A 50,052-nucleotide genomic window follows, 5' to 3' on the forward strand; every position below is an offset into this window, starting at 1 on the left:
TTTCCTGAGTATCAAGCCAGCTCATACTCACGCCAGCACACTAAAATCAGGAGTGGCTTCTTTTTTAGATCTTTGCCTTAGCCAGGCGCACACTCAATAATGATAGCAGTCAGATAATATGTACCAGGTATTAACCTCACGTTGTTGATGATATATTTACTTCGTTGAAAAACAATAAACATTGTATGTATTTTATTGGCGACGAAAAACTGTTAAAGAAGCGTAATTCCATATACACCATTTACCTGATTACTTTTCTTGCTAATATTTGCTAATTAATGTTTTGCTAAAGCGTGTTTAATAAAGTAAGGAGGACACTATGCCATTGAGTGTTGGACAGGGTTATTTCACATCATCTATCAGTTCTGAAAAATTTAATGCGATAAAAGAAAGCGCACGCCTTCCGGAATTAAGTTTATGGGAGAAAATCAAAGCATATTTCTTTACCACCCACCATGCAGAGGCGCTCGAATGTATCTTTAATCTTTACCACCATCAGGAACTGAATCTAACACCGGTACAGGTTCGCGGAGCCTACATCAAACTTCGAGCCTTAGCGTCTCAGGGATGTAAAGAACAGTTTATTATAGAATCACAGGAACACGCCGATAAGTTGATTATTAAAGATGATAATGGTGACAATATTTTATCTATTGAGGTTGAATGTCATCCGGAAGCTTTTGGTCTTGCCAAAGAAATCAATAAATCACATCCCAAGCCCAAAAATATTTCTTTGGGTGATATTACCAGACTGGTATTTTTTGGCGACAGCTTGTCTGACTCCTTAGGGCGTATGTTTGAAAAAACACATCATATCTTACCCTCCTATGGTCAATACTTTGGCGGAAGGTTTACTAATGGATTTACCTGGACTGAGTTTTTATCATCTCCACACTTCTTAGGTAAAGAGATGCTTAATTTTGCTGAAGGGGGAAGTACATCGGCAAGCTATTCCTGCTTTAATTGCATCGGTGACTTTGTATCAAATACGGATAGACAAGTCGCATCTTACACCCCTTCTCACCAGGACCTGGCGATATTTTTATTGGGGGCTAATGACTATATGACACTACACAAAGATAATGTAATAATGGTCGTTGAGCAACAAATTGATGATATTGAAAAAATAATTTCCGGTGGAGTTAATAATGTTTTGGTCTTGGGGATTCCCGATTTGTCTTTAACGCCCTATGGCAAACATTCTGATGAAAAAAGAAAGCTTAAGGATGAAAGCATCGCTCACAATGCCCTGTTAAAAACTAATGTTGAAGAATTAAAAGAAAAATACCCCCAGCACAAAATATGCTATTACGAGACTGCCGATACATTTAAGGTGATAATGGAGGCGGCCAGTAATATTGGTTATGATACGGAAAACCCTTATACTCACCACGGCTATGTACATGTTCCCGGGGCTAAAGACCCTCAGCTAGATATATGTCCGCAATACGTCTTCAACGACCTTGTCCATCCAACCCAGGAAGTCCATCATTGTTTTGCCACAATGTTAGAAAGTTTTATAGCTCATCATTATTCCACTGAATAATGTTCCATCGGCTGCGGTACGCCTTGAGCAAAACACCGCTCAATATCATAGTGCCGGTGGCATGAAAATATGAGGTTGTCTTTGCTGCCGGTTGGTCAATAAGTGATCCATACTCTATGTTCAGTAGGACAAAAATGGATAGAGTCGATAGATCGCCACCGTAACTACAATACTCACTATCACACTGACGATAAAGTATGTTTTGAATGGCTGCTTTTGCGTTTTATGACGGAAGAGTTGTTGACCAACAATCGCACCAGGCCACCCACCGACAACCCCAAACACCAACAAAGTGGATTCCGGCACTCTGCGCCAGGTTTTACGTGCCGCCGTTTTATCTACACCGTAGATCGCCAGCGTTAGCACATTGGCGAGCAGGAACCACATCGCGACGGGATGCGATGTAAAAATGCTTCCGACCGCAGCGGAGATCAGGAGTAAATAACAAAAGCGGTTAAGATACATATTATTATGTCATAGCAATGATTAGGGACATCGGAGCCCATTATACGCGATACATGCGCCTATGTGATGCAGAATTTTCTTTTCATTCAGCCAACGAGTCATCGAGTCATCGAGTCATCGAGTCATCGAGTCATCGAGGATTCATTTTTAATTACCATGGTAATCATAAGGTAATTAACGTGTTGTGAACACGATTAAAATGGGTAAAGCCATCAAAAATGTTACCACCTTAACCATTGCCAGGATAACTTAATGGAGAGCCCTCTTTATTGCTGTTTGTTATCCGGTTGGCAGTCTCAGTTTTGGATTTATTTATCGTATTTATATTTATTACATAAGATGTACGATGTTAATTTGCGAATTTTATCTCGACAACCGTATATATTCAGACATTTCTGAATTAAGATTATCATCGATTAAAACAAGTTAACGTTTTGATAAACATAACAACATCGTCAAAAATCCTGACTTGTTGTCGTTTGTTCATGAGACAAATAATTTATATGCTTGCAAATATAGATAGCACGCAAATCAACTTAGCTCAAAAAATGTATTTGACAAGAAAAGATAAGTCTTTATATTGGCCCTGGATAGAGTGGTAAGATGATAATTAGAGACATGAAAGGCACCGTCACTGAAGCATTTATCTGCTTATCATGTAAATATGTATGCGTAAATGGAGCATAAACTATGTCCAGTATACTAATGTCTATGGTATCTTTACATTTTCACCTTTCATGGGGTCGCTGCACTCATATCCAGTTGATATCTCATGGTATATTCAATCCATTCCCTTTGATGATTCCTGTCAAACCTCCTGATTAAATTAGTTAACAGCGATGGAATACATAATGTTAAGTACTTTACGCCTGCAAATGTCAGGTTCACGCCCTAATGCTTAATTTATAATACGCATTACCTTACTACAGGAAATAGATAGCATGTTATCCAAAAAATTTGGCTTATCGATGATAGTGTTGGGAATAATGTCGTCTTCAGCGTTTGCTGATAGCATCGTTGAAGGGAGAACACTCAATGTCGCAGTATCACCGGCCTCTCCCCCTATGTTATTTAAAAGTGCTGATGGCAAATTGCAGGGGATAGATCTGGAGCTTTTTTCGTCTTACTGTCAGTCACGGCATTGTAAGCTAAACATCACCGAATATGCCTGGGATGGAATGCTTGGCGCAGTGGCGAGTGGTCAGGCAGATGTCGCATTTTCGGGAATTTCAATCACAGATAAACGTAAGAAAGTTATTGATTTTTCTGAACCTTATTACATCAACTCTTTTTATCTGGTCAGTATGGCCAATCATAAAATAACGCTCAATAACCTCAATGAATTAAATCAATATTCTATTGGATACCCTCGAGGAATGGCTTACTCCGACCTTATCAAAAACGATCTGGAGCCCAAAGGATACTACTCGTTAAGTAAAGTAAAATTGTATCCAACATATAATGAGACGATGGCTGATCTAAAAAATGGCAATCTTGATCTGGCTTTTATAGAAGAGCCGGTTTATTTTACCTTCAAAAATAAGAAAAAGATGCCGATAGAAAGTCGTTATGTTTTCAAGAATGTTGATCAGCTTGGCATTGCCTTTAAGAAAGGCTCTCCCGTGCGCGATGATTTTAACTTATGGCTTAAAGAGCAAGGGCCACAAAAAATATCTGGCATCGTCGATAGCTGGATGAAATAGTAAGCTATGTCATCAGGTAATATGCTGGCTATCTTTTATTTCCTATTGGAAGGGATTGGTAATACGCTGCTTGTAACATTTACCTGTTTTCTCTCAGCGTTTTTTACCGGGCTTACAGTCGCCGTATTACGGCGACTATCCCCCCTTCCACTACAGAAGATGCTCGACGTACTGGTCTTTATTCTTCGGGGAATTCCAATACTTATTGCTGTTTTTCTTGTTTATTTTGGATTGCCATCGATTGGCATATATGTTTCACCACTGGTGGCCATGAACCTCAGCGTCGGCTTAGTCAGCGGGAGCTATCTTGCCGAGGTGTTCAGAGGGGCGCTTAAATTAGTTGAGCCATACGAAATTACGGTAGCGAAAGTAGCAGGAATGCGTCAATTACAGGTTATAATAAATATTGAACTACCACAGATGTTGCGATTTTCTGTGCCCGGTATTATCAATGAGTTTTCTTCTGTATTAAAAGCGACGCCCTTTGCTTATACTGTAGGCATCGCTGAAATAACGAAGCAGGCAATGTCACTGACAGCCATCACGCTGAACGGGTTACAGATCTATACTCTTGCCGGGGTATTATATTTCATTATTTATAAAGTTTTTACTCTTCTGGCCGGAGTGTTTGAGAAAAAATATCGCATCAGTTGAAGCATAAAAATAGAGGTGATACTCATGGCTTTACTGGAACTAAAAGAGATAAGTAAGGAATATTCAGGAAAAAAGGTTCTTGATACGGTTAGTCTGAAAATTCAATCGGGAGACATGAAAGTAGTCATGGGGCCATCGGGTTGTGGAAAAACGACGCTTTTACGCTGTCTGCTTCGATTAGAAGAGCCTGATTATGGTGATATTTATTTTCACGGGAGAAATATTTATGACAAGGAATTTACTATTCTTGAGTTCAGAAAAAAAGTCGGTTGTGTCTTCCAGAATTACGCTTTGTATCGCCATCTTAACGTCATGGATAACATTACCCTTGCCCTATGTAAAGTGTTTGGCATGCCGGGACAACTAGCTCGGGAGAAAGCCTTACATGAGCTACAAAAACTTGATATGGTCTCGCATAGCGCGAAATACCCTTCGCAATTATCGGGCGGCCAGCAACAGCGCGTCGCCCTGGCCCGTACAATGGTCACCGACCCAGAACTCATTATTTTTGATGAGCCGACGTCTGCGCTTGATCCGCTCATGACTCGTGAAGTCGGAATGTTGATCAAGCAACTTCACGACAATGGCGTCACTATATTATGCGTCACTCATGATATTCGCCTCGCCAGATTACTAAGCGATAACGTAACGTTTCTTAATCATGGCAAGATTCGTGCAGAAGGCGCTTTTACCGATCTTGCCTTACGAGAAACGGATCCAGATATCCACTGTTTTTTTAGCGAGGCACAACGATGATCGCTGGCTGGTCTCTCTTCTTTAATGACCTGACTGAACAACTGCCACTTGTTGTGGACGGTATTAAAGAAACCTGTAAACTTGCGCTGATTGTTTCCATCACCGGTTTTTTGTGGGGAATTATTATTTTCTTTCTGAGCCTGAGCCATCGCCCCGTGGTAAAAGCCATAACTCGACTGTACATGGATTTCTTTATCGGTACGCCACTCATTCTTATTCTGTTTGTTATCTATTATGGTTTACCTCAATCTGGCATTCACCTGTCCTCTTTTACCGTGGCGGTTACAGGTTTTACCTTGAATGTCGGCGCATATAATGCCGCGTACATGACAACGGCCTATAACGCATTGAATAAGTATGAAACGGAGGCAGCAGTCGTTCAGGGGTTGAACAAACGGCAGGTCTTTTTGTGGATTATACTGCCTCAGGTATTGCTGTCTTCCATTCCAGCCTTAACGAATCAGGTGATTAATAACCTTAAAGACAGCACCATCGTTTTTCTTATCCAATATACTGAGTTTTTCGCGCGAATTCAGGAGGTTGCTGCAACTAGCTTTAAATTCTTCCATGCTTACCTTTTTGCCGCCATAGTGTATCTTATTGGCGTTACCTTTATCGTCGGTTTGACCCGGTTTTTAGAGCATAGACTGCTTCGCCATTACGGTCAGGATTACTGAGTTGCACTGCACTATTCTGATTAATTCACCGCTGACATTATCAAAGTTATTTTTATTTAGTGTTGGTTAATATTTTAACCTTCATTATTGCTGTAGGTGTCCATTCTGGTCTAAGTCTTACTCCATTGAGGATATTATGGCGCTACCACAACTATCCATATGGCAGCCCGGCGATGGGTTAAGAAAAATAAAGTATAAATATCATGTTTGTCTCATTGTCATATTCTCCGTCCTTATACGGTTGCTGTTTTTAACTGACCGCTACCTTTGGTGTGACGAAGCGTCCAGCGTGCTGATTAGTCGACATAGCGTAGATAATCTGCTATTCCATGCCGCTTTTGACGTGCATCCCCCGCTTTATTATCTGTTACTGCATGACTGGATGATATTATGGGGTGATAGCATTGCAGCAGTACGCTCTCTCAGTCTACTCTTTGGGATCCTGACAGTTGTGCTGGTTATCGCGCTTACGCGATGGCTGGCAAATGAACGTACAGCCTTATTGGCGGGATGGTTCGCCGCCCTGATGCCGATGGCAGTTCATTACAGTCAAGAAACGCGCATGTACGCGTTAATGGGAATGCTAACGCTCGCTGCCGCGTTAGCATTGATGATGTGGATAAAAACACCCACCCATAATCGCTATCTTGTCGCGTATGCTTTACTTATGACGTTCAGTTTTTACACCCATTATTTCACCCTATTTGCACTTATTGCTCACTGGATCGCAGTAACAATATTATCCTGCCAAAGCCATAAAACGGCCTGCTACCTTAAACTTCCTGGCTGGTGGTTTGCTAACCTGGCGATTGCTGTCGCTTATCTCTCCTGGTTGCCCGTATTGTTTAATTTACTGACTCATCTGGCGCAGTTGAGAGCCGGTAATGATATCGGTTGGATTCCCCCCGTAACATGGCGTGACCTGCCTGCGATGTACTGGCATTTCTTTACCGGAAACAACGGACAGGGTTTTCCGTCGTTCATTCTGTGGCTGGCTGTGGGAGGTTTTATCGGTACTGTGGGGCGAATATCTTTATGCAACGGAGAATATGAAAGATATCAGCTGATATTATTTTGTAATCTGGTCATCCCTGTAATGCTGGTCTTCATCATTTCCTGGTGGATGCCGTTATTTATCGATCGTTATTTCTTCTTCTCATCGCTGAGCATTCCTCCCCTGCTCGCGGTATTACTTACCCGCGCAAAAAAAGCGGTTTGTGGCTTCTGTTTTATCTTATTCACCTTATTATTCGGCTATGGTTCATATAATAATAACCCTGAGCACATAGACGAGTTTAAACCACTGGTAAACTATATTAATACCCGCCACCAGCCTAATGATGCCGTGGTAGTCAGTAAAATGTTCGATTATTTAAGTTATGTGTATTATAATAAGCGAGATTATCGTACGTTTCTTTATACACCGCCTAACGCACACGGAACATCAGGAAGACCGAATGCCTATGGCTTTGGTTCACTGTTTTATGCGCAAGCCGATCAGACATATATTGATACTCTGACAACGCTTTCAAAAAGTTACCATCGTGTCTGGTTGGTAAGCGGCGGTAACTTTAGTCAGGATTACCCCTTGCCGTCAGAATGGCAAAATATCGCAAAATTCAGAAGTGGTAGATTTCAGGTACAATTATTTGTAATACCAACTCAACAGGCGCGTCAAATGCAATGATTACCGTTTTCTATCCAGTGCAGTGATAAACAGTACTGCCACTGCCAGACCGCCTAAAAGTAAGGTCCAGCCAAACGCTTCAAAAACCTCAATCATATCGCCTCCAGGTAGGTGATATTAAATAAAGATGGCTATCTCAGCGTAACATTTAAAATATCAATTAATGTGCAATAATCGCTTTATGTGTATGAATAAATATTGTTTCTCATGCTTTTAATTGCATTGCTATTATCATAAGGCTTAATATATTTATATTAACGATTATTAATTATCAGCTTATAATAATATGACTGATCAATTCATTTATCAGCTATTATTATCCTCTATATTCTTTAAGATACCCGCTTAATTCATAATATCTCCTTTATTCATCGCATTAAATTACTCACTCACCTGATTAATGCTTGCCTAACGATTGCTTCGTTGTTTTAATTCCAGCGCGAAATTATTTAGTGAGAGAACAATGAAGCATACACAACAATCAGGCGCAAAAGTCTATAACCCATTCACGCTTAGCTTATATGACTGGTGGGTACTCAATATCTCAAACAAATATGCATGGAAGTGTCCTACTGATACGCGACTACTTCCTTTCTTCCTGCATCACATGGGCGAGACTCACCTGGATATTGGCGTAGGTACAGGTTATTACCTGAAACATGCACCTGCGACTCATGCCATTTCGCTGATGGATTTAAATCCGGATAGCCTGAAAATAGCCGCCAGCCGAGTGGGTAATACGAAAATCCGCGCCACACTACAACACGATGTTTTCGACACGTTCCCGGCGGACTGGCACGGGCGCTTCGATTCCGTTTCGATGTACTATCTTCTGCACTGCTTACCTGGTGAGATGACAACAAAAGCGAAGGCAATTAAAAATGCCGGTATGGCGCTTAAACCCGGCGGCACACTTTTTGGCGCCACGATTCTGGGCAAAGAGGTTCCTCACAATGCTTTTGGTAAGAAATTAATGGCTGTTTATAACAAGAAAGGAATATTCAGTAATACCAATGACTCAGCCGATACGTTACGCAGCGTGTTGGACGAACATTTCGCTAAGGTGACTTTGGAGCAACATGGCGCCGTTGCGCTATTTTCCGCCACTACGCCACGCTCATCGTAAGTACAGGCACTTCCGAGCGGTCGGCAGCGCGATCATGTTGGTTTAACCCGTTGATTAAACATTGGATTACGGAATAGCAATTGCTTATTTTATTTGTCATACAAATAAGTATAATACCCGCTTCCGATGTAGACCCGTCCTCCTTCGCCTGCGTCACGGGTCCTGGTTAGACGCAGGCGTTTTCTGTATGGAATACGCCATCCCCTCTGATAGATGCCTTGTTTGCCTGAAGCAGTTAACCCCACCTGCGACAAACGTCATACAGGACGGTCAGTCACGCTTACGCGGCATCATCCGTAACAGCGTATTGTCTTTCCAGAAATAGTGATGCATCAAAGCAGCGATGGCATGAAGTCCAATAACAAAATAGCCCAGATTCGCCAGCGTGACGTGCCAGGATTTCAGCATATCTACGCGTTCAAAGTTAGCTTCGGCGGCATGCGGCATAGTAATGCCAAATGCGACCCAGGGATTGCCGCGGTTATACATCATGACCAGACCAATAACAGGCAGCGCGATAAATAACAGGTAAATCACCAGATGTCCTAAATGCGCCATTCCGGTCATCATCGGTTTTGGACGAGGAACAATGGGCGGCGTGGGATATTTCAGCCGAATAATCAAGCGCGCCACCATTAAAAGCAAAATAGTGATACCACATGAAACATGCGTCATATTAAACCAGGGCCGATAACTACGCGGCGCAAAACCGCGTAGCTCCATCGCGGCGTAAGCCACAATAACCAGAAAAAAGACTAACCAGTGAATACCAATTTGCAGGCCGGAATACTTATTGCCCATAGCGCGTCCTGAATGAAAACCGTAAAGCGACAACATAACCAGCTTTTATAAATAATTCATCAAATTTATGAAATGGTGGTCGCACTTGCCCGTTCACCCTCGCAAACGGGCGATTTTTAGCGTAAAGCTCTCTGTTCTAACGCACTGCGCAACGTAGTATCTGCCTGCAATACCTGCCATGCCTTTTCAATATCGCGTGGGATATCAACGTGAATGATAAAATCTTTACCACGCGGTCCATACCCTGTTTCATCGTCACGCAAACGTGGCAGCTCGCCGGCAATCAGAGACAGATAACGCTCCACCGTCCAGATGCCCTCTTCAACGTTGGCAAAATGTGTACCGCCGTTAAGGTGGCGCAGTACCGGAACAAAACCAGGAAAACTCAGCCAGCGCGGCGCATCGGTGTCGTCGTTTGTCACGCGCCGAAACGCCGCGATAGTGCGCCGCTGCATGGTGGGGTCTTGCACAACGATAGCCGTGTTAATGTTTTCTTTCGCCTGACGGATCAGTGCGCAGGAGAAACGGGCATTTTCGCCGCAATTAGTTGACCGATCTTCCAGCCAAATTTTCTCAGCCGGAATATGCCAGAACTGGTTCGCGATATCCGCGAGGATCGCGGCTTCAGCGCGTCCGCTTGTGCGAATGGTGTGGTAGCGCGGATGCCGGGCAATCACGGCGTACAAAAACGGCGTCGAATGACCTATACCGCCGCTAATCAGTAAAGGAACGCCTTGCGCTTTGGCGATGCGACAGGCCGCGTCGATAGTGGGGATCACCGCATTGCCCGCCAGGACGACGCAATCCGACGAATAAGGTTGTTCGCCGGAAAAATCATTTTGCGCCAGCCACTGTCCGACGGTATTTACCGCCAGCAATGTTTCCGCAGAGAGCGCCGGAAATGGCGTTGTATTCATAATTCCTCCTTTTTGTTCCGAACTTGTACCGGATCTCTTTGAAAGACATCGTCGCCTGGCTTTTTAGGCCGTAATCTGATCCATGGCCTGTAAAATACGCTTATCGGAAATAGGATAAGGCGTACCGAGCTGTTGCGCGAAATAACTGACACGCAGTTCTTCAATCATCCAACGGATCTCTTTAACATCATCATCTTCGCGACGCGCTGGAGGCAATTTATTTATCCATTGTTGCCACGCCTGCTGGACGCTTTCGACTTTCAGCATTTGCGCCCGATCGCGGTGCGGATCGACAGCCAGTTTCTCCAGCCGCTTTTCAATTGCCTGCAGATAACGCAGCGTATCGCCGAGACGTTTAAAGCCGTTGCCAGTCACAAAACCACGGTATACCAGACCGCTCATCTGCGCCTTGATATCGGAAAGCCCCAACGCCATGCTCATATCCACCCGCCCTTTCAGACGCTTATTGATATTGAATACGGTCGTCAGGATCCGCTCGACCTGCTTCGCGATATCCACCACAGTATCATTCAGCTCGGCGCGTACCTTTTCGTGCAGCGCGGTGAAACCTGCTTCGCTCCACACCGGTCCGCCGTTGGCATCTATCAGCTTATCTACCCCGCAGGCGATACAGTCATCAATCAACTCCAGCACTTTGCCGTACGGGTTAAAGTACAGTCCCAGCTTGGCTTTATTCGGCAATTTCTCATGCAGATACTTAATTGGTGAAGGAATATTGAGCAACAACAGACGGCGTAAGCCGCACCACATCGCCTGTTGTTGTTCCAGCGGATTATCAAACAATTTGATAGCGACGCTGTCACGCTCATCCACTAACGCCGGCCACGCCTTCACTTTATAATTACCGCGTTTCTGTTCGTAGCTTTCCGGCAGCTCGCCGAAACTCCAGATATGCAGCCCGCTCTGCTCGATGCCGTCATCCGCCACCGCCGAGAGCGTCTCCTGCACTTTGCCTTTCAGCGCATTTTTAAGCTCGGCGAGCGAACGCCCTTCCTGCAGTTTCTTGTTTTTGTCATTCACCACGCGAAACGTGATTTTCAGATGCTCGGGCACCTGATCCCAATGCCAGTCTTCCCGGTCGACCGTGACGCCGGTCATCCGGCGCAGTTCACGCTCCAGAGCGTCCAGCAGCGGCAGCTCCAGCGGCGTTACGCGACCTAAAAACGCTTCAGCATAGTTTGGCGCCGGAACAAAGTTGCGACGTACCGGTTTTGGCAACGATTTAATCAGCGCAATCACTAATTCACGGCGCAGCCCTGGGATCTGCCATTCAAAACCGCTCTCGTCAACCTGGTTAAGTAGCGGCAACGGAATATGGACGGTCACGCCGTCAGCATCCGCGCCCGGTTCAAACTGATAGCTCAAACGCAGCTTGAGATTGCCCTGGTGCCAGAAGTTCGGGTAATCCAGTTTGCTGATTTTTTCCGCGCCTTCTTTAATCAGCATACTTTTTTCAAAGTTGAGCAGATCCGGCGTCTCGCGGCTTATTTTTTTCCACCAACTATCAAAGTGGCGGGCGGAAATAACGTCATGGCTAATACGCTGGTCATAAAACTCAAACAGGGTATCATCATCCACCAGGATATCGCGGCGGCGAGATTTGTGCTCAAGTTCCTCGACTTCCGCACGCAATTTTAGATTCTCACGGAAGAAGGCGTGACGGGTTTGCCAGTCCCCCTCCACCAGCGCATGGCGGATGAACAACTCGCGACACAACGCCGGGTCAATCTGGCTGTAATTCACCTTGCGCGCGGCGACAATCGGCAGACCGTAGACAGTAACCTTTTCCGTCGCCATCACCGCGCCTTGCGCCCGCTCCCAGTGCGGTTCGCTATATGAACGTTTAATCAGGTGCTGGGCTACCGGTTCCACCCATTCTGGCTCAATGCGGGCAGCGATGCGCCCCCACAGGCGGCTGGTCTCCACCAGTTCTGCGACCATTGTCCATTTCGGCGGTTTTTTGAATAAACCGGAACCGGGGAAAATAGAGAATCGGGCGTTACGCGCGCCGGTGTACTCTTGTTTATCGGCATCTTTCATCCCGATATGCGACAACAGCCCCGTTAACAGCGCAACGTGAATTTCCCGGTATTCTGCGGGTTCGCTGTTTACCGGAATCCCCAGTTCTTTTACCACCTGACGCAGTTGGGTATAGATATCCTGCCACTCACGCACGCGTAAATAGTTCAGATAGTCGGTGCGACACAGCCGGCGGAATTGATTCGACGACAGGGCCTTTTGTTGCTCGCCGAGGTAATTCCACAGGTTAACAAACGCCAGAAAATCGGACTCCTTATCATGGAAGCGCCGGTGTTTCTCATCGGAAGCCTGCTGCTTATCCACTGGGCGCTCGCGCGGATCCTGAATAGAGAGTGCGGAAGTAATGATCATCGCTTCGCGCACACAGCCATGTTTTTGCGCTTCCAGAACCATACGCGCCAGGCGCGGGTCGACCGGCAGCTGAGATAATTGTCGGCCCAGCGGCGTCAGCTTATATGCCGTTTGCTGTTCGTCGGCGGTAATCGCCCCCAGCTCTTCCAACAAACGCACGCCATCCTGAATATTGCGCTTATCCGGCGCTTCGACAAACGGGAAGGCGGCGATGTCACCCAGCCCCAGGGCGGTCATCTGCAAAATAACCGACGCCAGGTTGGTACGTAGAATTTCCGGGTCGGTAAATTCCGGACGTGACAAAAAGTCATCTTCCGAATACAGACGAATGCAGATCCCTTCCGATACGCGTCCGCAACGCCCTTTACGCTGGTTGGCGGAAGCCTGTGAGATCGGTTCAATCGGCAGGCGCTGCACTTTAGTGCGGTAGCTGTAGCGGCTGATGCGCGCAGTGCCAGGATCGATCACATACTTGATACCCGGCACCGTCAGCGACGTTTCCGCCACGTTAGTCGCCAGCACGATACGGCGTCCGCTGTGCGACTGGAAAACGCGGTTCTGTTCGCTGTTCGACAAGCGTGCATACAGCGGCAACACTTCGGTATGCCGTAAGTTCAGCTTGTTCAGGGCGTCGGCGGTATCGCGGATTTCCCGCTCTCCGCTCATAAAAATCAGGATATCGCCGGGACTTTCACGCCCCAGTTCATCAACAGCGTCGAAAATTGCCTGTAGCTGATCGCGTTCAGTGTCGTCAGCCTCTTCCACAATGGGGCGATAACGAACTTCTACGGGATACGTTCGGCCAGAGACTTCGATAATCGGCGCGTTATTAAAGTGGCGCGAGAAGCGTTCCGGGTCGATGGTCGCAGAGGTAATAATCACTTTCAGATCGGGGCGACGCGGCAGAAGCTCTTTCAGATAGCCGAGCAAGAAGTCAATATTCAGGCTGCGTTCATGCGCTTCATCAATAATGATGGTGTCATACTGCATCAATAGCCTGTCCTGCTGGATTTCCGCCAGCAGGATACCGTCCGTCATCAGTTTGACCATGGTGTTGCTACTGACATGATCGCTGAAACGAACTTTATAGCCGATGCAGCCGCCAGGCTCCGTTTGCAACTCTTCGGCAATACGGTTAGCGACGGTGCGCGCCGCCAGGCGACGCGGCTGAGTATGTCCAATAAGTCCTTTAATTCCGCGTCCCAGTTCCATACAAATTTTCGGCAACTGGGTGGTTTTACCGGAACCGGTTTCCCCTGCTACGATCACCACCTGATGATCGCGGATCGCTTCCAGAATGTCCTGTTTCTTCTGGCTAACAGGCAGATTTTGCGGATAAGTGATTGAGGGGCGCGCCGCTTCGCGGAGGGCGACCTGCGCCGCAGCCTGTTCAATTTCTTTCGCCATCGTCTGGAAAATGGCCTGTTGCGCATCAGGATTTTTTACTTTCTTTACGCCATGCAGGCGGCGCGCAAAGCGCTGTTTGTCGCGCAGCATCAGTGCATCCAGCCGCTGCTGTAACACCTGAAGCGTCAACATAGATTGTTCAGTCATAAAGCTCTTGGGCAGCATTCTGCCTGTTTAAAATCGTTTTAAATGATAGGTATAGAGTACCACATTGGGGCTTTTTTTGTGTTGTTCAATAATTTCGAACAAAGGGTTCGATATATTGCGCTATCCCTGCGACATATTTGTGAATAAAGTGTCAACAAGCAACGGGGCACGCCCCTTCAAACACATAAAAGGAAACACCCATGAGCAAGGTATTAGTTCTTAAATCCAGTATTCTGGCAGGGTACTCTCAGTCTGGTCAGTTGACTGACTATTTTATTGAACAATGGCGCGAAAAACACGTCGCAGATGAAATTACTGTCCGCGATCTGGCGGCCAACCCTGTTCCGGTGCTGGATGGCGAGCTGGTGGGCGCGATGCGTCCGGGCGATGCGCCTTTAACGCCACGTCAGCAGGACGCTCTGGCGCTGTCTGATGAACTCATTGCTGAACTGAAAGCCCACGACGTCATCGTTATTGCGGCGCCGATGTACAATTTCAATATCCCGACGCAGCTGAAAAACTACTTTGATCTGATTGCCCGCGCCGGTATCACTTTCCGCTATACCGAAAAAGGCCCGGAAGGTCTGGTAACCGGTAAACGCGCGGTGGTTCTCTCCAGTCGCGGCGGTATCCATAAAGACACCCCGACGGATTTGATTGCGCCTTACCTGAAAGTGTTCCTTGGTTTTATCGGTATTACCGACGTGAATTTTGTCTTTGCCGAAGGCATCGCCTACGGGCCGGAAGTGGCGGCTAAAGCCCAGGCCGATGCAAAAGCCGCGATTGACAGCGTAGTGGCTGCCTGATAGCTCAAACTGCCCCGAAAGTTGGCTCTCAGCGAGTAGGGGTCGTGTCTCGCGATAATCAAAGAGCAAGCGCGAATAGCCATATCCCCCAAAGCGCGACTATCGTAACCAGCGTGCGGCGAAATTGTTTGAGCGCCCCCTGCTGACGTTCACTTAGTGTTAGCGTTCGCACTCTTTCGCGCCGCCAGATAATAAAAAGCCCTTCCCCAGCTTGCTGGTTATTCTCATGCGTAATCAGCACAAAATAGCGCTTATCTAACCAGATCCGCCAACAGCCGAAACAGGCCGTGCCGCACAACAATGCGATAACCACGCGCAGCGCCCCTGGCGGGGAGATAAATATCACCCATACACCAGGAAGGAGAGTAAAAAGTAGAAAAAATCGCCAACTCGCTAACGTCTGCGACAATAACTCGCGCTGAAGTATATCTCCATTTGTTACAGTGTCATTTTTTATTGCCATTGCCGCAGTTCGTCCAGATGTTCATCCGTTAGCACAATTTGTAACCGACACGCACGAATATATGCTACCGCCTGTTCTACCGTTGCGGCATGGCCATAGCATAATAGCCATGCCGCAACCACCATCGCGCTACGAGACAACCCCAGCGAGCAATGTACCAACACCGTTTCCTGTTCCTCACGCAGCGCCTCCAGCATAGCCACCGCCTGCCGTAACTGCGCATCGTCCGGCGTAACCAGATCCAACATCGGTACGCAATAATAGGTCTTCAACCTTGTTGCCTGGCCACGAGGAAACTCGCAGGTTACATCCAGCACCGCGTTTTGCATGGGGGTGTGGCGCGGATAACTACCAAGATAAACGCCGGCGGCGATGTGATTGACCGGGGGCAGACGATGCGTAAACCAACGCATCGATAACCACATCACACAGCGCCACGGAAGCGTTAGCCAATAGACGGAAGGCGATAACCGCCCCTCTTTGTCTTTACACAACGCTGCAGCGCCGAATCCGCCATAGCCGCGTCCCACAATCAACAAGGATAATGCTGGCCAGCACAGACACACCGACGGCCAGAACGACCATGGCGCCAGCAATACCCCCACAATAATGCATAAGGACATCCCGAATACGTAACGCCGCACCAACCGGAACCGAACCGCGTTGGGTGCCTGCCAGTGCCAACGACTCTGGGCCGGCACCATCCAGTCGATCAACATCCCCACCATCAGACCGGTAATAATATCAATAAAATGATGTTGCCAGGTTGTCAAAACCGAAATGGCAATCAGCAGGAACCAGCCATCGCACAGCCTGCGCCAACCACCGGAAAGATGGCGGCTGAAATGCCGCCACAGCAGCCAACAAAGAATAATATGTAGCGACGGCGACTGATTATATGGCAAGTCGAACTGTTCAAGTTGCGTAAACAACCACCCCGCAACGCCGGAAACAGGCGGACGCGTAAAACTAAACTGTAAAGGGAAAAGTAGAAATCCAACGCAGGCTATAACTGACGCCAGTACCAGACGGCGCACCAGCCGACATTGTTCAAAGCTTGTCGCGCAGATAAATAGTGACAGCCCATAGAGCAAATCCAGACTCCAGTAAGGAACAATACTCCACGGAATAAAGGGAATGGCAGATTCCCAGCCAAGTACCACGCTCCCAATATCATGGGATTGGGTATCTCGCCAGGCGGTAAATTGATTTACTTTTGCGTAGGTGACAAAGAAAAACGGCGCCAGTAGCAGCAGCCAACCAGCACCCTGTATGAATACCTTGCGACGCTCAGTTTCCACGGCGCACCGCCATCGAAACGGTAAAAATCCCGAATTCATCAATTAGCTGCGCGCATTTATCAAATCCCGCCTCATGCACTAAAGCATCCATCTCACCCTGCGTGCGTATACGCATAACCCATGCTTTATTATCTTTGTGGCTCGTAAGCGACCAGGCGATAGTTTTCAACTGAGGATGCCAGGGTTGTCCGGTATATAACAACATGCCCCCAGGTTCGATAGCGGCAGCCAGCCCAGCAAGCGAACGTCGAACCAAAGCGTTATCCGAAAAAAGTTCATAAAGACCAGAGACAATACCTAATGTCGGACGTGGTTTCAGCGCCGCCAGTTCGTCATTATTGAAGGCGTCACCGCGTTCAAAACGCACTCTGCTGGACATTCCTCGGCTCGCAATCATCTCCTGCCCTCGTGCGACGTTTAATTCGCTGAAATCACGCAATAATATATCGCTAACCGTCACCTCATCTTCCAGCGCATCAAGGATGTAACGCCCGTGTCCTGCGGCAATATCTACTACCCGGACCGGTTTTCCCTGCTCTATCAGCTTTTGAACCGCCTGACGGATAAGGTTTTGCAAATGAATCTTACGCTGACGAATACCTTTCCAGCCGACACTATTAAGATAATTTTTATCGATTAAACGTCCCACTATATTGCCTCCCTGCGGCTGATTACGGTAGACATAATCCAGCGTACTACCGGAATCAAATCCCGTCTCAAACCCCAGGCGTATACCCGCCGATTGAGCGCCCCATCTTTTCATTACATAACGCAAACTACGATAAGCGATATCATCCCATGAACAGGGAGCAGCCCCTCCACTGAGTACACGCCAGGTATCCGCGCCCGGACTCCAGCGGTCTTCATGCTGGTAGTCAAAACGCTGCGGCGGCAAGTTATACAGCGTCTCAATAAAACAACGCATTTTCTCAAATGCCAGATGTCTGTTTTTTTCGCCAAGCGTATCGTGAAAAAAACCTGCAAAAACATGAAGCTCTTTCAGTCGACTACGTAGCCCCTGATAAAAATCCACCTGCGGCTGGCGGTGAACGACATAATCCTTACCGGATACCAGTAGCAGTGTGGGTAAAGTAATCGCACTGGCATCGGCGATAATACGTACCGATGTTTTATACAAATCAAGGAGGATATTCACCGCAATAGCGCGGGTAATCTGTGGATCATGATTAAAACTTGTCACGCGTTCAGGGTCATGCGTCAGATATTTACCTTTTACATAGGAATTAACGTAGAACAGACCTCGCAAACGATGCCACAAGGCTAACCCTGCCCGTGCAAACGGTACATACAGTTTCACTTTAAATGCCGGAGAAGCCAGTATCAGACCACGAATATTTGGCGCGTAATCATGCGCCCAGGTTGCCGCTAACACCGCGCCGACGCTCTGCGCCACTACAACGATATTTTCCAACGGAGTCTGGCTATCAGCGGCGACAAAACGAATAAACTCGTCCATATCTTGTACCGAGCGGGCGAGCGACGGGCTATAGCCGCGTTGGCCAGGAGAATATCCATGTCCTCTGGCATCCCATGCGTAAAATATCATCTCTGGCATCGCCAGCTCATCGACAATATGTTGCAGGCGCCCCGAATGTTCATGGCCGCGATGAAATAAAACAATGACTTTCGGCGTTGTGCTTACCAACATTGCAGGCCAGTGACGGTAGAAGAGTTCAGTGTTGTCACTCGTCAAAAAACACCGTTTATTCGGCGTGCGAAGGTGAGGCATGAGTAAGATTCCCTGACGTCTGTTGCTGAAGCTCAAGCAGTCTGTGCCTGAGATCGTCCATAAATTGCTTTTTTTCGGGGTGTGAATGCAACGCATCGCCAATCGTGACATCAATAAAGAGCGGGAGCGGGATGCGGTTCCCCTTCGCCATGATTCGCTCTGTGCCGCATAGCCAGACGGGGACCACGCTCGCCTCCGGCACGCGCTGGCTCAAATGCCAGATTCCTGATTTCAGCGGCGATAATATTCCCGGTTCGCCACGCGTTCCTTCGGGAAACAAAATCAGGATTTTATTATCACGCAACGCTTGCTCGCACCGCGCCAGCGGGTTTGCCTCTCCGCCTTTGCGGGTTACAGGAACAATATTAAGAATGTTAATCGCAAACCAGCCCATCCACTTGTTACGCAAAAAATAGTCAGCGGCAGCGACCGGATGAACATAACCCTGTTGACGTAGTGAAAACAGCGACAAAAGCGCAAACACATCCATGTGGCTATTATGATTGGCCACCACGATCAGCGGGCCGCGATGGGGAAGTCGCTCCCGGTGCTTCACCCGCAGCCCAAGCCACAACCGGATTACGGGCCAGACAAGACACAACGTAAATAAGGTGCGAAGAAATCGGTTCATAACGGTTCAGTAGCAAAAATAACGAATAAAATGAAAAAACACCGGCGCGGTAAAGATCAGGGAGTCAAGCCGATCAAGCAAGCCGCCGTGACCGGGTAACAACGTACCGCTGTCTTTTACGCCGACATCACGTTTTACGGCGGACATCACCACATCGCCGCAAAACCCGGTGCCGCCAATCATTAACCCGGCCAGTATTGACATTGGCGCATTTAGTGGGGTGAGTAACGGTCCCAATGCCAGTCCCGCCAGCGCCGTTGTCATCACGCCCCCCGCCAACCCGGCCAGGGTTTTATTCGGGCTTACGGTCGGCGTCACTTTGATGCGCCCGAATGATTTACCCCATAAATACTGCGCAATGTCGTTAAACTCAGTCAGCCCGACCAGAAACAATACCAGTAGCGCGCCGGTTTGTTTGCCGTCCGCAGGCAGCACCAACAAAAAAGCGACATGGCTAAAGGCAAAAACCGTGGTCATCAGACTCCAGTGAAGCTGCGACGCGGTGCGTAAAAACCCCTGCGTATCACCCGCGATCACCATACGCGCCGGTAAAAATAAGAATACATAAACCGGAATAAACACCACGAACATGCCGTACCAGCCAATTCCAATCAGCCAATAATTGATGGGAATCGCGATAAACATCCACAACAGCGGCATTCGGTCAGAATGACGGGAGGGAACCAGCGTCAGGAATTCTTTTAGCGCCATAAAGCTGAGTAAGGCGAAAAAGGTCAATGCCAGCCAGGTCGGACTCAATAGCGCCAGCGAAAACAGAATGATGATTAGCCACCAGGTCCGAATGCGTAGCGCCAATTCGCGCCAGTCCTTATCAGGACGACGCCACACCAGAATTCGATTTACCAGAGTGGCCACCAGCAAAAGCGCAAAAATGACGAGCAGGGATTTTTCGAGCAGCATCATTTGACATCCACCGCAATTAATGCGCTTCGACAACGGTTTACTGTCGTCCAAAGCAGCAATACGAGAGCAATGCTCCAGACTATATTGCTCCACTGCGCCACCTGAGGCCAAAAGGTCAGCGCCAGCCCCCCTGCGCCAAACACCAGCGCTCTGTCGCTTTTGCCAAACGGTCCGGCATAACTACGTACGCCGTTGATCGTTTGCGCTAATATTCCGCAAAACTCAGTCATCACCATCGCCAGGAGCATGGCGAGCACCAATGGCGCGCTGCTGTCGGCCAGAAAAAGAAACGGTAGGTAAAGCGCGATGTCTGAAATCACATCGCCCGTTTCATTCAGAATGGCGCCTAAACGAGATTGCTGGCGGCATTCGCGCGCTAACATACCATCCAGCGCGTTGAGCGCCATGCGCGCAAATAACACGATGGGCAACAGAAAATACAGGGGCACTACAATCAATATCAGGCCGGTCGCAATAGAGAGAGCCATAGCGGAAAGGGTGATCTGATTGGCTGTAATATGATGCCGATATAGCCATGCCATTACGGGGCGAAGCAGCGCCTGAAAAGCAGGTTTAATTTGATAAAGCGTCATCGGTATTCTCTGAAAAACGACTCAACGCGAGACACTCCATCAGAGATGACGCCGCACGGCTATCCTAATTTCGGCGCAAACGGCTAAATTCAGAAATTACCAATATAAAAAGTATTCTGCGATGAAAAAATTGTCGGGAAGCGGTTATTTACGCATCCATTTGCCATTAATTCCCTGGACATATTCTCCCGGCCTGGCGCGCTCAACCAGTTTTTGCCCTGCCATCTTCGCCACCTCGTCCACGGGAAGATGATTGCTATCCGCTAACTGCTGATAACTGGCGCGGCGGGCATGATTAATATCAAGCACCAGTTTCTGGGTTTCGGCATCATTCTTTAAGGCCACCAGATAGCCATTCAGCGTTTCCCCGACCCGGCCCTGCGTGCGCGCTTCGTCCAGGGTTAAGGCCCACACAGAAGGTGTGAGTAAGCTCAGCGTCAGCACCCATAGTATTAAATACTTTTTCATTATGGCCTCAGAATAGATCGCTGCGTGATTTCAGGAGTTCTTCAACATCTTTATCGACTTTGATATGTATTTCATGCTCGATCTTTACATTCATGTTGATGGTAATCGGCTGTTCCGGCGCGGCGACTTCAATACGTGGCGTGCAGCCCACCACGATAAATGACGCAAGCGCTGACAGCATGGCAATACTCATTTTCATTATTTATCCTCACAATCCTTGTCTTTCCGGCAAGGAGGTTGCGGCAACGCTGTATTTTGTTCAAGCCATGCCTGTAAATTGTCGCCAAAACGCAAACTGCGCCACAGCGTAAACACATTTTCTTCATGGGTATAGTTCAAGTTAACGATCGCGGTTTTACCATCTACCCGGCTTTTGCCGGTAATGGCCGCCTGCATCGTTAGTACGCCCAGGTTATCAACGTTAATTTTCGTCCACGAATGCGTAATCTCCATATAACGTAGCCAGTTAATCGCCGAGCCTGCCGTGACATTATCCTTCACCACCGCATCCGCAGTATCTTTATCGATGCGCAACGTCATTGGCCCAGGATTCGTAAGCCAGCCATCTTTGATTATCCATTTTTCATTGTTCAGCCACAGCGGCAGCGCGCCGCTAACCGGACCAGACATGGCGAATTGCTTTGGATTTATGGCGCTAATCAATTCGCTGGATGAAATATTTTGCACCCGCAAAAGCGCCGGGTCGTGCTGCGGCATTCGCAACTGTTTCATAATGATTTGACCGCCCAGCACGTCTACGCTGACATCGCTTAGCAGTAATGGATTCGACTCGCTCCAGGGATAACCGCCCTGTAAATCAGCGGTGATATTTTTCGCCGTGACCTGGTTAACTATCCCGGCGATACGCAGCGAGACGGGCCCGCGCGTCCCCAATTGCCACGCGCCGTTGTGGAAGCGAAATGGCAGAATGAAATCGACGCCGTTGATTTTGTTATCCGGCATCCAGGCGCTGCCGCCTTTTAACACGCCGTGTCCACCTGCTTCAAATCCCTGCCCCTGTGCGGCGGAAAAAGCCACCTGCGCATACAGTGAGCCTTCGCGCAGCGTCATTTTCCAGTCTGGTGGAAGCAACGGCTGGAAAACGATAAGCGACTGCTTCGGCCACCAGGCCTGTCCGCGAAGGCGTTCACCATCCCAGCGCCCATTCAGCCGTACCGGCCCTATCGCCCCCGCCCGAAGGTCGCCTTTAAACTGGAACAGGGTTGGCTCGCGCCCTTCAACGCTAAAATTAATGGTAGAAGGCGGCAGCACGCTCCCGCTGGTAAATACGGTTTTTCCCGCCTCCAGAGACAGCGCGCCCTGTAGCGACGGCGTTGTGGCGTCGCGAACCCAGACAATAGGTTTATTCAGCGCCAGTCTTGGCGATGTGACGGTCATTGCGCCATAGTGCAACTGATCAAAACCGGTGGACAAACTGGTCAACCTGATGGTGTTATCATGCCATTCGCCCTGTCCGGCAATATCCCAGTGGGCGCGCATTGGCGTAAAGCTTCCTTGCCCCCAATAGCGCCACCGCCAGCGACCAGCATCAGGGAGAAAATCATTGGCCAGGCCATCAAGATGAAGAACGAAATCGCCCATCTCATTTTCGTGCGCCCGTAAAATAGCCTGTAATCGGCCATCAACGCCGCGCGGCGTCACCTTAACGCCCGCCAGCGGCCAACGAATTTCATCAATATCTAACGCATCAATCACCCGTCCGCGCGAGCGTAGCAATGCGCCAGGTGCAAAGGTGAGCTGCGGATCAGCCAGACTGCCGCGGAACATAGCGGGCAATACGGCATAAAAGATTAAATCCTTCTGTTTAGCCTCGCCGGTAAGCTGTAGAGGCATCTCACTGCTATCCATGCTGAGTTTTCCCGGGCCGATAGTCAGTACAGCGTTCGCTTTACCGGCATCGCCCTGGGTCAGAATATTCAGGCGTCCGCTGACTCGCGCATTATCCGGCCCGGCTTGCCAGTTATCGATATTAAAAGCCAGACGTCCGCTCAAGGGGAATCCCTGATATGGCCAGTTCCAGCGGCCATCGCTGATGGTAAGCCGCTGACGCGTTACCGCCCAGGGGAGATCGAGAATCGGATCAGGATTACCTCGCGCCATCACGATGAGCTGTCCGGCGTTATCACGCCACTCCAGTTCCGCATCCACCAGCGACGGTTCCTGCGGCAGACGCAAGGTCGCTGCCGCATGACCGCTGACCGGCAGGCCATCCGGTACCAGCGGCAACACAAATTCCCCCGCCAGGCTAACGGGAGGCTGGTTGGCCAGCGCGGCGATCTCCAGTTGGCTCACCGTCAATGCCTGACCGCGTAGCTGCCCTTGAAATTTTACTTTTTCGCCCTGATAACGTATCTGCTGAATGACCGGCGTCATGGAGATCGCCAGCTTGCCCTGCCATTCCGGCCAGGGCGCGAGAATGACATTATCGATGTTAATCCAGGTATTGGGCAGCATTGACTGCCACTGCGCCAGCGTACGCGGCGCGGCGGGAGAAGCTTCCGTAGCGGGCAGTTTCGCCAGGCATGCGGCATCCAGTTTGAGGCTTTTAATATTCAGCAACCAACGGCTGGGATGCGTCAGTTCCGCCTGGGTAATATGCGCTAACGAACAATCATTGACCAGATAGCGAAGATCGGGAATCACTAACCCATGACGTGTCAGGCGTGGGCTTTGTTCCAGAGCGATACGGGTACCGACGGGTAGCCAAATTCCCGCCAGAGTGGGAACCCACAGCCCGAGGGTCATCAGTAGCGTCAGAGGGATAAGAATCAGCAGTAACAGTAGCGCAAGGGCGGCTTTATATTTACCCTTCATGGGCCATTAATTTCCTGATTTAACGAAAAATTCAGTCGGCTATCTCTTTATTTTGGCATGATTGCCCGTACATAGCCTAATAGTTCATGTTGCAAGCGGGTGATGCGTTATGCCTGTTGCAGGGGCGCCCTCCGGCTATTTGAGGCGTTGTGGAGAATGATAACCTAAAATTATTCATTATATGTATGACTATCAATTATTTTTGATTTTTTGTAAGATAATTTTAAGCATATTTGTGTGATTCAAACATCACTGGAGAAGGTCATATGAAACTCGCCGTCTATAGTACCAAACAGTATGACAAGAAATATCTACAGCAAGTGAACGAAGCGTTCGGTTTTGAACTGGAGTTTTTTGATTTTCTGCTAACCGAGAAAACGGCGAAAACCGCCAATGGATGTGAAGCAGTTTGTATCTTCGTGAATGACGACGGGAGCCGACCGGTACTGGAAGAGCTGAAAAAACACGGCGTGAAATACATCGCGCTGCGTTGCGCCGGATTTAATAATGTCGACCTGGATGCCGCTAAAGAGCTCGGTTTGCAGGTGGTGCGCGTACCGGCTTATTCTCCGGAAGCCGTCGCTGAACATGCGATTGGCATGATGATGACATTGAACCGCCGTATTCACCGCGCTTATCAACGCACCCGCGACGCTAACTTTTCCCTTGAGGGACTGACCGGCTTTACCATGCACGGAAAAACCGCTGGCGTCATTGGTACCGGTAAAATCGGCGTCGCCGCGCTGCGTATCCTGAAAGGCTTTGGAATGCGTTTACTGGCGTTTGATCCCTATCCCAGCACCGCCGCGCTTGATCTCGGCGTCGAGTATGTGGATCTGCAAACGTTGTTTGCCGAATCGGATGTCATTTCCCTGCACTGCCCGCTCACGCCGGAAAACTACCATTTGCTGAACCATGCGGCATTCGATCAAATGAAAAATGGCGTTATGGTCATTAATACCAGTCGTGGCGCGCTGATTGATTCCCAGGCGGCTATCGAAGCTCTGAAGAATCAGAAAATCGGCTCGCTGGGGATGGATGTGTATGAAAACGAACGCGACCTGTTCTTTGAAGATAAGTCAAACGATGTTATCCAGGATGATGTTTTCCGCCGTCTGTCGGCCTGCCATAACGTACTGTTTACGGGGCACCAGGCATTCCTGACCGCAGAAGCGCTGATCAGCATCTCTGAAACCACGTTACAAAACTTAAGCCAGCTTGAGAAGGGCGAAGCCTGCCCGAACGCGCTGTTCTAATCCTGTCGCTCCCCTGCGCTCAGGGGAGCATTTTCGGATAACCCCTGAAGATCTATCCGGTCATATCATTACTATAGTCAGTGTTAACTATCAGATTACAGAGAATATCAATGAAGAAAATCGTCACGCTGGTCGCCCTGAGCATCATAATGACGGGGTGTGTGAGCAGTGGAAAAGTGTCCGTCAAACGCGAGCAACTGGAACACCACCGCTTTGTTCTGGAAAGCGTAAACGGTAAAACGGTCACCGGCCCGGAGCTCAGCTTTGGCGAGGACATGACGGTATCTGGCAAAATGTGCAATCAATTCACCGGCGAAGGAAAACTGTCGGACGGCGAATTAAAAGTGAAAAATTTAGCGATGACCCGAATGATGTGCGCCGATCCGCAGCTTAATGCGCTGGACGGTACCCTCAGCGAGCTCTTCAGCAAAGGCGCACAGGTCGATTTAACCGCGAACCAATTAACGCTGGCGACGGCAGAAACAACGCTAATGTATAAACTGGCGGATTTAGCGCACTAAGCCATTAAGTGAAAAGTTATACGCGTCAGGCGAAACGCCGCGCTTAATAACTCCCGCAGCTTCCGGCGGCAAGCGACTGTTCGCTACAACGTTTGCCGTTGGGTAGCGCGCACATACCAATTACTGAACCATCAAGCTGCCGGGCCGCTGAAAGCGAACCGCCAATCATAGCGCAATTCGCTTCGCCGGCGCTGGACATCGCCGCTTTCATCCCTGGCGAAACATGCGCCGCGGTTGCCTGCTGAACAGGTTCGCTACTGCAAGCCGACAATAATAACGCGGCACACCCCACCCAAAACGCTGCGCGCATTTCTCTCCCCTCTGTTTATTCATCCAAACGACACCGCCCTAAATAATAGGCAGCAGAAACTGACGCGTCGAGAGGCAAAGCGCGCATTTATGCGCTTCATTAACATTTATTGGCAATTTTTTACGTCTTTTCGGCAAGAAATCGCCATTCTCCTCCCGCCAGGGACACAAAAGCGAAAATGGGGCTTGAAGGGCTTTGCTAAAATAAAAGGATAACTACAGGATGCGCTCACGATTATGCGTGTCCCTCTTTTTTGCGCAATGTAAGGGTGTCATATGCAAACAATTGACGGTAATGGCGCAGTAGCGTCGGTGGCGTTCCGTACCAGCGAGGTTATCGCCATTTACCCGATTACGCCCAGTTCAACAATGGCTGAACAAGCGGATGCCTGGGCCGGCAATGGGCTTAAAAATGTCTGGGGCGATACGCCGCGTGTGGTAGAGATGCAGTCGGAAGGCGGCGCGATCGCCGCCGTTCACGGTGCGTTACAAACCGGTTCGCTTTCTACGTCATTTACATCATCGCAGGGGCTGCTGCTGATGATTCCAACGCTGTATAAACTGGCGGGGCAGCTCACGCCGTTTGTACTGCACGTTGCCGCGCGCACTGTCGCCACACACGCGCTTTCTATTTTTGGCGACCATTCCGATGTGATGGCGGTCCGCCAGACAGGCTGCGCGATGTTATGCGCCGCCAGCGTTCAGGAAGCGCAGGATTTTGCGCTGATCGCACACAGGGCTACGCTGAAAAGCCGCGTTCCGTTTATTCATTTTTTTGATGGCTTCCGTACATCGCATGAAATCAACAAAATTATACCGCTAACGGATGAAACCATTCTGAACCTGATGCCGCAGGCGGAGATCGACGCTCACCGCGCCCGCGCGCTGAATCCGGAACATCCGGTGATTCGTGGAACTTCAGCGAATCCGGACACCTACTTCCAGTCTCGCGAAGCGACCAACCCGTGGTACAACGCCGTTTATGATCATGTTGAAGAGGCGATGAAGGCATTTGGCGACGCTACGGGCCGTCAGTACCAGCCATTTGAATATTATGGCCATCCCCAGGCTGAACGCGTCATCATTATGATGGGCTCCGCCCTCGGCACCTGCGAAGAGGTCGTGGACGAGCTACTGATACGCGGAGAAAAGGTCGGCGTTCTGAAAGTCCGTCTGTTCCGCCCCTTCTCCGCCAAACATTTGTTACAGGCATTACCGGAAACCGTTCGCGCTATCGCCGTGCTGGATCGCACCAAAGAGCCTGGCGCGCAGGCCGAGCCGCTTTATCTGGACGTGATGACCGCACTGGCGGAAGCCTTTAATAATGGCGAGCGCGAAACGTTGCCGCGCACCATTGGCGGCCGTTATGGGCTATCATCCAAAGAGTTCGGCCCGGCGTGCGTACTGGCGGTCTTTAATGAACTCAGCCGCGCGAAACCCAAACCACGGTTTACGGTGGGCATTTATGATGACGTTACTAACCTCTCGCTGCCATTACCGGAAAATACCCTGCCCGGCAGCGCTAAACTTGAAGCGTTATTTTACGGCCTGGGAAGCGACGGCAGCGTATCCGCCACGAAAAATAATATTAAAATTATCGGTAATTCTACGCCGTGGTATGCGCAAGGTTATTTCGTTTATGACTCTAAAAAAGCTGGCGGGCTCACGGTATCGCACCTGCGCGTCAGCGAAAAACCCATTCGTTCCGCTTACTTAATTGCTCAGGCGGATTTTGTCGGCTGCCATCAATTACAGTTTATCGATAAATATCAGATGGCGGAGCGTCTAAAGCCCGGCGGTATCTTTCTGCTTAATACGCCGTACAGCGCCGACGAGGTCTGGTCGCGTCTGCCGCAAGAAGTTCAGGCGGTGTTGAATCAGAAAAAGGCGCGTTTTTACGTGGTTAACGCGGCGAAAATCGCCCGCGAATGTGGACTTGGCGCCCGCATCAATACCGTCATGCAAATGGCTTTCTTCCACCTGACGCATATTCTTCCGGGCGATAGCGCCCTGGTTGAGCTGCAGGGCGCGATTGCCAAAAGCTATAGCAGCAAAGGTCAGGATCTGGTTGAGCGTAACTGGCAGGCATTGGCTCTGGCGCAGGAATCGCTGGCGGAAGTGCCGTTGCAGGCGGTTAATCCGCACAGCGCGCATCGCCCGCCGGTCGTCTCCGACGCCGCGCCGGATTTCGTGAAAACCGTTACCGCCGCCATGTTGGCGGGCCTTGGCGACGCACTGCCTGTTTCCGCCCTGCCGCCGGACGGAACATGGCCGATGGGCACCACCCGCTGGGAAAAACGCAATATCGCCGAAGAGATTCCTGTCTGGAAAGAGGAACTGTGTACACAATGTAATCACTGCGTCGCCGCCTGCCCTCACTCGGCGATTCGTGCAAAAGTCGTTTCCCCGCAGGCGATGGAGAACGCGCCAGCCAGTCTGCATTCGCTGGACGTGAAGTCCCGCGATATGCGCGGCCAGAAATATGTGCTGCAGGTCGCGCCGGAAGACTGTACTGGCTGTAATTTATGCGTAGAGGTCTGCCCGGCTAAAGATCGGCAAAATCCGCAGATCAAAGCGATTAACATGATGTCGCGCCTTGAGCATGTGGAAGAAGAGAAAGTGAATTATGACTTTTTCCTCGACTTACCGGAAATCGATCGCAGCAAACTGGAACGAATTGATATCCGCACATCGCAGCTTATTACGCCGCTGTTTGAATATTCCGGCGCCTGTTCCGGCTGCGGTGAAACGCCGTATATTAAACTGCTGACTCAGTTATATGGCGACAGAATGTTAATCGCTAACGCCACGGGGTGTTCCTCTATTTACGGCGGTAACTTACCCTCAACGCCTTATACCACCGATGCCAACGGACGCGGCCCTGCATGGGCGAATTCGTTATTTGAAGATAACGCGGAATTTGGTCTCGGTTTCCGTCTGAGCGTGGATCAGCACCGGGCGCGCGTCATGCGTTTACTGGCGCAATTCGCCGATCGCATTCCGGCGGAATTAAACGATGCGCTGCATGCCGAAGCAACGCCTGACGTTCGGCGTGAGCAGGTCGCCGCATTACGCCAACATCTGAAATCGGTTGCGGGCGCAGAGGAACTGTTAAAGGATGCTGATGCGCTGGTAGAAAAATCAATCTGGCTGATTGGCGGCGATGGTTGGGCATACGACATCGGCTTTGGCGGTTTAGACCATGTGTTAAGCCTGACGGAGAATGTCAATATTCTGGTTCTGGATACGCAGTGTTATTCCAATACTGGCGGCCAGGCGTCGAAGGCGACGCCGCTTGGCGCCGTCACTAAATTTGGCGAACATGGCAAGCGTAAAGCCCGTAAAGATCTTGGCGTCAGCATGATGATGTATGGTCATGTTTATGTCGCGCAAATTTCGCTGGGCGCGCAGTTAAACCAGACGGTGAAAGCCATCCAGGAGGCCGAAGCCTGGCCAGGACCGTCGCTGATCATTGCCTATAGCCCCTGTGAGGAACATGGCTACGATCTGGCGCTAAGCCATGACCAGATGCGCCAGTTAACGGCGACCGGTTTCTGGCCGTTATACCGCTTTGATCCCCGCCGTGCGGATGAAGGCAAGCCGCCGCTGGCGCTGGACTCTCGGCCACCGTCTGATGCCCTGGCGGAAACGTTGCTTAATGAACAGCGTTTCCGTCGCCTGAATGCGCAACAGCCTGAAGTAGCTGAACAATTATGGCGAGATGCCGCATTGGATTTGCAAAAACGCTATGACTTTCTTGCCTTGCTGGCAGGAAAAGCGGAAAAACCCGGCGCAGATTAAAAAATATTCTAAGGATTAACCTGGAAACAAAAAAAGCCCGAACATTCGTTCGGGCTTGTCAATTTATACGCTGGAAAGCAAAGGTTAACGCAATGGCCCGGCGACAAAATGAATATGTGACAATAAAGGCATATAACAGGCGTAGAATATCGTAACCGAATGATATTGTATAATTTTTATTTCGTATAATACTCCCAAAAGCATTCGTATAAATTATATCTATTTCACTGCGAATTATTTCATTAATTATTGAATTAAACGGTAACATCTCTTTTTAGGTCTTTCCTGACAAGGCAGAAATAACGTTTTAACGTCAACTCGCTGATTATTTACGGGGAATGCGCTTAATATTACGCCGTCCTCCCCTGTTGGTAGTCCCCGCAGAGTATCGTGGAGCAGCACCTAAAATGTGACGTATGTCATTGTACATAAAGTGCCTTTAGGGAGTAGAATTTCAGTGGATACTTAAACAGGAGGTTTTATGAACAGAACGATTCTTGTACCCATCGATATTTCAGATTCAGAATTAACTCAACGCGTGATTTCACATGTTGAAGCCGAAGCAAAGATTGACGACGCTAAAGTGCACTTTTTGACTGTAATCCCGTCTTTGCCCTATTACGCTTCACTGGGACTGGCTTATTCAGCAGAGCTCCCCGCAATGGACGATTTGAAAGCCGAAGCCAAATCTCAACTGGAAGCGATTATCAAGAAATTCAACCTTCCCGCGGACCGCGTGCAGGCGCACGTGGCAGAAGGCTCTCCTAAAGATAAGATTCTGGAAATGGCAAAAAAATTACCGGCCGATATGGTGATTATCGCCTCGCATCGTCCGGATATTACTACCTATCTGTTGGGTTCCAACGCCGCAGCCGTTGTGCGTCATGCGGAATGCTCCGTACTGGTGGTGCGCTAAATACTCGAGCCCGCATAAGAGAGTGCGGGCTCAAATCAACCATCATCATCGCCTAGTGACTGACGCTTTTTGAAAACAGATTGATTACGATTACACCGCAGATGATAAGCAACATGCCAATAATAGCCGGCACATCCAGTTTTTGGCCAAGAAACAACCATCCTATCAATCCAATAAGAACAATCCCTACCCCAGACCAAATGGCATAAATGATACCCGCAGGGATGGTTCGCATTGGGATGGTAAGGCACCAGAACGCGATACAATATCCGATGATGGTAACGATGCTCGGTACCAGACGCGTAAAACTATCCGATAATTTTAATGAGATCGTGGCGATAACTTCTACCACGATGGCGATAAATAGAAAGATTACAGCTTCTTTAGTCATACATCTCTTCGTTCCGATATTTTTCGGGTCGTGGTGACATCTTAATTAATACGGATGACAGAATAAAGACGCTTTTGACCCGTTGCGTATCTCGCCATAACATACTTCAAGTTGCATGTGCTGCGGCTGCGTTCCCTTACCCCAGTCACTTACTTGAGTAAGCTCCTGGGGATCCGCTCGCTTGCCGCCTTCCTGCAAGTCGAATTATTTAAAGTATAAAAGCAATCTTTCATACACAAGAGATAAAAACAATAAACTTGTTCAGGATTTATGATTACTTAGAAGCGTTTGCCTGCCCCGTATTTTCTGCTTTACCATATGTCCTGTCAATTATACCAACAGGGTCCACTGGTGTGTTTTTTGGCATAACCCAGCCGCTTTCGCTGACACTACCTCGTGTAAGATATCTGACTTTTACCTTAACGATAATAAGAAAATGCTCCCTGCTGAACCTGTCTGCAACACTAAGTTCCGTGGTATATTCAGGTACGATTCTTCCACTTCGAACCTGCTCTTGGGCTATTTCAGCAGAGACAGGCAATACCTCTACATCGCCCCCCTCAATACCGCCTGCTGTTTTAAAACTAACAATATTTTCAGCCTGCGGACCTATTGTACCTCGGCATAATACAACTTCGGTCTCCCCTGCTGCTGCATCCCCACTCCGGTATTTCTTATAAATACTTTGTACATTTTCTTCTGATGTAGGGTATAAATCTTCTGACAAGGAGGCCAGTATATCTTCCAGTAAGGGGGAATCATCCGTTATATCCAGAAGTTCTTCATCATAACCCGCGTCTCCTTCTCTTAACTCTGAATAAGGCTTATCAATATGGCGAATAAGCCCCCCACCTTTCAGCCCTGACGCTTGATAAAATCTTCCATCAGAAGATCGGTAAAATGTCATGGCTGAATCTTTTCCGCTATCCGAATAGGTTGCCCGATACGTTTCTGAACCGGGTTCTTTAGTTAAAACGAGCTCTCTGTCGCCATATTTTATCGTATTAGGCGCTTCCGATGACAGCGGTGGATATGAGGCTTGCTTTCTGTAAAAGCCTTCTCCTGACGGTTTGTAATAACCATACGTTTGTTTATCAAAACCGGTAGCGCGATAGAGCCCATCGTTTCCCGCTGGACCTAACTCAAGAACTTTCTGATTACTTTTTTGATAAATAAAATCTGTATTTTCTATTGACTCTATAGTTTTATAATTACTCCCCTTTTGAATCGGCGCTCGTACTACACCTCTTTGTATTTTATTTTCAACAAATCGGAGGCCCGTATACTTTGCATTTGCCGCTCTTTCTGTGAACTTCGCTCCAGCAACAGGAACAGCCTCCATACCGATACGTATAATATCCTGTACGTAACCGCACACATCCGCAGAGTTATCCACAACAGCCCGGTTAAGAATACTGCTGGTACCAGCCAGAGCGTTAAAACCAGGGACAAGACCCATTACAATATTCCAGACCGTTCCTAAGAGGTGAAGTCCTGCCCTTGCAGCCGGACTTAATGAGGAAGTTGTGCGATGATGTATAGTATCATCAAGATCAAAGCTCAGCTCAATTAATCCTCCCAACCCCTCCTGAATAATCTTATTAAATGCATAAACGAATTCTTGCCCGCCATTCATGGAGGAAAGCTTCTCCTTGAACGATTCGAGAGCCTGAGCCTGTCTCTCATGTTGTTCTTCTAATGTCAGCCAACTGCTTTGCGCAATATCACTGATCTCGTGAATAAGCCCAACAACGGCCTCTTGCACCATTTTGTTGATATCCATTAGTCCTAAGATATCACACTCCTGCATATGTTCCTTCATATGAGTCTCTGCTCGATAATATTTCTCCGCCCAGTCTAGCTGTTTATTGATCGCAGCTTTCATTAACAATATTAAAGGATCGTTACTTTTGGGAAGTGTTGATTTAACACCTTTGGTAAATTTATTATTAACCACAATTTTTCTTGCTATTGTGTCTATTTTTTCATCATTAATTGGCCCCGTTATATTTGCACACCAAAAAATAATATTACGCATAATAATAAAATTATTTTTTATGCCTTCAGGGCTAAGCAATACTCTATCACCACCATTGCTGGATAAATGGTGTATCACTAATTGAATCAGCTTAAAAAGATGATTCATCCTTTTTTTATTAAAAGCGCTCTTTCCTCTTTCCTGTCTATTGAAAGATACTATTTCTAATGCTGTAATAATAGCATCCTTACCATAGAAAACGTCAAAGCTTGAACCAGAAATAGCAGGAAACTTTTCATACAGGACTTTCGCATAGTGGCTTTCCCTTGTCCATAAAGGCCTGTCTATCATGAGTGGTTCAGGCTCAGTACTGAAATGCATAGGATGAACCAGCATATCACGCGCCATTAGCTCATATATTTTATATTGATGTTGAATATTTTCTCTTACAAAAGATAGAACAGAAATGAAACTTCCCTCACCGAGAACAATGAGACGATCACTTAAATGAACTAAAAGACCTTTGAACATATATTCAGCGGCAATAGCTCTCCCATCATGCGTCCACTGCCCAGTTTGAGAAAACGCAAGTAATTCATGATAGCCTCTTTTATAACTATTTGCCTCTTGTTCTTTTACCAGTAGTTTGAGTATTGAGATAAGGCGTCCTCCCGCCATAGATGTAAAGTGTTCAAATAGGCCATCTAACACCTTACCTGCCAGGTTAGGCTCCGTAGTTGGGGCAGGATGATCCTCCGGGAGAGCCCTTTCATATCTCTGTAATTCTTTAACGGGTAAAAAATCATTCTCACCCTCTGAATTACCATTTTTTATCCTATAATCACCAGATGTTACTGCTAATCTTGATGATAATAACAAACCAGTTACTGCAATGTTTTTAATACTCCTGTCCATTTTATGAATGGTTACTGGCTGAAGATGATTGCGGCTATGAGAAGATAAGAAAATTTGCTTTTGAATTTCCTTTCCCTCAAATATAATTTGCTCAGTGCTTTTAGGTGGAACAGTTACGCTATCCACATTAAATAGCTCATGTTCACCACTCATCGTTACCTGAGAAAAACACGACGATGTATGTGCAATTGCAGCGGGATCAATCTCTTTATAAATAACATTGGCGTAAACGTTTGTAACTTCACCGTTTGCATTTAAATGATCGTGCAATATATGTTTTAGAAATAGATCTAAAAACAATTTTTCTGATGTGATTCCATTCACACAGTTGTGAAAGTCAGGGGGAATTGGATAGCCGTTCTTATCAAATGGAAGCGATAAATATCCTCGCCCCCCATCAATATTTTCGTAACTGTAATTTAGAGATATCTTTACCTCGCATTTATTGGTATCTATATCGTCATTGATACTGCGCTCTACTTTATAATTAACCAGCCTACGGAAGGTTGCGCTATTTGAATAATAAAAATCCAATGTTGACTTAATATCTTCATATATAATTTCATGTGTTGACTCAAAGAAGAAGTCGTAAATATTTAATCTGTTCTTTTCTTCATCTTTGGCCATCCCATCCAGCTTAATATATTCTTCTGGTAAATTAGACACTTGCTCATGAAAGATATCGTCCTGATAAAGTCCATCCAACATTGAAAGGTACGGTATGGTATCCCAACTTCTGATAGCTTGTATCTGTACCGTCTGCTGTGATTCTCTGGTTGATATATCACTTACTGTTATACGCATTACGTTCTCCAGCCAGAATTATGGTATGCTTCATAAGGTGTAGATATCAGGTAGCAATTCTCATCGCAAATAATTTGTCTGAACTGTACATATGATACAGGCTATTTTTAATTCAATACGACCACCAGAATAAACAAGAAAATTTTAAATAGTATACGGTAAAATGATCTTACCCAACGATAATTAAACACTCTGCACTATCTTATTAGATAATAAAATACTGATACGTTATTTTATATCACCAATAAAAGAGCAAAAAGGGTGTGCCGAATATCATTTTACACCAGTCCCGGTTCACTCCACGAAACCACTTGAAACGTACCATCATCAGGACGCAGCAGCGCCTGAATTTCAGTTGAGCCCGTCACTTCTTAACGGACCTAGCTGCATGATGTATACAGTTGACAATATCCGAAGGTACTATCTCTATTAAAACGTGCTGGCATTCGTCGCCGTAATCCGTACCATACGCGACATACTTTTGCCTGCTGGCTGTTGACGGCAGGAGCGAACCCGGCATTTATCGCCAGCCAAATGGGGCATGAAACTGCGCAATGGTGTATGAAATTTACGGTATGTAGATTGATGACATGAACGACGAACAAGTAGCGATGTTGAATGCGCGGTTATCGTAGTTGCAAAGTTCGCCCCATTTAGTACCAGAGAACTGAAATAATGCAAGAAATTCAAAAGAATACAAAAAAAGAGCAATACAACCTCAACAAGTTGCAAAAGCGCCTGCGCCGTAACGTTGGCGAAGCGATTGCCGATTTTAATATGATTGAAGAAGGCGATCGCATTATGGTTTGCCTTTCTGGCGGCAAAGATAGCTATACGATGCTGGAAATTTTACGTAATTTGCAGCAAAGCGCCCCGATCAATTTTTCACTGGTCGCCGTCAACCTCGATCAAAAGCAGCCAGGTTTCCCGGAACATATCCTGCCAGCCTACCTTGAGCAGCTGGGCGTAGAATATAAAATCGTCGAAGAAAACACCTACGGCATTGTGAAAGAGAAGATTCCGGAAGGAAAAACCACCTGCTCGCTGTGCTCGCGTTTGCGTCGGGGTATCCTGTATCGTACGGCGACTGAATTAGGCGCGACCAAAATCGCCCTGGGCCACCATCGCGACGATATTCTGCAAACCCTGTTTCTGAATATGTTCTATGGCGGAAAAATGAAAGGGATGCCGCCGAAGCTGATGAGCGATGACGGCAAACATATCGTGATCCGCCCGCTGGCTTACTGCCGCGAGAAAGATATTGTCCGTTTTGCTGAGGCCAAAGCCTTCCCTATCATTCCTTGTAATCTGTGCGGTTCGCAACCCAACCTGCAACGCCAGGTGATTGCCGACATGCTACGCGACTGGGATAAGCGCTATCCTGGACGGATCGAGACGATGTTTAGCGCCATGCAGAATGTCGTGCCGTCTCACCTTTGTGACACTAACCTGTTCGATTTCAAAGGAATCACTCACGGTTCCGAGGTCGTCGACGGCGGCGATTTAGCGTTCGATCGTGAAGAGATTCCCTTGCAGCCCGCTGGCTGGCAGCCGGAAGAAGATGACACCGCCTTAGAGGCGTTGCGGCTTGATGTTATCGAAGTGAAATAATCTGCAGGCGTCTCAGCACTCCGCTGAGACGCCATGCTATCGATCATTTTAATAGCCGTACCCGGCATGACTTGCCTTTGATCTTCCCGTTTTGCAACTGCTTCCAGGCTTTTTGCGCTACTGCTTGACGTACGGCGACGTAAACGTGCATTGGATGCACATTAATTTTGCCAATATCCGCCCCGTCTAATCCAATATCGCCGGTCAGCGCGCCTAAAATATCTCCCGGACGCATTTTCGCTTTTTTGCCGCCGTCAATACATAGGGTAGCCATCTCTGCGGCCAGAGGAAGCAACGACTGCCGGGCGGGCGCATTCAGCCAGTTCAGTTTGAGTTGCAGCATTTCTGAAAGAATATTTGCCCGCTGCGCCTCTTCCGGCGCGCAGAAACTGATCGCCAGGCCGCTGCTTCCCGCGCGCGCCGTACGGCCAATACGATGGACATGCACCTCCGGGTCCCAGGCCAGTTCATAGTTAACCACCAGTTCGAGCGATTTAATGTCTAACCCTCGCGCGGCAACGTCGGTGGCAACCAGAATGCGCGCGCTGCCATTTGCAAAACGCACCAACGTCTGGTCGCGGTCGCGTTGTTCCAGATCGCCGTGGAGCGCCAACGCGCTTTGTCCTACCGCATTAAGCGCATCACAAACGGCCTGACAATCTTTTTTGGTATTGCAAAACACCACGCAGGACGCTGGCTGATGCTGGCTAAGCAACGTTTGTAGCAGCGAAATTTTTTCATGCGCAGACGTTTCGAAGAACTGTTGTTCGATAGCCGGTAGCGCATCTACCGTATCGATTTCAATACGTATTGGCTGCTGCTGTACACGACCGCTAATCGCCGCAATGGCGTCAGGCCAGGTTGCTGAAAACAATAACGTCTGGCGCGTCTCAGGCGCAAAGCGGATCACCTCATCAATGGCGTCACTGAATCCCATGTCCAGCATTCGGTCTGCTTCATCCATTACCAGAATGTGCAGCGCATCCAGCGATACGGTTTCTTTTTGTAAATGATCCAGCAGGCGCCCCGGCGTCGCGACAATGATATGCGGAGCGTGCTGAAGCGAGTCGCGCTGTGCGCCAAAGGGCTGCCCGCCACACAAGGTCAGAATTTTGGTATTTGGCAGAAAACGGGCCAGGCGACGTAACTCTCCAGCAACCTGATCCGCCAGCTCCCGCGTCGGACAAAGAACTAACGCCTGTGTCTGGAACAAAGTGACGTCAATTCGATGCAAGAGCCCAAGACCAAACGCCGCCGTTTTGCCGCTACCGGTCCTGGCCTGCACACGCACATCATTTCCCGCCAGAATGACGGGTAATGCTGCGGCCTGAACAGGCGTCATCTCAAGATAGCCCAGCTCAGTAAGGTTATTGAGCTGGGCGGCGGGCAAAACATTCAGGGTTGAAAAAGCGGTCACAATTTACTCTCGCGGTAACGACTCATAGTCAGCAGGCGCGTATCCTCGCAGATCCGGGCGTTTGATGCGACATTTTAATCGGTTCTTCGTCCGGCGGCGGGTCGGGCATCGGCTGAGGACGGGGAAGCGGCTCAGGAATGGGAACAGGGTCAGTGGGAATCGGGTCCGACAAGGACGAGTGTAGATATAATAAGGTCAAAAGACAGCTCATATTACCCTCCAGAATGTCATTCAGACTCTTAAAGGGTAGACGCAGATAGTCTACAGGCAAAAAAAAGCCGACTAATCTAAGTCGGCGTCGTACGAATCAATTGTGCTATGCAGTAATTCAAAAAAGGAAGTAAGACAATATGGAGCGCAACGCCCATCGCTTGACGTTGCATTCACCTGCGAGAGAGATATTGCCCCGAATAGGTAGATGGTTTATTGACTTCGCTCAAATTTCTCGGCGTTTTTTCACCCGAAATGGTCTGAAAAGCGCTTTTGTTACAACCATTTACTGCGATGCAACCATAAAGTAACACCACCGATCAGGACAACTAACAGAATACAAAACAGAGAAAAGCCGAACCGCCATCCGCCGCCGGGAATACCGCCCAGGTTAACGCCAAATAACCCCGTTAAGAAGGTGCTGGGCAGAAAAACCATCGCCATAAGCGACATGGTATAAGTTCTGCGCGCCAGAGACTCCTGCATCACCTGGGCAATTTCATCCGCCATGATGCCAGTACGCGCGATACAAGCGTCAATTTCATCCAACCCCCTTCCCAGCCTGTCGGCGATATCCTGCATTCTGCGCCGGTGATCGTCGCTCATCCACGGCAACCGTTCGCTCGCAAGCCGGGCATAGACGTCGCGCTGCGGCGCCATATAGCGACGCATAACAATTAGCTGTTTACGTAGCAATGCGAGGAAACCGCGCGGTGGGATTTGCTGGTCGAGAAGATTATCTTCCAGATCGATAATTTTATCGTGTAGCTCTTCAATAAATTCACTGGCGTGATCGGTTAACGCATCGCACACATCCACTAACCAGCCGCCGCAATCTACGGGCCCGGTGCCCTCCTGCAAATCACTGACCACATCGTCCAGCGCCAGAACCTTTCGCTGACGGGTAGACACAATGAATCGCTCGTCCATATATAAACGCATTGCCACTAATTGATCCGGGCGTTCGTCAGTACTGCCATTAATACAGCGCAGCGTAATGAGCGTCCCTTCCCCCATACGACTTACGCGCGGGCGCGAGCTTTCACCAGCCAGCGCATCACGCACGTTATTGGGGAGTAAAGGCGTTGAAGCCAACCAGCGGGCGCTGTCCGGGTGGGTATAATTAAGATGTAGCCAACAGGGATGCTGACTATCGATCACATCATTATCTTCGAGCGGTTTTACTCCACCACGACCATCCAGTAGCCATGCGAAAACGGCATCCGGCACGTTCACATCCGATCCCTTAATGGCTTCCACAGCGCCTCCACGTTACAACTCTGATGCCGTTAGTCTAGCTTTCGGGAAAGGTTAAGCAATCTCTCATTTTCTCATTGCGCAAAAAGAATTACGGGAACGTGCGAAAAAAGCGCCTTAGCAACAGGCGCTTACCAAACATGTATTATCAGGCCTGGCCGCGCCTGGTGATGGTCGAAAGAGGTGATACATGAGAGCGCGACAGCGCATATTCACTGTAACCCGGCTGGCTTAAACGAAATTTGTCGGTTTTAGTCTGTAACTCGATCACCTGCGCCTTTAAAACATCCGAAGAAGCAGATAGCGCTTCAACCATTAAGACATTGCTATGGGTTGCGCTTTCCAGATCGCTCAACGCCAGTGTTATCTGGTTAATGCCTTTTTCCTGCTCCCGCGTGGTGGTGGAAATTTCACTCATCAGCACGTTTAATTGCCCGGAACCGCCAACAATCTCCTGCATATTTTTTTCAGCCTCCTGCACTATGGCGGCCCCCTGCCGCACATTGTCATGCGTAACGTCGATCAGCGCCTTGATATTTTTTGCCGCCTCAGCGCTACGATGCGCCAGATTACGCACTTCCCCGGCCACCACGGAGAAATCTTTTCCATGATCGCCCGCCCGCGCAGCCTCTACCGCCGCGTTAAGCGCCAGAATATTAGTCTGGAATGCGATACCGTCAATCAATGAAATAATCTCAGTCATCTGCGAGGCACAGTCGGTAATAGAACGCATATTTTCTGTAACCCGCACCATTAATTCACCGCCTTTACGGGCGCATTGGGTTGCACAATCCGCCTGTATGCTCGCCATTCGGGTATTATCCGCATTGTTTTTGGTACTCGCCGCCATTTCATCCATACTGGCGGCAGTTTGAATTAACGAGGCCGACTGCTGTTCCGTCTTTACGGATAGCGACATACTGCGCGCCGCCAGTTGTTCGGAAAGGGTCATTGCCGTTTGCGAAGAGGATCTGATTTCACGTACCAGCGCGGAAATATTCTCCGACAGACTATTAATCCCGGGGATGAGTCGCCCGGCGCAATTATTGCCAAATTCGGAGATATGAATAGACAAGTTTCCTGCTGCGACCTCTTCAATACTTTTCTTCACGGTATTAATTGGCACTACCAGATAGCAGGTCATATACCACCAAAGCAGTAATGTCGAGATCAGATAAATGATATTACACGTAATTAAAATAGGGAGATCGTGCAGAAAAGCTATTTGTAAAGTATCCACCAAAAGAAACGTACATACCATGAATAGAATAATGCATGTCCTGACGCTGATATTTCTCAACATTTTTGACGGCCTACAACCAGGATAGGAGACAGGTTTTATTTTTATAGCATTTCAGATACCTATTGCCATTCGTTTCTTTGACATTCTCCATATTCAATACCAGACCATCGCCATTTCCCTTAGTGCAACAGATAAAATCACCTATATTCGCTATGCCAGGATATTCATCCATCCATATTGACAAGTGATGTACTTATCACCATTTTCTGCTTAATAGTTAAGTCGAAAGCCAGTATATTTTAACAGACGCTTAAATAAGCGAATGACTGTTTCTCCGTGTTATTACTGTGGACAGCGTTATCGCCCGTTCTCTTGCAGAATCCTGAGCATCAGGCATAAAATCGGGTTCGCGCGAGCTTGCGCTGGCGGTCCTGTCCGCCAGCGGCAACGATTTACCGACTACGCTTCGCATGGCGCTCCCAGTTATCCTGTTTAGCCTGCACCGTTTTACGTAACGCGACATAACATGCCCCGCCGCCGCCATGGTGCGGCAGCGCCGAACAATAAGCCTGTACATCTTCAAACTCTGTCAACCAGCGGGCCACATAGCTTCGGACGATATTGGCATGCGACTTCGCCTCTCGCCCTTTACCATGAATGATCAGGACATTACGCAACCCCTCTTTCTGCGCCTCCAGGATAAAACGAAACAGCATTTTTCGGCACGTTTCGACCGGCTGGCGTAACAAATTGAGGCTGGCTTGCTGAGGATATTTCCCACTGCGTAACTTGTCGATGACACCCTGCTGCAATCCTTCCCGACGAAATTCCAGCGGTTCATTCAGCGGCAGAATATCCAGAAAGCCCGTCGTCAGGAAATTATCAAGCTGAAGCGTGTCGATACGCTGGGGCGTTTTAAGATTACGCGTTGGCTGCCAGTGTACATCATTATGGCGTTTCAGCGGCTGGACATCCTCCATGGCGTCAAGAAACAGCGCTTTATCGTCAAGGTTCATGGTTCATCCTCCAGCGTTTTTGCGACTGCCGTTATCATAGCCGTGCCCTGTTATACCGACAACGGTTTACAGTTATTTCCAATAACAGCGACAATGTCAGGCAATTAACCGCCTCGCCCGGCTCCCTTTTTCTCCACCAACGATATTACTGTCGCTAAATGTGTTATCCCTGACTATCTTTTAAGGAGTATGGTTGCGGGTATTCCTGGCATGATATCTTGTCTCTTACGTTAGATTAAGACGATGTGAGAGAACGGATGCTGAGATTACTTGAAGAGAAGATAGCCACGCCATTAGGTCCGTTATGGGTGGTTTGCGATGAGCAGTTTCGACTGCGGGCCATTGAGTGGGAACAGTACCGCGATCGTATGGAGCAACTGCTAAATATCCACTACCGTCACGAAGGCTATGAACGCGTTTCCGCGACTAACCCCGGTGGACTCAGCGATAAGCTTGCAGATTATTTTGCAGGCAATCTCGCCGTAATTGATACCCTGGAAACCGCCACGGGGGGCACGCCTTTTCAACGGGAAGTATGGCAGGCGTTGCGCGCTATCCCCTGCGGGCAGGTGATGCACTATGGTCAGCTGGCGGCGCAACTGGGACGACCGGGCGCCGCACGCGCAGTCGGTGCTGCGAATGGCGCTAACCCCATCAGTATTGTTGTTCCCTGCCATCGCGTCATTGGGCGTAACGGCACTCTGACCGGATACGCAGGCGGCGTGCAGCGAAAAGAGTGGCTATTACGCCATGAAGGCTATCTTTTATTATGAAAATACAGGCAAAAAGTGCCTTATCGGTCACACTTTTATGTAAAGCAACAACAAATAAATTACGTGTTTTCAAATAGATAAAAGTATTCATCAAACTTATACTTGAATTATTCCTTCTCCGGGATAGCTCAGACTTACGCGCTCACCAAAAAGATGTTAAAATTGACAAATATCAATTACGGCTTGAGCAGACCTATGATCCCGGAAAAGCGAATTATACGGCGCATTCAGTCTGGCGGTTGTGCTATCCATTGCCAGGATTGCAGTATCAGCCAGCTTTGCATCCCGTTCACACTTAACGAGCATGAGCTTGATCAGCTTGATAATATCATCGAGCGCAAAAAGCCCATTCAGAAAGGGCAAACTCTGTTTAAAGCAGGTGATGAATTGAAATCGCTCTATGCTATCCGCTCCGGAACGATTAAGAGCTACACCATTACCGAGCAAGGCGATGAGCAGATTACTGGATTCCATTTAGCAGGCGACCTGGTGGGTTTTGACGCCATTGGCAGCGGTCATCATCCGAGCTTTGCACAGGCGCTGGAAACCTCAATGGTATGTGAAATACCCTTTGAGACACTGGATGACCTATCCGGCAAAATGCCTAACCTGCGTCAGCAAATGATGCGTCTGATGAGCGGTGAAATTAAAGGCGATCAGGATATGATCCTGTTATTGTCGAAGAAAAACGCCGAAGAACGTCTGGCTGCGTTTATTTACAACCTGTCCCGCCGCTTTGCGCAGCGTGGTTTTTCACCGCGCGAATTCCGCCTGACGATGACCCGTGGCGATATCGGCAACTATCTGGGCTTAACAGTCGAAACTATTAGCCGTCTGCTGGGGCGTTTCCAGAAAAGCGGTATGCTGGCGGTGAAAGGTAAGTATATTACTATTGAAAACAGCGATGCGCTGGCGGCCCTCGCCGGTCATACCCGCAACGTCGCTTAAACGTCAGCTAAACCATTGATGTTATCTTCTGCCATATCGTTAAATTTTTCTCATTTATTGATCTGGCAGAAGCGCTTCCTCTGTTTCATTCACCATATTTGAGTTACTCTTTAGTTACAAACTGCGATGACAGTTGTAAGGAGACCCTGTATGGCTATGTATCAAAATATGCTGGTGGTCATCGATCCCAATCAGGACGACCAACCCGCATTACGGCGAGCAGTTTATTTGCATCAACGGATTGGCGGCAAAATTAAAGCTTTCCTGCCTATTTACGATTTCTCGTATGAGATGACCACCCTGCTTTCTCCTGACGAACGCACCGCAATGCGTCAGGGCGTAATAAGTCAACGCACAGCCTGGATACGTGAGCAGGCGAAATATTATCTTGAAGCCGGTGTCCCCATTGAAATTAAAGTGGTCTGGCACAATCGTCCCTTTGAGGCCATCATCCAGGAGGTTATCGCCGGCAGTCACGATCTGGTGTTGAAAATGGCGCATCAGCACGATCGACTGGAAGCGGTCATTTTTACCCCTACCGACTGGCATTTGCTGCGTAAATGCCCAAGCCCCGTGTGGATGGTCAAAGATCAGCCGTGGCCAGAAGGCGGCAAAGCACTGGTCGCCGTGAACCTGGCAAGCGAAGAGCCCTATCACAATGCTCTCAACGAAAAGCTGGTAAAAGAGACCTTACAATTGGCGGAGCAGGTTAATCATACCGAAGTACACCTGGTCGGCGCCTACCCCGTTACGCCAATCAATATCGCCATTGAGCTGCCGGAATTTGATCCCAGCGTGTATAACGACGCCATCAGAGGCCAGCATTTACTGGCGATGAAAGCGCTGCGCCAGAAATTCAGCATTGATGAAAAAGTTACGCATGTAGAAAAAGGCTTGCCGGAAGAAGTTATCCCGGATCTTGCCGAACACCTCCAGGCGGGGATCGTTGTGCTTGGCACCGTTGGACGTACCGGACTCTCGGCCGCGTTTCTAGGGAACACGGCCGAACAGGTCATTGACCATCTGCGCTGCGACCTGTTAGTCATTAAGCCTGATGAGTATCAAACACCGGTGGAACTGGACGACGAGGACGATTAATCCCTCTTCCGTCCTGCCGGATGGCGCTGCCATCCGGCCAATACCTCATTCCTGTTACTCATCTCCGCCGAGGAAATAGATCCCCAAAGGAATCGCCAGCAGAATAGTGAACACCAGACTGTAAACGAAAATCATTGCCGACTGAATGGCATACATAGAGCTTGTCCACTCGGACAGTGGAATATGATACTGCTCAATCACACCGCCGATAGTCGCGCGCGTTACCACCGATGCCGCAACGATAAACACTGCCAGCAGGCATAACAGAAATTTTTTCCCCTTCGCCGATTTCAGCTTCATCATGATCATAGTATTGTCCTTTACAGATGACTTTGTTACCTGATGGCAACAATACCATGACAATCACGCGATGTCTGCTCTATAAAACGTGACAATGTATTTACATAAAAAGTAAACCGCTGAGATTAAAGCTGATAGCACTATTTCTTCTTTTTACTTATCGATGATCTACGCGTTTATCCTGGGTAAAATACCTGTTAATCAGGTCATTCTGAGCTGTTATCGTAGGAAGGAGCGGAAAACAATAATGTTCACTGAATTTTTTCTCAAAAACGCATTTAATCTGGCGATACTTTTCAGTTGCGGTATGGCGTTGCTGGTCGTGAGATTTTGGCTCAGCCGTAACGTACAGTGGAAGAAAGGATTCACGTTCCATGCGGCACAGTTTTTTATTTACGCGATTATTATTGGAACCATCGGGAGCATCCTGAATAATGCTATTGAAGATTATAATTTGCGTTTTATCTCTTCCGGGGTCATTGATTTTATCTGCACCTCGCTCATTGCGCTTATTCTGACGATAAAACTTTTCCTGATTATTAACCAATTTGAAAAAGCACAGGTCAATAAAGGTAGAGATGTCACCAGTACCCGTATTCTGGCACGGGTCATAAAAATAACCATTATTGTCGCGATTGTCTTACTGTATGGAGAACATTTTGGCATGAGTCTGTCCGGTCTGCTGACCTTTGGCGGTATCGGCGGTATCGCTGTTGGTATGGCGGGCAAAGATGTCCTGAGCAATTTTTTCTCCGGTATTATGCTCTATTTCGATCGCCCCTTCAGTATCGGAGACTGGATTCGTTCTCCTGACAGAAATATCGAAGGTACGGTCGCCGAAATCGGCTGGCGAATTACGCGAATTAACACATTCGACCACCGCCCGTTGTACGTGCCTAATTCCGTCTTTTCATCCATTAGCGTTGAGAATCCGGGACGGATGACCAACCGTCGAATAAAAACGGTTATTGGGTTACGTTACGAAGATGCCGACAAAATTGGCCTCATTGTTGACGCTATCAGAAACATGCTGCAGGCGCACAGCGATATCGATCAGAAACAGACGCTGTTGGTCTATTTTAATGAATTCGCCGACTCTTCGCTGAATATTATGGTGTATTGCTTTACCAAAACAACAGTATGGCAGGAATGGCTTGCCGTACAGCAGGATGTTTACCTGAAAATTATTGCGATTGTCCAGGAAAACGGCGCTGACTTCGCCTTCCCAAGCCAGACGCTCTATATCGATGACCCGGAGGCCGCGCCTGCGACAAAATAAAAGATAGCCAGTGCCCGATAACGCTTATCGGGCACCGAGGCTTCCCTGTCCGGATAACGGGTTGTTAGCGCCTTCCTCACGGTGATCAACGGCTCTTTTCATTCACCGTCATGGTAAATTCAAGCACCTCATTAGTGTCGTTAACGTAGGCATGAGGCATGTCGGTTCTGGCTACAGCGGAGCAGCCCTCCCGAATAATAAAGCGTCTACCGTCGACTGTTAATGTCAGTGTTCCCTGATTAACAAACAGTAATTCACAGGTGTCTGCCGGATGCCCTGCCGATTCAAACTGTTCACCAGGATGCATTATCCATTGCCAGAGTTCCAGCATATCCGGCCCGCTGGTTCCCGCCATTAGTTTTGCGCTGCCGCCTTTCTCGCCGCGCCACAACACCGGAATAGCATCCCGGTCGATAAGATGGACCATCGGCTCGCTGGCGACGTTGACAAAATCCGCCACGGACACTCCCATTGCCGCCGCGATCTTACATAACAGCGCAATGCTTGGATTGGCTTTACAGCCTTCAATTTCCACCAGCATTCCTTTACTGACGCCGGAACGCCGCGCAAGCTCATCCAGCGACATCTTTTTTTGGCTACGAAATTGTTTGATACGTTGGGAAACAGCTTCATTTATTGTGCTGACGTCGGCGCCCGCCGTGGTCGATAAGTTGACTTTTTTGGTCATTGGTCGATATCATAGAAGAAAATAGTCATTACAGGATTATGCGATGTCTTCTATGTTACCGTCAATCAGCCCGGAACTGGCCCGTATCGCTCCCGGCTTTCGTGCATTAAGTATTAATGTTATTGCCGCTCCGATTCGCGATGCGCAGGTCGGAGAAATCGCGTTAAAAGAGGCCTGTCAGGCCGTAATTAACGGCCAACCGACGTGGGCACAGGCGCATATAGACGCCTGGAATGCGGTGTTTAAAGCATTCGGCGCAAAACCAAAGCGCACCCCCTGCTCGGCTGAAGCGCTACGAAAACGCGTGTTGAAGGATGGAACAATGGCGGCGCTGGACCCGGTCGTTGATCTTTATAACGCCGTGAGCCTGCGCTATGCCGTACCGGTAGGCGGCGAAAATAGCGCGGCTTATTGTGGATCGCCGCGGCTGGTTTTCGCAGACGGTAGTGAAACATTTGATACTCTGAAAGAAGGACAACCCGCCACCGAGTCGCCAGAACCGGGCGAAGTTATCTGGCGCGATGACAGAGGCGTCACCTGTCGGCGCTGGAACTGGCGTCAGGGAGTACGTACCCGACTAAGCGCTTCAGATAAAGCGATGTGGTTTATCCTTGAAAGCTTGCCGGAAATGCCGGTTGATGAATTGTACGCGGCAGGAAACATGCTGACTGACGGCCTTGAAAAAATGATGCCAGGTTTACGTTTTGAATCCACGTTGATAGGTGTTTGATTGATATTGCGTAACAGGAGAAATACCATGTCGCTGTTTCTGACAAGTTTTATTTTCGAAAAAAAAGAGTACGACGAAGAGTTTTATCAACTGGATGGCTGGATTGAGCGCTATACGCAGTCTATTGATGGCTATATTGGGATGGAAAGCTATACCGATGCCGCCAGCGGAAGAATGGTTAATAATTATTACTGGCAGACCCGCGAATCAATGGAGCTATTGATAAATAATTTACAGCACCAGCAGGCCAAATCACAAAGTCATAAGTGGCTTTCCGGTTACCAGACGATTATTGCAGAAATTCAGGGGTGCCATAACGTTAACCTGCCCCATCCGCTGGCATCATTTTCAGTTCCTTATGCGTGATGCAATAGTATATGTATTAAATGTGGGGCACACAGGAGGATGCCTGCGCCCCTGCATTGCCGGTTATTCGGTTCTCTGTGCAGGGACGGTGCTGATATAAGTGATTAGTAAACAGGAAGATGAGTGATATCTCGTGGTACAATAACACGCGTAACCACATTATTTTCATCGCACTCTATCAACGCTCTGGCAAAAATACTGAGCTCATTAATTTTCAGCCCGGAATTATCCAAAAACTGGCGGCAAGCGTAGTCAGAAACAAAGGTTATGCCGGGATGAATATCATGTTCCCGAATAAAACGGGCCTGAGCAAATGGCGTATCCATACTCAGCACATATACCGCCCGGTTTGAGTGGCTACCCGCTGATTTAAGGCGGTCACTATAGTCTTTTACCTGCCATTCACAAACCGGCGTATCCAGTGACGGGACGACAATAATCCGCTTTTTTATCCCCGGGATACAGTAACCCGGTAATAAATTATGGCTCACCAGCCCCTTTGTGCAGGGTAATGGTTCGCCTTCAGCCAGTATACCGGGTTTGAGGGTCAGCTGCGTTTTGCCAAAGGTGACAGCGTGTTCCTGACCCAATGAGATATAATCCTGTGTTGTTGTTGGTGTCATAATTATTTCCCTGTAATCCGAATTTCTTTAGACAAAAGAGATTTGCCTAGATAATCATATTTGATGAATACCCTTGGGTTTCTACTGCCATTAGCACCTTTATAGGTTACCGTTTGTATATACTCGCCTGGATTAGAACCTTTCTTGACCGAGGAAATATCCCATTCCCCATTATGACCAAAGTAATAACTTACCTCAAGATTGGATTTGCCCCTATATTTCCAGACACCTGTTATCACTTAACCCATTACTGGCCTGCTGCCGCAGATATTCCCGTGGCGAGCGATAACCCAGTGCACTATGCGGATGCCATTCGTTATAATGCTCGAACGCCTCTGCAAGGTTCTTTGCTGCCGTTAACCCGTCTGGTTTAGGCATGATACTGATGTAGTCACGCTTTATCGTTTTCACGAAGCTCTCTGCTATGCCGTTACTCTCCGGACTCCGCACCGCCGTGTTCTTCGGTTCAAGCCCCAACATCCGGGCAAACTGCCGTGTTTCATTAGCCCGGTAGCATGAACCATTATCCGTCAGCCACTCTACTGGAGACGCCGGAAGCTCGTTGCCGAAGCGGCGTTCCACCGCTCCCAGCATTACGTCCTGTACTGTTTCACTGTCGAAGCCGCCCGTAGTGACTGCCCAGTGCAGTGCCTCACGGTCACAGCAGTCCAGCGCGAACGTGACTCGCAGTTTTTCTCCGTTATCACAGCGGAACTCGAACCCGTCAGAGCACCATCGTTGATTGCTTTCTTTCACGGCCACTTTGCCAGTATGTGCCCGTTTCGATGGCGGTACAGCGGTTTTTCGCTCAAGCAACAGCGCATTCTGGCGCATGATCCGGTAAACACGTTTGGCATTGATCGCAGGCATACCATCAAGTTCGGCCTGTCTGCGAAGCAGCGCCCATACCCGACGATAACCATACGTGGGCAGCTCTCCGATAACATGGTGTATACGGAGAAGCACATCCGTATCATCTGAGTGACGGCTGCGGCGACCATCTTTCCAGCCATCGGTTCGTCTGAGAATTACGTGCAACTGCGCACGCGACACCCGGAGACAACGGCTGACTAAGCTTACTCCCCATCCCCGGGCAATAAGGGCGCGTGCGCTATCCACTTTTTTGCACGCCCGTATTCAACGGCTTCTTTAAGGAGTTCATTTTCCATCGTTTTTTTGCCGAGCAGGCGCTGGAGTTCTTTAATCTGCTTCATGGCAGCAGCAAGTTCAGAGGCAGGAACGACCTGCTCTCCTGCGGCCACAGCAGTAAGACTTCCCTCCTGGTATTGCTTGCGCCAGAGAAATAACTGGCTGGCTGCCACACCGTGTTGCCGGGCAACAAGGGAGACCGTCATTCCCGGTTCAAAACTCTGCTGAACAATAGCGATCTTTTCCTGTGTAGTACGCCGTCTGCGTTTCTCCGGTCCTAAGACATCAATCATCTGCTCTCCAATGACTAGTCTAAAAACTAGTATTAAGACTATCACTTATTTAAGTGATATTGGTTGTCTGGAGATTCAGGGGGCCAGTCTA

Annotated in this window: 45 protein-coding genes and 1 pseudogene; 21 read left to right on the forward strand and 25 right to left on the reverse strand. The window is 48.5% G+C overall.

The window, feature by feature from the left end:
* Nucleotides 1–319: 319 nt before the first annotated feature.
* Nucleotides 320–1,546 carry an SPI-2 type III secretion system effector SseJ gene (sseJ, locus tag ABVN36_RS08800; RefSeq protein ID WP_023137909.1) on the forward strand — a complete coding sequence of 409 codons (1,227 nt, stop codon included), beginning with the start codon at nt 320–322 and terminating at the stop codon, nt 1,544–1,546.
* A 120-nt stretch (nt 1,547–1,666) separates the two neighbouring features.
* Here sseJ and ABVN36_RS08805 read toward each other — a convergent pair whose 3' ends face one another.
* Nucleotides 1,667–2,011, reverse strand: coding sequence for a DUF1294 domain-containing protein (locus tag ABVN36_RS08805; protein ID WP_000281191.1), 345 nt, complete (start codon nt 2,009–2,011; stop codon nt 1,667–1,669).
* A gap of 941 nt (nt 2,012–2,952) precedes the next feature.
* Between ABVN36_RS08805 and ABVN36_RS08810 the strand changes: the two genes are divergently transcribed.
* The 6 genes from ABVN36_RS08810 (at nt 2,953) to ABVN36_RS08835 (ending at nt 8,614) form a co-directional block, all read left to right on the forward strand.
* Nucleotides 2,953–3,714: a transporter substrate-binding domain-containing protein gene (locus ABVN36_RS08810; RefSeq protein ID WP_000949374.1), complete on the forward strand. Its 762-nt coding sequence runs from the start codon at nt 2,953–2,955 to the stop codon at nt 3,712–3,714.
* Between the two features lie 6 nt (nt 3,715–3,720).
* Nucleotides 3,721–4,368: an amino acid ABC transporter permease gene (locus ABVN36_RS08815; RefSeq protein ID WP_023137908.1), complete on the forward strand. Its 648-nt coding sequence runs from the start codon at nt 3,721–3,723 to the stop codon at nt 4,366–4,368.
* Nucleotides 4,369–4,392: 24 nt separating this feature from the next.
* Nucleotides 4,393–5,124, forward strand: coding sequence for an amino acid ABC transporter ATP-binding protein (locus ABVN36_RS08820; protein WP_001185903.1), 732 nt, complete (start codon nt 4,393–4,395; stop codon nt 5,122–5,124).
* On the forward strand, nt 5,121–5,801 hold the full coding sequence (locus tag ABVN36_RS08825; RefSeq protein WP_000560165.1) for an amino acid ABC transporter permease: 681 nt from the start codon (nt 5,121–5,123) through the stop codon (nt 5,799–5,801). The genes ABVN36_RS08820 and ABVN36_RS08825 overlap by 4 nt, the downstream gene beginning before the upstream one ends.
* A 136-nt stretch (nt 5,802–5,937) precedes the next feature.
* On the forward strand, nt 5,938–7,488 hold the full coding sequence (locus ABVN36_RS08830) for a glycosyltransferase family 39 protein (protein WP_023137907.1): 1,551 nt from the start codon (nt 5,938–5,940) through the stop codon (nt 7,486–7,488).
* A gap of 463 nt (nt 7,489–7,951) precedes the next feature.
* Nucleotides 7,952–8,614 (forward strand): class I SAM-dependent methyltransferase, encoded by a 663-nt coding sequence (locus ABVN36_RS08835; protein WP_001520112.1) that lies wholly within the window; start codon nt 7,952–7,954, stop codon nt 8,612–8,614.
* Nucleotides 8,615–8,884: 270 nt separating this feature from the next.
* Here the strand turns inward: ABVN36_RS08835 and cybB are convergent, their stop codons facing one another.
* The 3 genes from cybB to hrpA all read right to left on the reverse strand — a co-directional run bounded on the left by cybB (nt 8,885) and on the right by hrpA (nt 14,298).
* Nucleotides 8,885–9,415 carry a cytochrome b561 gene (gene cybB, locus ABVN36_RS08840; protein WP_000527277.1) on the reverse strand — a complete coding sequence of 177 codons (531 nt, stop codon included), beginning with the start codon at nt 9,413–9,415 and terminating at the stop codon, nt 8,885–8,887.
* A gap of 116 nt (nt 9,416–9,531) precedes the next feature.
* On the reverse strand, nt 9,532–10,332 hold the full coding sequence (locus tag ABVN36_RS08845) for a YdcF family protein (RefSeq protein ID WP_001098499.1): 801 nt from the start codon (nt 10,330–10,332) through the stop codon (nt 9,532–9,534).
* A gap of 63 nt (nt 10,333–10,395) precedes the next feature.
* Nucleotides 10,396–14,298, reverse strand: coding sequence for an ATP-dependent RNA helicase HrpA (gene hrpA, locus ABVN36_RS08850; protein WP_023137906.1), 3,903 nt, complete (start codon nt 14,296–14,298; stop codon nt 10,396–10,398).
* A 200-nt stretch (nt 14,299–14,498) separates the two neighbouring features.
* On the opposite strand from hrpA, the gene azoR reads away from it, so the two are divergent.
* Entirely contained in the window at nt 14,499–15,104 is a 606-nt protein-coding gene (gene azoR / locus ABVN36_RS08855) for an FMN-dependent NADH-azoreductase (protein ID WP_000048924.1), read from the forward strand.
* 58 nt (nt 15,105–15,162) lie between these two features.
* Here azoR and ABVN36_RS08860 read toward each other — a convergent pair whose 3' ends face one another.
* The 9 genes from ABVN36_RS08860 to ABVN36_RS08900 all read right to left on the reverse strand — a co-directional run bounded on the left by ABVN36_RS08860 (nt 15,163) and on the right by ABVN36_RS08900 (nt 24,069).
* Entirely contained in the window at nt 15,163–15,450 is a 288-nt protein-coding gene (locus ABVN36_RS08860) for a hypothetical protein (protein WP_010835231.1), read from the reverse strand.
* A 107-nt stretch (nt 15,451–15,557) separates the two neighbouring features.
* Nucleotides 15,558–16,868 (reverse strand): phosphatase PAP2/dual specificity phosphatase family protein, encoded by a 1,311-nt coding sequence (locus tag ABVN36_RS08865; RefSeq protein WP_023137904.1) that lies wholly within the window; start codon nt 16,866–16,868, stop codon nt 15,558–15,560.
* Complete coding sequence (locus tag ABVN36_RS08870) at nt 16,858–18,618, reverse strand: bifunctional alpha/beta hydrolase/class I SAM-dependent methyltransferase (RefSeq protein ID WP_023137903.1); 1,761 nt, start codon at nt 18,616–18,618, stop codon at nt 16,858–16,860. The genes ABVN36_RS08865 and ABVN36_RS08870 overlap by 11 nt, the downstream gene beginning before the upstream one ends.
* On the reverse strand, nt 18,593–19,249 hold the full coding sequence (locus ABVN36_RS08875) for a 1-acyl-sn-glycerol-3-phosphate acyltransferase (protein WP_024156942.1): 657 nt from the start codon (nt 19,247–19,249) through the stop codon (nt 18,593–18,595). The genes ABVN36_RS08870 and ABVN36_RS08875 overlap by 26 nt, the downstream gene beginning before the upstream one ends.
* Before the next feature lie 6 nt (nt 19,250–19,255).
* Nucleotides 19,256–20,173: a phosphatidate cytidylyltransferase gene (locus tag ABVN36_RS08880; RefSeq protein WP_023137901.1), complete on the reverse strand. Its 918-nt coding sequence runs from the start codon at nt 20,171–20,173 to the stop codon at nt 19,256–19,258.
* On the reverse strand, nt 20,170–20,766 hold the full coding sequence (locus ABVN36_RS08885; RefSeq protein ID WP_010835226.1) for a CDP-alcohol phosphatidyltransferase family protein: 597 nt from the start codon (nt 20,764–20,766) through the stop codon (nt 20,170–20,172). The genes ABVN36_RS08880 and ABVN36_RS08885 overlap by 4 nt, the downstream gene beginning before the upstream one ends.
* Before the next feature lie 144 nt (nt 20,767–20,910).
* Nucleotides 20,911–21,234, reverse strand: coding sequence for a YdbL family protein (locus ABVN36_RS08890; protein WP_000760345.1), 324 nt, complete (start codon nt 21,232–21,234; stop codon nt 20,911–20,913).
* 7 nt (nt 21,235–21,241) lie between these two features.
* On the reverse strand, nt 21,242–21,433 hold the full coding sequence (locus ABVN36_RS08895) for a YnbE family lipoprotein (protein WP_000784063.1): 192 nt from the start codon (nt 21,431–21,433) through the stop codon (nt 21,242–21,244).
* Nucleotides 21,433–24,069, reverse strand: a complete 2,637-nt coding sequence (locus ABVN36_RS08900) for a YdbH family protein (protein ID WP_023137900.1) — start codon at nt 24,067–24,069, stop codon at nt 21,433–21,435. Before ABVN36_RS08900 ends, ABVN36_RS08895 begins: the two co-directional genes overlap by 1 nt.
* A gap of 266 nt (nt 24,070–24,335) precedes the next feature.
* On the opposite strand from ABVN36_RS08900, the gene ldhA reads away from it, so the two are divergent.
* Together ldhA and hslJ are read left to right on the forward strand one after the other, a co-directional pair.
* Nucleotides 24,336–25,325 (forward strand): D-lactate dehydrogenase, encoded by a 990-nt coding sequence (ldhA, locus tag ABVN36_RS08905; RefSeq protein WP_000762206.1) that lies wholly within the window; start codon nt 24,336–24,338, stop codon nt 25,323–25,325.
* A gap of 110 nt (nt 25,326–25,435) precedes the next feature.
* On the forward strand, nt 25,436–25,846 hold the full coding sequence (hslJ, locus tag ABVN36_RS08910) for a heat shock protein HslJ (protein WP_000725242.1): 411 nt from the start codon (nt 25,436–25,438) through the stop codon (nt 25,844–25,846).
* Between the two features lie 43 nt (nt 25,847–25,889).
* On the opposite strand, the gene ABVN36_RS08915 is transcribed toward hslJ, so the two are convergent.
* On the reverse strand, nt 25,890–26,156 hold the full coding sequence (locus ABVN36_RS08915; protein WP_001200680.1) for a DUF333 domain-containing protein: 267 nt from the start codon (nt 26,154–26,156) through the stop codon (nt 25,890–25,892).
* On the opposite strand from ABVN36_RS08915, the gene ABVN36_RS08920 reads away from it, so the two are divergent.
* The 3 genes from ABVN36_RS08920 to uspF all read left to right on the forward strand — a co-directional run bounded on the left by ABVN36_RS08920 (nt 26,060) and on the right by uspF (nt 30,872).
* Complete coding sequence (locus ABVN36_RS08920; RefSeq protein WP_077908590.1) at nt 26,060–26,371, forward strand: reverse transcriptase; 312 nt, start codon at nt 26,060–26,062, stop codon at nt 26,369–26,371. The two genes, ABVN36_RS08915 and ABVN36_RS08920, sit on opposite strands and share 97 nt — an antisense overlap.
* A gap of 60 nt (nt 26,372–26,431) precedes the next feature.
* The gene (nifJ, locus tag ABVN36_RS08925; protein ID WP_001193251.1) at nt 26,432–29,956 is read left to right on the forward strand and encodes a pyruvate:ferredoxin (flavodoxin) oxidoreductase; all 3,525 of its coding nucleotides are present in this window, start codon (nt 26,432–26,434) and stop codon (nt 29,954–29,956) included.
* Nucleotides 29,957–30,437: 481 nt separating this feature from the next.
* Nucleotides 30,438–30,872, forward strand: coding sequence for a universal stress protein UspF (gene uspF, locus ABVN36_RS08930; protein ID WP_001082296.1), 435 nt, complete (start codon nt 30,438–30,440; stop codon nt 30,870–30,872).
* A gap of 52 nt (nt 30,873–30,924) precedes the next feature.
* Here uspF and ABVN36_RS08935 read toward each other — a convergent pair whose 3' ends face one another.
* Nucleotides 30,925–31,263 carry an SMR family transporter gene (locus ABVN36_RS08935; RefSeq protein ID WP_000159237.1) on the reverse strand — a complete coding sequence of 113 codons (339 nt, stop codon included), beginning with the start codon at nt 31,261–31,263 and terminating at the stop codon, nt 30,925–30,927.
* A gap of 274 nt (nt 31,264–31,537) precedes the next feature.
* On the reverse strand, nt 31,538–34,960 hold the full coding sequence (locus ABVN36_RS08940; protein WP_023137899.1) for a DUF4765 family protein: 3,423 nt from the start codon (nt 34,958–34,960) through the stop codon (nt 31,538–31,540).
* 429 nt (nt 34,961–35,389) lie between these two features.
* On the opposite strand from ABVN36_RS08940, the pseudogene ABVN36_RS08945 reads away from it, so the two are divergent.
* Both ABVN36_RS08945 and ttcA read left to right on the forward strand, forming a co-directional pair.
* Nucleotides 35,390–35,541: pseudogene (locus ABVN36_RS08945) on the forward strand (tyrosine-type recombinase/integrase); the annotation flags it as partial.
* Between the two features lie 94 nt (nt 35,542–35,635).
* Nucleotides 35,636–36,571, forward strand: coding sequence for a tRNA 2-thiocytidine(32) synthetase TtcA (gene ttcA, locus ABVN36_RS08950; protein ID WP_001156217.1), 936 nt, complete (start codon nt 35,636–35,638; stop codon nt 36,569–36,571).
* A gap of 43 nt (nt 36,572–36,614) precedes the next feature.
* Here the strand turns inward: ttcA and dbpA are convergent, their stop codons facing one another.
* The 4 genes from dbpA to smrA form a co-directional block, all read right to left on the reverse strand.
* On the reverse strand, nt 36,615–37,988 hold the full coding sequence (dbpA, locus tag ABVN36_RS08955) for an ATP-dependent RNA helicase DbpA (RefSeq protein WP_000123694.1): 1,374 nt from the start codon (nt 37,986–37,988) through the stop codon (nt 36,615–36,617).
* A gap of 486 nt (nt 37,989–38,474) precedes the next feature.
* A complete protein-coding gene (gene zntB / locus ABVN36_RS08960; RefSeq protein ID WP_000387373.1) occupies nt 38,475–39,458 on the reverse strand; it encodes a zinc transporter ZntB in 984 nt (327 codons plus the stop codon).
* Nucleotides 39,459–39,603: 145 nt separating this feature from the next.
* Nucleotides 39,604–40,758, reverse strand: coding sequence for a methyl-accepting chemotaxis protein (locus ABVN36_RS08965; protein ID WP_050901173.1), 1,155 nt, complete (start codon nt 40,756–40,758; stop codon nt 39,604–39,606).
* 392 nt (nt 40,759–41,150) lie between these two features.
* A complete protein-coding gene (smrA, locus tag ABVN36_RS08970) occupies nt 41,151–41,714 on the reverse strand; it encodes a DNA endonuclease SmrA (protein ID WP_001046797.1) in 564 nt (187 codons plus the stop codon).
* 257 nt (nt 41,715–41,971) lie between these two features.
* Between smrA and ogt the strand changes: the two genes are divergently transcribed.
* From ogt to uspE, 3 genes are all read left to right on the forward strand, one after another.
* On the forward strand, nt 41,972–42,487 hold the full coding sequence (gene ogt, locus ABVN36_RS08975; protein ID WP_000945036.1) for a methylated-DNA--[protein]-cysteine S-methyltransferase: 516 nt from the start codon (nt 41,972–41,974) through the stop codon (nt 42,485–42,487).
* 195 nt (nt 42,488–42,682) lie between these two features.
* The gene (gene fnr / locus ABVN36_RS08980; RefSeq protein ID WP_000611914.1) at nt 42,683–43,435 is read left to right on the forward strand and encodes a fumarate/nitrate reduction transcriptional regulator Fnr; all 753 of its coding nucleotides are present in this window, start codon (nt 42,683–42,685) and stop codon (nt 43,433–43,435) included.
* A 150-nt stretch (nt 43,436–43,585) separates the two neighbouring features.
* Nucleotides 43,586–44,533 (forward strand): universal stress protein UspE, encoded by a 948-nt coding sequence (gene uspE, locus ABVN36_RS08985; protein WP_001262138.1) that lies wholly within the window; start codon nt 43,586–43,588, stop codon nt 44,531–44,533.
* A 54-nt stretch (nt 44,534–44,587) separates the two neighbouring features.
* On the opposite strand, the gene ABVN36_RS08990 is transcribed toward uspE, so the two are convergent.
* The gene (locus ABVN36_RS08990; RefSeq protein ID WP_000605645.1) at nt 44,588–44,842 is read right to left on the reverse strand and encodes a DUF2534 family protein; all 255 of its coding nucleotides are present in this window, start codon (nt 44,840–44,842) and stop codon (nt 44,588–44,590) included.
* A gap of 238 nt (nt 44,843–45,080) precedes the next feature.
* Between ABVN36_RS08990 and ABVN36_RS08995 the strand changes: the two genes are divergently transcribed.
* Entirely contained in the window at nt 45,081–46,112 is a 1,032-nt protein-coding gene (locus tag ABVN36_RS08995; RefSeq protein ID WP_000493671.1) for a mechanosensitive ion channel family protein, read from the forward strand.
* A gap of 85 nt (nt 46,113–46,197) precedes the next feature.
* Here the strand turns inward: ABVN36_RS08995 and ABVN36_RS09000 are convergent, their stop codons facing one another.
* Nucleotides 46,198–46,800: a helix-turn-helix domain-containing protein gene (locus ABVN36_RS09000; RefSeq protein ID WP_000163366.1), complete on the reverse strand. Its 603-nt coding sequence runs from the start codon at nt 46,798–46,800 to the stop codon at nt 46,198–46,200.
* 43 nt (nt 46,801–46,843) lie between these two features.
* Between ABVN36_RS09000 and ABVN36_RS09005 the strand changes: the two genes are divergently transcribed.
* Nucleotides 46,844–47,530: a B3/4 domain-containing protein gene (locus ABVN36_RS09005; protein ID WP_017441303.1), complete on the forward strand. Its 687-nt coding sequence runs from the start codon at nt 46,844–46,846 to the stop codon at nt 47,528–47,530.
* Between the two features lie 27 nt (nt 47,531–47,557).
* Nucleotides 47,558–47,896 (forward strand): antibiotic biosynthesis monooxygenase, encoded by a 339-nt coding sequence (locus tag ABVN36_RS09010; RefSeq protein ID WP_000051812.1) that lies wholly within the window; start codon nt 47,558–47,560, stop codon nt 47,894–47,896.
* 104 nt (nt 47,897–48,000) lie between these two features.
* Here the strand turns inward: ABVN36_RS09010 and ABVN36_RS09015 are convergent, their stop codons facing one another.
* The 3 genes from ABVN36_RS09015 to ABVN36_RS09025 form a co-directional block, all read right to left on the reverse strand.
* Entirely contained in the window at nt 48,001–48,519 is a 519-nt protein-coding gene (locus tag ABVN36_RS09015) for a redoxin family protein (protein WP_001518757.1), read from the reverse strand.
* Nucleotides 48,520–48,521: 2 nt separating this feature from the next.
* Nucleotides 48,522–48,758, reverse strand: a complete 237-nt coding sequence (locus ABVN36_RS09020; RefSeq protein WP_241371383.1) for a ZirS family two-partner secretion-like system exoprotein — start codon at nt 48,756–48,758, stop codon at nt 48,522–48,524.
* Nucleotides 48,733–49,961, reverse strand: a protein-coding gene (locus tag ABVN36_RS09025) for an IS3 family transposase (RefSeq protein ID WP_164528041.1) whose coding sequence is annotated in 2 segments (ribosomal slippage) — nt 48,733–49,646 and nt 49,646–49,961 — 1,230 coding nt in all. Because the reading frame shifts where the segments join, the coding sequence is not laid out codon by codon here. Before ABVN36_RS09025 ends, ABVN36_RS09020 begins: the two co-directional genes overlap by 26 nt.
* Nucleotides 49,962–50,052 lie beyond the last annotated feature (91 nt).

Origin of the sequence: Salmonella sp. SJTUF15581, assembly GCF_043356775.1 — a bacterium.
In the GTDB taxonomy this organism is placed as follows: Bacteria; Pseudomonadota; Gammaproteobacteria; order Enterobacterales; family Enterobacteriaceae; genus Salmonella; species Salmonella enterica.

Coding starts and splice junctions, on each gene's coding strand:
- ogt (WP_000945036.1), top strand. CDS start 41,972: ATGCTGAGATTACTTGAAGAGAAGATAGCCACGCCATTAGGTCCGTTA.
- ABVN36_RS08940 (WP_023137899.1), bottom strand. CDS start 34,960: ATGCGTATAACAGTAAGTGATATATCAACCAGAGAATCACAGCAGACG.
- ABVN36_RS08880 (WP_023137901.1), bottom strand. CDS start 20,173: ATGATGCTGCTCGAAAAATCCCTGCTCGTCATTTTTGCGCTTTTGCTG.
- ABVN36_RS08915 (WP_001200680.1), bottom strand. CDS start 26,156: ATGCGCGCAGCGTTTTGGGTGGGGTGTGCCGCGTTATTATTGTCGGCT.
- ABVN36_RS08835 (WP_001520112.1), top strand. CDS start 7,952: ATGAAGCATACACAACAATCAGGCGCAAAAGTCTATAACCCATTCACG.
- smrA (WP_001046797.1), bottom strand. CDS start 41,714: ATGAACCTTGACGATAAAGCGCTGTTTCTTGACGCCATGGAGGATGTC.
- fnr (WP_000611914.1), top strand. CDS start 42,683: ATGATCCCGGAAAAGCGAATTATACGGCGCATTCAGTCTGGCGGTTGT.
- ABVN36_RS08830 (WP_023137907.1), top strand. CDS start 5,938: ATGGCGCTACCACAACTATCCATATGGCAGCCCGGCGATGGGTTAAGA.
- ABVN36_RS08815 (WP_023137908.1), top strand. CDS start 3,721: ATGTCATCAGGTAATATGCTGGCTATCTTTTATTTCCTATTGGAAGGG.
- ABVN36_RS08965 (WP_050901173.1), bottom strand. CDS start 40,758: ATGTTGAGAAATATCAGCGTCAGGACATGCATTATTCTATTCATGGTA.
- ABVN36_RS08895 (WP_000784063.1), bottom strand. CDS start 21,433: ATGAAAATGAGTATTGCCATGCTGTCAGCGCTTGCGTCATTTATCGTG.
- hrpA (WP_023137906.1), bottom strand. CDS start 14,298: ATGACTGAACAATCTATGTTGACGCTTCAGGTGTTACAGCAGCGGCTG.
- ABVN36_RS09010 (WP_000051812.1), top strand. CDS start 47,558: ATGTCGCTGTTTCTGACAAGTTTTATTTTCGAAAAAAAAGAGTACGAC.
- ABVN36_RS08935 (WP_000159237.1), bottom strand. CDS start 31,263: ATGACTAAAGAAGCTGTAATCTTTCTATTTATCGCCATCGTGGTAGAA.
- ABVN36_RS08900 (WP_023137900.1), bottom strand. CDS start 24,069: ATGAAGGGTAAATATAAAGCCGCCCTTGCGCTACTGTTACTGCTGATT.
- cybB (WP_000527277.1), bottom strand. CDS start 9,415: ATGGGCAATAAGTATTCCGGCCTGCAAATTGGTATTCACTGGTTAGTC.
- ldhA (WP_000762206.1), top strand. CDS start 24,336: ATGAAACTCGCCGTCTATAGTACCAAACAGTATGACAAGAAATATCTA.
- ABVN36_RS09000 (WP_000163366.1), bottom strand. CDS start 46,800: ATGACCAAAAAAGTCAACTTATCGACCACGGCGGGCGCCGACGTCAGC.
- azoR (WP_000048924.1), top strand. CDS start 14,499: ATGAGCAAGGTATTAGTTCTTAAATCCAGTATTCTGGCAGGGTACTCT.
- ABVN36_RS08825 (WP_000560165.1), top strand. CDS start 5,121: ATGATCGCTGGCTGGTCTCTCTTCTTTAATGACCTGACTGAACAACTG.
- ttcA (WP_001156217.1), top strand. CDS start 35,636: ATGCAAGAAATTCAAAAGAATACAAAAAAAGAGCAATACAACCTCAAC.
- ABVN36_RS09015 (WP_001518757.1), bottom strand. CDS start 48,519: ATGACACCAACAACAACACAGGATTATATCTCATTGGGTCAGGAACAC.
- sseJ (WP_023137909.1), top strand. CDS start 320: ATGCCATTGAGTGTTGGACAGGGTTATTTCACATCATCTATCAGTTCT.
- ABVN36_RS08875 (WP_024156942.1), bottom strand. CDS start 19,249: ATGAACCGATTTCTTCGCACCTTATTTACGTTGTGTCTTGTCTGGCCC.
- ABVN36_RS08995 (WP_000493671.1), top strand. CDS start 45,081: ATGTTCACTGAATTTTTTCTCAAAAACGCATTTAATCTGGCGATACTT.
- ABVN36_RS08885 (WP_010835226.1), bottom strand. CDS start 20,766: ATGACGCTTTATCAAATTAAACCTGCTTTTCAGGCGCTGCTTCGCCCC.
- ABVN36_RS08820 (WP_001185903.1), top strand. CDS start 4,393: ATGGCTTTACTGGAACTAAAAGAGATAAGTAAGGAATATTCAGGAAAA.
- ABVN36_RS08990 (WP_000605645.1), bottom strand. CDS start 44,842: ATGATCATGATGAAGCTGAAATCGGCGAAGGGGAAAAAATTTCTGTTA.
- ABVN36_RS09005 (WP_017441303.1), top strand. CDS start 46,844: ATGTCTTCTATGTTACCGTCAATCAGCCCGGAACTGGCCCGTATCGCT.
- hslJ (WP_000725242.1), top strand. CDS start 25,436: ATGAAGAAAATCGTCACGCTGGTCGCCCTGAGCATCATAATGACGGGG.
- ABVN36_RS08805 (WP_000281191.1), bottom strand. CDS start 2,011: ATGTATCTTAACCGCTTTTGTTATTTACTCCTGATCTCCGCTGCGGTC.
- uspE (WP_001262138.1), top strand. CDS start 43,586: ATGGCTATGTATCAAAATATGCTGGTGGTCATCGATCCCAATCAGGAC.
- uspF (WP_001082296.1), top strand. CDS start 30,438: ATGAACAGAACGATTCTTGTACCCATCGATATTTCAGATTCAGAATTA.
- ABVN36_RS08845 (WP_001098499.1), bottom strand. CDS start 10,332: ATGAATACAACGCCATTTCCGGCGCTCTCTGCGGAAACATTGCTGGCG.
- ABVN36_RS08890 (WP_000760345.1), bottom strand. CDS start 21,234: ATGAAAAAGTATTTAATACTATGGGTGCTGACGCTGAGCTTACTCACA.
- ABVN36_RS08870 (WP_023137903.1), bottom strand. CDS start 18,618: ATGCCTCACCTTCGCACGCCGAATAAACGGTGTTTTTTGACGAGTGAC.
- nifJ (WP_001193251.1), top strand. CDS start 26,432: ATGCAAACAATTGACGGTAATGGCGCAGTAGCGTCGGTGGCGTTCCGT.
- ABVN36_RS08810 (WP_000949374.1), top strand. CDS start 2,953: ATGTTATCCAAAAAATTTGGCTTATCGATGATAGTGTTGGGAATAATG.